Source organism: Mesorhizobium metallidurans STM 2683, from assembly GCF_000350085.1.
Classification (GTDB): Bacteria; Pseudomonadota; Alphaproteobacteria; order Rhizobiales; family Rhizobiaceae; genus Mesorhizobium; species Mesorhizobium metallidurans.
Genome location: NZ_CAUM01000007.1, coordinates 1 through 42,412, shown reverse-complemented (window position 1 = coordinate 42,412; position 42,412 = coordinate 1). Strand labels below are relative to the sequence as shown.

Sequence of the window (42,412 nt, the reverse complement as noted above, 5' to 3'; positions counted from 1 at the left end):
CAGGCGGATGAGGGGCAGCACCTTCGCCTGAATTTGATGAGCCTGAAAGATCAGGACAGCCCATGACCTCCGCCGTCTCTTTCCAGAAAGTCTCGCGCCATTTCGGCGCGGTGCGCGCCGTTGATTCGGTCGATCTCGACATCGCGCCGGGCGAATTCTTCGCCATGCTCGGGCCGTCGGGTTCCGGCAAGACCACCTGCCTGCGCCTGATCGCCGGCTTCGAGCAGCCGACAGCGGGCTCGATCTCGATCTTCGGCGAACGCGCCAAAGGCGTTCCGCCCTATCGCCGCAACGTCAACACCGTATTCCAGGACTATGCGCTGTTCCCGCATCTCAATGTGCTCGACAACGTCGCCTACGGGCTGATGGTCAAGGGGGTCGGCAAGCCGGAGCGGCAAAAGGCGGCGGAAGAGGCGCTGTCGCTGGTCAGGCTTCCAGGCTATGGCGCCCGCCGTCCCGGCCAGCTTTCCGGCGGCCAGCGCCAGCGCGTCGCGCTCGCCCGTGCCTTGGTCAATCAGCCCAAGGTGCTGCTGCTCGATGAGCCGCTCGGGGCGCTCGATCTCAAGCTGCGCGAAAACATGCAGGAAGAGCTGAAATCGCTGCAGAAGGCGCTCGGCATCACTTTCGTCTTCGTAACTCACGATCAGGGCGAGGCCCTTTCCATGGCCGACCGCGTCGCCGTCTTCAACGACGGCGGGATCATGCAGATCGGCACGCCGGAGGACATCTACCAGCGGCCAAAGACCCGCTTCGTCGCCGATTTCGTCGGCTCCTCCAATGTCCTGCCGCCGGATTTCGTCCAGCGTTATTCCGGCCAGCACCGCTGGGGCAGCCTGCGCCCCGAATCCATCCGCGTCGGCCGGGTTGCGAAGGGTGACGGCGTCGCCGCCCGCCTGGTCTCGACCAACTATCTCGGCGCCACGACAAGACTGGCGCTCGATGCCGACGGGTTGAGGCTGCACGCCATCGTGCCGGCCGGTACGAAATTGCCCAGGGAAGGCGAGGCGGTCACCCTCACCTTCAACCGCGAGCATTTGCATCTGATGGACGAGCCGGCATGACGGAGGTTTGCGCGAAGGATCGCGGCCTTTCAACCATTCTCCGCCAAGACAGGGCGGCGTCATGACGACCGCCGCGCTCAACTCCAGTCCCGCCCCCGCAATCCTGCCGGGCAGCGGCGGCCTGCGCGGCGCACTCTCCGACCTCTTCTGGCGCCGGCCGCTATTCCTGCTTTTGCTCATGCTGCTGCCGCCGGTTCTGTGGCTCGGCATCGTCTATATCGGCTCGCTCTTCGCCCTGCTTTTGCAAAGCTTCTTTTCGATCGACGAGTTCTCCGGTCTCATCAACCGCGAGTTCACGCTGAAGACCTATGGCGACCTGTTGCAGGCCGCCAATCTCGACATCATCCTGCGCACGGTGACGATGGCGGCACTGGTGACGCTGGCCTCGGCGATCATCGCCTTCCCCATCGCCTATTACGCGGCGCGCTATGCGCGCGGCCGCTGGAAGGCGCTGTTCTATCTCGGCGTCATGTTGCCGCTATGGTCGAGCTACCTGGTCAAGATCTACGCCTGGAAGCTGATCCTCGCCAAGGAAGGCATCCTCACCTGGCTGCTCGCCAAATTGAACCTGCTGTGGCTGCTCGATGCCTGGCTGTCGCTGCCCGTTGTCGGCGGCAACTCACTGTCGGTCTCGGCCTCCGGCACCTTCATCGTCTTCGTCTATGTCTGGCTCCCCTTCATGATCCTCCCCGTTCAGGCGGCACTCGAGCGCGTGCCCGGCAATCTGGTCGAAGCCTCGTCCGATCTAGGCGCCTCGCCTGGCCAGACGTTCCGCAATGTGCTGTTCCCGCTGGCGCTGCCCGGCATCGTCGCCGGCTCGATCTTCACCTTCTCGCTGACGCTTGGCGATTACATCATCCCGCAGATCATCGGCACCTCGCGCCTGTTCATCGGCCAAGCGGTCTATTCGCAGCAAGGCACCGCCGGCAACATCCCGCTCGCCGCCGCTTTCACCGTGGTGCCTATCGTCATCATGGGCTTCTACCTCTGGGGCGCCAAGCGCATGGGAGCTTTCGATGCGCTCTGACCGCGGCCAATCCGCTCCGCTGGGCCTGAAGATCGCTGCCACCGTCGGCCTGCTCTTCCTGCATCTGCCGATCCTGCTGATCTTCGTCTATGCCTTTACCACGGAGGAGAAGAGCTTCGTCTGGCCGCCACCGGGGCTGACCACGCAGTGGTTCGCCGTCACCTGGAACCGGCCGGACGTATGGCAAGCGCTGTCGCTGTCAGTCAGGGTCGCCGCCATTTCGACGGTCATTGCCCTGGTGCTCGGCACACTCTGCGCCGCCGCCGTGTCGCGGACAAAATTCTTCGGCCGTGAGACCATCTCGCTGCTGGTCATTCTGCCGATCGCGCTGCCCGGCATCATCACCGGCATCGCGCTACGCTCGGCCTTTTCGCTGGCCGAAATCCCGTTCTCGTTCTGGACGATCGTGCTCGGCCACGCCACCTTCTGCGTGGTTGTCGTCTACAACAACGCCGTCGCCCGTTTCCGCCGCACATCAGGCTCGATGATCGAGGCCTCGATGGACCTTGGCGCCGACGGCTTCCAGACCTTCCGGCATGTCGTGCTGCCCAACATCGCCACGGCACTCCTTGCCGGCGGCATGCTGGCTTTTGCTCTTTCCTTTGATGAAGTCATCGTCACCACCTTCACCGCCGGCCAGCAGCAGACCGTGCCGATCTGGATGCTGGAAGAGCTGATCCGGCCGCGCCAGCGTCCGGTCACCAATGTTGTCGCCATGGTCGTGGTGCTGGTGACGCTGCTGCCCATCCTTCTTGCCTATTACCTGACCCGCGACGGCGACCAGATCGCCGGTTCGGGCAAATAACCCAAGCAATGAACAAGAGAGTTCATAAGGGAGAGATGTCCATGGACACGAAGATGCTGATCGGCGCGAAATTCGAGAAGGGCACCGAAACCGAGGAGCCGATCCTCAATCCGAAGACCGGGGCAACCATCCTCAACCTCCCTGAAGCCGGCTCAGCACAGATCGAGGCGGCGCTGGCGGCTGCTGAAAAGGCGTTCACCACCTGGTCGGGTACTACGCCGGCGCAGCGCTCGGGCTATCTCCTCAAGATCGCCGACCGCATCGAGGCCGAGGCCCAGGAGTTCGCCGCGCTCGAGGCGCTGAACTGCGGCAAGCCGATCAATGCCGTGCTCAATGACGAGATCCCGGCGATCGTCGACTGCTATCGCTTCTTTGCCGGCGCTGTCCGCTCGATGCCGGGTGTGGTTGCCGGCGAATATCTGCCCGGCCACACCTCGATGGTGCGGCGCGACCCGATCGGCATCGTCGCCTCGATCGCGCCCTGGAACTATCCGCTGATGATGATGGCCTGGAAGCTGGCGCCTGCAATCGGCGGCGGCAACACCGTCGTCTTCAAGCCGTCTGAGCAGACGCCGCTGACGGCGCTGAAGCTGGCGAAGATCCTGGCTGATATCCTGCCCGAGGGCGTCGTCAATGTCGTGCTCGGCCGTGGCGACAGCGTCGGTAACACGCTGATCAACCACGCCAAGGTCAACATGATCTCGATCACCGGCGATGTCGCCACCGGCAAGAAGGTGCTGCAGGCGGCCGCCAAGTCGGTCAAGCGCACGCATCTCGAACTCGGCGGCAAGGCGCCGGTCATTGTCTTCGATGACGCCGATCTTGGCGCCGTCGTCAACGGCCTGCGCGCCTTCGGTTACTACAATGCCGGCCAGGATTGCACCGCCGCCTGCCGCATCTATGCCGGCAGGAAGATCTACGACAGACTGGTCGCCGACCTCTCCTCGGCCGTCTCGACCATCAAATACAACCGCCCCGACGACACCGAAAACGAGATCGGGCCGCTGATCTCGCGCCGCCAGCGCGACCGCGTCTCCAGCTTCGTAGAGCGCGCCGCCGAACTGAAGCACATCGAGATCACCACCGGCGGAAAACCGGGCGAGGGTTCCGGCTTCTTCTACCAGCCGACGGTCGTCGCCGGCGCGTTGCAGGAAGACGAGATTGTCCGCCGCGAAGTGTTCGGGCCGGTTGTCTCGGTCACCCGCTTCTCGGAAGTCGACGAAGCCGTGAACTGGGCCAATGACAGCGACTACGGCCTGGCCTCATCGGTGTGGACGAAGGACGTTTCGCGCGCCATGGCGACAGCCGCGCGGCTTCAATACGGCTGCACCTGGATCAACACCCATTTCATGCTGACCAACGAGATGCCGCATGGCGGGCTGAAACAATCCGGCTACGGCAAGGACATGTCGCTCTATGCGCTCGAGGACTACACCGCCGTGCGGCATGTCATGGTGGCGCACGGGTAGCGCCTCTTCCCTTCTCCCGTTCACGGGGAGAAGGTGTCGCCGAAGGCGACCGATGAGGGGCAGCACAAGCTTCTGCCAACTTGGCGCTGCCCCTCATCTGCCTGCCGGCATCTTCTCCCCGTGAACGGGGAGAAGAGCGCTATTCCACAATGCGATAGATGTTCCACAGGCTGGTGCCCGACACGACATAGGGCTCCATTTCCTTGCCCCATTTGGCGTGCGCGTCGATCTTGCCGATCTTGGCGAAGAACTCTTCCAGCTTCGCAAGGCTTTCAACCTGATGATGGGACTCGACCGTCGCCTCCCGCGCGCCGATCGATCCGGTCATGATCTGGAACTCCAGCTCGGCGAGGCCGACTTGCGAGCCGATCTCGCGTTCCCATTTTTTCAACAGGTCGAGCACGGTCTGCTTGTGCCCGAACTTGGCGTCGATCTGCCATCTGGCGCTGAACATGTTGGTTCTCCTCCCTTGTTGCGGCCAGAGCCTGATCCGTCCGGTTTTCGAAGCAGATCATGCTCCAGCACTGAAATAGAGCTCCATTCCGATTCGATGTGGATGGAAGGCTCCCCGGTTGATCTACTCGTCCCAGGCCTGCACGATGGTCTGCCGCGCGATCCGTCCGCCCTTGAACTCGAGCATCGCGGCGGCGAACACCTTCGTGCCGTCCGGATAGGCGCAGGCCTGGGTGAAGGCCAGGCTGTCGCCGCTGGCGATGGTGGTGTCGACCTTGTGGGTCATCGCCCGGCTGCAGATGTCATCCCAGAATGTGCTGATCGCCGCGCGGCCGCGGATTTCGCGCGGCTTGCTCGGCGGGTTGTTGCGGTCGATCACCCGCACCAGCGCGTCGTCGGCGTAGAAGCTCGCCAGCATCTTTCCATCACGGCCTTCGATCGCCTTCTTGATCGCCGCGCCGTCGACGGCTTGAGTCTTGGTCAGCATTTTCTCCTCCATGTGCCCGCCTTCAGTATCGGGCGATTGATGATCGAAAGCGCCGCCGACGTTCATCGCCGGGCGGGATTGCATCACCCATTTGTGGAAATGCGCATAGTCGCCATAAAGCGCCAGCGCCCGCGTCCGCTCCGGATAGGTGCAGGCAAACAGCATCGCCATCGGCGCGCCCTCCGAGGCGCCAAGCAGGGCCGCGCGGCCGCTGCCGGCGGCGTCCATCACCGCGCGCACATCGTCCATGCGGGTTTCGAGACTGGGCAGATGATTTGCATCGACGCGGTCGGAAAGACCGGTGCCACGCTTGTCGAACAGGATCAGCCGCGAGAAGGCCGAAAGCCGCTTCAGCAGCCGACTGTAGCCTTCGTCCTCCCAGTGCAGATCGAGATTGGAGATGAAGCCCGGCAGGAAAACGAGATCGAACGAGCCCAGCCCGACCACCTGATAGGCGATCCGCACATCACCGTTACGGGTATATCTGGTCTCGATCGGCCTCACGCAACCACCCCGCCCGGCCAGACGATTTCTTGTCGTCAACCATAGCAGAGCCAAGCCGTTTGCGGCAGCCAAAATTTAGAGGGCTGAAATATGAGACCTTTGGCGGCCGGGCTCCCAGGCTATTTCAGTGGGGCCGCGCTCTCGGCCTGCGTAGGCTCGGTGTAACCAAGGCTCATATCGGCCTGTTCGGGCGTCCTTGGCCGCTTGATCCTGGCCGAAGCGGCCACCACGAGCTCGTCGAAATTCTCGGTGCCACTGTCCAGCATCTCGAACAACTGCCGCCGCATCCTCGGCTCCCAGAACTTGTTGATATGCTCGGCCACGCCGGCCATGCCTTCCTCGCGTGGTTTGGAATGGAAGAAGGCCGCGATCTGGTTGGCCATGCGCACCAGCTTTTCCCTGGTGCTGGTGATGTGGTCTTCGTCATGCGACATGCTTGGCAACTCCGCAAACCACCCGTTCCTGGTGGGTGAAAATATCGAAATCATCGCCGCGCACCAGCGCCACCAGCGTCATCCCAGCATCTTCCGCGGTACGGATGGCAAGGGAGGTCGGCGCCGAAACGGCGATGATGATGGCAGCACCTATGGCGGCCGTCTTCTGCACCATCTCCACCGACACGCGCGACGTCACCACGACCGCGCCCGACTCGCCGGCGATGCCGGCTTTCGCCAGCGCACCGGCGAGCTTGTCCAGCGCGTTATGGCGGCCGACATCCTCGCGCGCCATGACGATGCCCTTGCCGGGCACGTAGAAGCCGGCGGCATGCACGGCGCCCGTCTCGGTGTGCAGCGGCTGCACTTTCGACAAGAGCTTGACAGAGCAGGCGATGTCCTCGGCACCAAGCGTAAGCTTCGACGCACCGACCGCGTCGACCGAACGCATCGCTTCCTCGATCGACTCGATACCGCACAGCCCACAGCCGACCGGGCCGGCCAGCCTGCGCCGCCGCGCCTGGAAGCGCGTGTTGGCCTTGTCCCTCAAGCGGATCTGGATATCGATGCCGGCACCGAGATCCTCGACCTCGATCGCCTCGATCTCCTCCGGCGCAGCGATAATGCCTTCGGTGAGCGAGAAGCCGAGCGCGAAATCCTCGAAATCGGCCGGGCTCGCCATCATCACCGCATGCGTGGTGCCGGCAAAGGAAAACGCCACCGGCGTCTCCTCCGGCACCATGCGGTTGGCGGCCGTGGTGCCGCTGGCGCGGTGTGCCAGCCGCGAGATTTGGCTGATTGGCTGGCGTTGGCGTGTCACGTAACACTCCCCTCTGGCCTGCCGGCCATTTCACTCAGGAAGCGTCGAAGGTTTCTTGCTTCAATTGGTAGTTGCTCTCCCAGGCCATCCCCCACTCCGTCGCTGCTTCGCAGCGCCACCTCTCCCTCCGGAGGGAGAGGAAGGGAGCCTAGCGTTCGCGCGCTTTCCTCTCCCCCGTCGATCGGGGGAGAGGTGTCGAGCGAAGCTCGACGGAGTGGGGGTCGATCAACCGTCAAGATTGAAACTCTTATGGTCTAATGCCTTGCCCAAAACTACTCCGCCGCTTCCAGCGGGGCGATGCGCCGGCTCTGGCGGGCCTGCTCGTTATAGTCCCGCTGCCAGTCGGTCGGACCGTTGGACGGCGTCACCTGCACGGCGGTGACCTTGTATTCCGGGCAGTTGGTGGCCCAGTCCGAGAAGTCGGTGGTGATCACGTTCGCCTGCGTGTCGGGGTGATGGAACGTCGTATAGACGACGCCCGGTGACACCCGGTCGGTGATCAGCGCGCGCAGCGTCGTCTCACCGGAACGGCTCGCCAGCCGCACCCAGTCGCCTTCACGGATGCCGCGGTTCTCGGCGTCGTGCGGATGGATCTCCAGCCGGTCCTCGGCGTGCCACATCACATTCTCGGTGCGCCTCGTCTGCGCGCCGACATTGTACTGCGACAGAATCCGGCCGGTGGTGAGCAGCAGTGGATAGCGCGGTCCGGTCCTTTCATCCGTCGCCACATATTCGGTGCGGATGAACTTGCCCTTGCCGCGCACGAAACCGTCGACATGCATGATCGGGGTGCCGAGCGGCGCCTTTTCATTGCAGGGCCATTGCACCGATCCGACACGGTCGAGCAGCTCGAAGGAGACGTTGGCGAAGCTCGGCGTCGTCTTGGCGATCTCGTCCATGATCTCGGAAGGATGCTGGTAGTTCCAGTCCAGCCCGATCGCGCGGGCAAGCTCCTGCGTTGCCTCCCAGTCGGCGTAGCGCGCCTTCGGCTCCAGAACCTTGCGCACCATGTTGATGCGGCGCTCGGCATTGGTGAAGGTGCCGTCCTTCTCGAGGAAGGTCGAGCCCGGCAGGAACACATGCGCGTAGTTCGCGGTCTCGTTGAGGAAGAGATCGTGCACGACGACGCATTCCATCGCCGCAAGACCGCCCGCGACATGCTTGGTATCGGGGTCGGACTGCAGAATGTCCTCGCCCTGGATGTAGATGCCCTTGAAGGTACCGTCGACGGCGGCGTCCAGCATGTTGGGGATGCGCAGGCCGGGCTCGTCGTCCAGCTTCACGCCCCACAGGCTCTCATAGATGTCGCGCACGGCTTCGCCGGAGATGTGGCGATAGCCCGGCAGTTCATGCGGGAAGGAGCCCATGTCGCATGAGCCCTGCACGTTGTTCTGGCCGCGTAGCGGGTTCACGCCGACGCCTGGCCGGCCGATATTGCCGGTGGCCATGGCGAGGTTGGCGATCGCCATCACCGTGGTCGAACCCTGGCTGTGTTCGGTGACGCCGAGGCCGTAATAGATCGCGCCATTGCCGCCGGTGGCGTAAAGACGCGCCGCGCCGCGGATCAGCTCGGGATCGACGCCGGACAGCTTGCCGACGGTCTCAGGACTGTTTTCCGGCAAGGCGACGAAAGAGGCCCAGTCCTGGAACTCCGCCCAGTCGCAGCGTTCGCGGATGAAGGCTTCGTTGAAGAGACCTTCGGTGACGATAACATGCGCCAGCGCCGTCAGCACCGACACATTGGTGCCGGGCTTCAGCGGCAGGTGATAGTCCGCTTCGACATGCGCCGACTTGACCATCTCGGTGCGGCGCGGGTCGAGCACGATCAGCCTGGCGCCCTGGCGCAGCCGCTTCTTCAGCCGCGAGGCGAACACCGGATGGGCCGAAACCGGATTGGCGCCGATGACGACGGCGACGTCGGTGAACTCGACGGAGTCGAAATCCTGCGTGCCGGCCGAGGTGCCGTAGGTCTGGCCGAGCCCATAGCCGGTCGGCGAATGGCAGACGCGCGCGCAGGTGTCGACATTGTTGTTGCGGAAGCCCTGCCGCACCAGCTTCTGGACGAGATAGGTCTCCTCGTTCGTGCAGCGCGAGGAGGTGATGCCGCCGATCGCCGTGCGTCCGTACTGATACTGGATGCGGCGGAATTCCTTGGCCGTATGGGCGATAGCCTCTTCCCAGCTTACCTCCCGCCAGGGATCGCTGATCTTTTCGCGGATCATCGGCGACAGGATGCGGTCCTTGTGGGTGGCGTAGCCGTAAGCGAAACGGCCCTTCACGCAGGAATGGCCATGGTTGGCCTTGCCCTCCTTGTAGGGCAGCATGCGGATCACCTCGTCGTCCTTCACTTCGGCCTTGAACGAGCAGCCGACGCCGCAATAGGCGCAGGTGGTGACGGCCGAACGCTCCGGCAGGCCCTTGGCAAGCACCGTTTTCTCGCGCAGCGCATCGGTCGGGCAGGCCTGCACGCAGGCGCCGCAGGACACGCATTCGGAGGCGATGAAATCCTCGTGCATGCCGGCGACCATGCGCGATTCGAAGCCGCGGCCCTCGATGGTCAGCGCGAAGGTGCCCTGAACCTCCTCGCAGGCCCGCACGCAACGCGAGCAGACGATGCATTGCGCCGGATCATAGGTGAAATAGGGATTGGATTCATCGCGGGCGATATAATCGACCGCAAGCGAGCCATGGCCGGGCGCCACGCCATTTTCCTGCTTGACGTGGTTGCGGCCTTCGACACCGTAGCGGTTCTCGCTGAGGCCGACAGACTTCGCCACCGTGTCGAACTCGCTGGCGCCGGTTCCGGCCTTCTCGTTCCATCCGGTCGGATGGTCGGAGACGTAGAGTTCCATAACGCCGCGGCGAATGGCGTCGAGCCGCTCGGACTGCGTGTTGACCACCATGCCTTCGCCAACCGGCGTCGTGCAGGACGCCGGCGTGCCACCGCGCCCTTCGATCTCGACCAGGCAGACACGGCACGAACCGAACGAGTCCAGCATGTCGGTGGCGCAGAGCTTCGGGATTTCGACCCCGCCCTCCATCGCTGCCCGCATGATCGACGTGCCTTCCGGCACGGTGACGCTGCGGCCGTCGACGGTCAGCGTGACCTGCTTCTCCGCATTGGATTGCGGGGTTCCGTAGTCGATCTCCTCGATCAGCGATGGGAAGTCGGCCTTGATGTTCATCTGCCAGCTCCTATTCAGCAGCCACGCGCGCCGGCGCCGGCTTGAAATCCTCGGGGAAATGCGTGATCGAGCTCATCACCGGGTAGGGCGTGAAACCGCCCAGCGCGCACAGCGATCCGAACTTCATCGTGTTGCAGAGGTCGGCGATCAGAGCGAGGTTCTTCTCCGGTTCGATCCCTGCAGCAAGCCTGTCGATGGTCTCGACGCCGCGGGTCGAGCCGATGCGGCAGGGCGTGCACTTGCCGCAGCTCTCGATGGCGCAGAACTCCATGGCGAAACGCGCCTGCTTCAGCATGTCGGCGGTGTCGTCGAACACGGTGATGCCGGCATGGCCGATCAGGCCGTCCTTGGCGGCGAAGGCCTCGTAGTCGAACGGCGTGTCGAACAGCGCGCGCGGAAAATAGGCGCCGAGCGGCCCGCCGACCTGCACAGCCTTGACCGGTCGCCCGGTCGCGGTGCCGCCGCCGATATCGTCAACGATCTCGCCCAGCGTCATGCCGAACGCCGCCTCGAACAGGCCACCATGCTTGACGTTGCCGGCAATCTGGATCGGGATGGTGCCGCGCGAGCGGCCCATGCCGTAATCCTTGTAGAAGGCCGCACCCTTGTCCATGATGATGGGCACCGAGGCCAGCGAGATGACGTTGTTGATCACCGTCGGCTTGCCGAACAACCCCTGGATCGCCGGCAGCGGCGGCTTGGCGCGCACCACGCCGCGCTTGCCTTCCAGGCTGTTCAAGAGCGAGGTTTCCTCACCGCAGACATAGGCGCCGGCGCCGACGCGGATTTCCATGTCGAAGGCGTTGGGCGAGCCCAGCACATTGACGCCGAGCACGCCGGCCTTGCGGGCGACCTCGACAGCCCTGTTCATCGTCGCCACCGCGTGCGGATATTCCGAGCGGATATAGACAAAGCCCTTGGTGGCGCCGGTGGCGATGCCGGCGATCGCCATGCCTTCGATCAACACGAAGGGATCGCCCTCCATGATCATGCGGTCCGCGAAGGTGGCGCTGTCGCCCTCATCGGCATTGCAGACGATGTATTTGCGGTCGCCCGCCGTATCGAGCACCGTCTTCCACTTGATGCCGGTCGGGAAGCCGGCGCCACCGCGGCCGCGCAGGCCTGAGTCCGTCACCTGCTTGACGATCTCGGCCGGCGTCATGGCCACGGCATTCTGCAGGCCCTTCAGCCCGCCGAGCGATTTGTAGGCATCGAGCGACAGCGGATCGTTGATGCCGCAGCGCGCGAAGGTCAGCCGGGTCTGCTTGGCCAGGAACGGGATCTTGTCGGGCGCGCCCAGCCAGCGCTTGTGGTGGCCGCCGGTGAGGAAGCCGCAATCGAACAGGCTTTTCACATCGGTGGGTTTCACCGGGCCATAAGCGACGCGGCCATTGGCGGTCGCCACTTCCACCATCGGCTCAAGGGAGTAGGCGCCGCGCGAGCCGTTGCGTACGATCTTGGCCTCGATGCCGCGTTCGGCGAGTTCCTTCGCGATCGCCTTGGCGACCTTTTCCGCGCCGAGCGCCAGCGCGCCGGAATCGCCGGGAATGTAGATGCGCGGGATCATGAGCGCACCTCCGCGACGATCTCTTCGATCTTCCCGTCATCGAGCCGCCCGATCACCTCGCCGTCCAGCATCGCCGACGGCGAACAGGCGCAAAGTCCGAGGCAATAAACCGGCTCGAGTGTCACCGAGCCGTCGCGGGTGGTCTCGTGAAAACCGATGCCGAGCAGCTGCTTGAGCTTGGCGGCGACGGCGTCCGAACCCATCGACTGGCAGGCTTCCGCCTGGCAGAGCTTGAGCACATGCCGGCCGGCCGGACGGGCGCGGAAATCATGGTAGAAGCTGACGACGCCGTGCACCTCGGCCCTGGAGATGTTGAGCGCCTCGGCGATGACAGGCAGTGCTGCCTGCGGCACATGGCCGAATTCTTCCTGGATGCCGTGGAGGATCGGCAACAACGGGCCTTCGAGGCCCTTCAGCTCTTGGATGATCGCCGCCGTGCGCGACGCGATCTCGGTACTTGCTAGCTGCATCGTCATGCAGCGCCCTCCCTGGTCGATAGCGATTTATCGCTAAGTCTTTACAAAATCAGAAGAAACCCGCGGAATCAATAAAGCTGTTTCGTCGCTTGATAGAAATCTTCTATCAAGCCACCCCGGCACGCAGTGTCTAGCCTAGTGCTGGGCGCGGAAATCGTCCGCCAGCGTCATCGCCTCGTCCAGCAGCGCCGAGACCAGCGGTGTGTGCGGCTCGCGCGGCGTCGCCACCAGCCCGACGGTGTGGCTGGCATCCGGCTCGACGATTGGAATGGCCCGGATCGGCTCGGAAAAACCGAATGTTTCCGCAAGGTTGAGCGGCATGATCGACGACCATTTGCCGGTGCGGATATGCGAAAACAGCACGATCATCGAATTGGATTCCAGTGTCGGCCGCACCTGAACGCCGGCTTCGGCCAGATGCTGGTCGATGATGCGGCGGTTCTGCATGTCCGGCGTCAAAAGGCAGAGCGGCAGCTGGCTGATCTCTGCCCATGTCACTTTGTCGCGGTCGGAATAGGGGTTCCCGACGGCGGTGATCAGTTGATAGCGCTCGTCATAGAGCGGCACGCTGGTCACCCGGCCCAGCGGCTCGTTGTCGAGATAGGTGATGCCGGCGTCGATGTCGAAATTGCCGAGCAGCGACAGCACCTCGATCGAGGTCCGCGACAGCACCGAGAAGGTGACGCCGGGATGCTTTTCGCGAAACGGCGTCGTCAGCCGCGCCACCATGACAAGTGCGGTCGGGATGGCGGCGATGCGGATGCGGCCGGAAAGACCGTGGCGCGCCGCCCGCATCTCCTCGCGCATGGTCCGGCTGTCACCGACGATGCGGCGCGCCCAGACCAGCACCTGCTTGCCCTCCGGCGTCAACCCCTGGAAGCGCGAGCCGCGCAGCACCAGCATAACGCCGAGTTGGCCCTCAAGCTGCTTGATCCCGGCCGAAAGCGTCGGCTGGGTGACGCCGCACAGCTCGGCCGCCCGGCCGAAATGCTCCTCCCTGGCCAACGCGATGAAGAATTCCAGCTTGTCGATCATGACCGCAAGCTAGAGCATTTTGCAGCCAAATGGGAAACATTTGGCGTCCGCATAAATGCGCCAAAACAAATGGTTAGAGCGAGTTGCCCGTTCCAGGAGAACCCGTTGGTGCGCCGAACTACCTGTCCACGAGGTTCAGTATATTGCCGTCCGGATCCTTGAACCATGCGACCTTCATGCCGTAGCCGACGTGGATATCGCCTTCCATCGTCAGGCCTGGCATCTCGTAGTGCTCGAAAACAATACCCTTCGATTTCAGCGCCTTGACGACATTGCCGATCTCGTCGCCGACCATCCAGGTCACCGCCGTCGCCTTGTTCGTGCCGGCGAATTCCGAGTGGTACACATTGATGCTGGTATCGCCGCTTTTGTAGACGATCAGTTCGCCACCCTCATTGTGAACCTCCGTCAAACCCAGCGTGCCTTCATAGAAGGCCTTGGCCTTGGCCAGGTCCTTCACCGCGAGGTTGGCTGTTGCATTGCTGTTTGCGAGCATGACAGTCTCCTTTCCTTGCTGGCGCGCGTCCGCAAGCCATACAAGAGATAGGGCCGCTTCGTCTTCGGGCGACCACCGCTTGCACGATCGGCGTCTCTCCCAAGGACGTTCGGCTTCCACAAAACCCTACAAGCCAGCGCAGGTTTTTGGGCGCATGCCACCATGCGTGCCGTTCCGCCGCTTGGTTCTGCCCGGGAACTGCATTATCTCATGCACAAAAGCAGAGGAAAAAGCTGATGCCCGCCCTCCAGGAAAACGTCACCAAGGAAATCGTCACCGAGCGCCTGAAGACGGTCAACGGGCCGGACTTCACCGGCAACATCGTCGATCTTGGCATGGTTTCCGAGATTTTTATCGCCGACGCCAAGGTCTTTTTCTCCATTACCGTCCCTGCTGCCCGCGCCCAGGAAATGGAGCCGCTGCGCGCCGCCGCTGAACGTGTGGTGAAAGCGATTCCCGGTGTCACCGGCGCCGTGGTCGCGCTGACGGCGGAAAGGAAGGGTGGCGGCATGGAGGCCCCTGTTCCGCAACGGCCCGCACCCAGGCCCGCGCCACCAGCCGCACCCGCCCGGCCGGCGCCTCAGGCGCCCGCCTCGCAAAGCCACGGCAAGCGCGGCGTGCCCGGCATCGAGGCGATCATCGCGGTGGCCTCCGGCAAAGGCGGCGTCGGCAAGTCGACCACCGCCGTCAATCTCGCGCTTGGCCTTGCCGCCAACGGCTTGAAGGTCGGCGTGCTTGACGCCGACATCTATGGCCCGTCGATGCCGCGGCTGCTGAATATCCACGGCCGGCCGCAGACTGTCGACGGCAAAATCCTGAAACCCATGCAGAATTACGGCCTGAAGGTGATGTCGATGGGTTTCCTCGTCGATGAGGAGACGCCGATGATCTGGCGCGGGCCGATGGTGATGTCGGCGCTGACGCAGATGCTGCGCGAGGTCGAGTGGGGCCTGCTCGACGTGCTCGTCGTCGACATGCCGCCCGGCACCGGCGACGCCCAGCTCACCATGGCCCAGCAGGTGCCGCTGGCCGGCGCCGTCATCGTCTCGACGCCGCAGGATCTGGCGCTGATCGACGCCCGCAAAGGCCTCAACATGTTCAAAAAGGTCGACGTGCCGCTGTTGGGCATCGTCGAGAACATGAGCTACTTCCTCGCCCCCGATACCGGCAAGCGCTACGACATCTTCGGCCATGGCGGCGCCCGCCGCGAGGCCGAGCGTCTCGGCGTCACCTTCCTCGGCGAAGTGCCGCTCGAAATGGGTATCCGCGAGAGCTCGGATGAAGGTAGGCCGGTGGTTGTCTCGAAGCCGGAGGGCGCTGAGGCCAAGATCTACCGCGATATTGCATCCAAGGTCTGGAACAGGGTCAATGAGGAACGGGGCGCGGCCGAGGCGGCGGTGCCGAGCATCGTGTTCGAATAACCCTCAAGGAGGAGGGCTCAGCCGCCCACCTTCTCGCCGAAGCTCGAGAAAAACTGTCCCGCCAGTTTCTTCGAGGTCGATTCGATCAGCCGGCTGCCGAGTTGCGCGATCTTGCCGCCGACATCGGCCTTGGCCGCGTATTTGAGCACCGTCGTCTCCGGTCCATCTGATGTCAGCGTCACGTCGGCGCCGCCCTTGGCGAAGCCGGCAATGCCGCCCTTGCCCTCGCCCTGGATCGTGTAGGAATGCGGCGGCTTGAGGTTTTTTAGTGTCACCTCGCCGTTGAATGTCGCCTTGATCGGGCCGATCTTCAGCACCACCGTCGCCGCCATCTCGGTGTCCGACTTCTTCTCGAGGCTCTGGCAGCCGGGAATGGTTTGCCTCAGAATGTCCGGATCGTTCAGCGCTTCCCACACTTTTTGCAAGGGTGCGGCGATGCGTTCCTCGCCTTCTATCGCCAAAGCCATCAAGAACCTCCCGGAAAGATTGGCCCGAAGCCCTAGCGCGGGGGCGCTGTTGTGTCTATCGCACCAAAGTGCGGGTCAGGATTGCGCGAGCCCCTTGCCTGCGCTCGCGCGTTGCCATATCGATTTGTCCTACAAATATGGAGACCATGATGGCAGGCGCCCCCACCAGAAAGAAGAAATTTCGCTCGCAGGAGTGGTTCGACAACCCCGATAACCCCGGCATGACGGCGCTTTATCTCGAGCGCTATTTGAACTACGGGCTGACGCGCGCCGAACTGATGTCGGGCAAGCCCCTGATCGGCATCGCCCAGACCGGCTCTGATCTGTCGCCCTGCAATCGCCATCATATCGAACTGGCCAAGCGCGTGCGCGAGGGCATCGTGTCGATGGGCGGCATCCCCTTCGAATTCCCGTGCCATCCGATCCAGGAGACCGGCAAGCGCCCGACCGCCGCACTCGACCGCAACCTTGCCTATCTCAGCCTGGTCGAGGTGCTCTACGGCTATCCGCTCGACGGCGTCGTGCTCACCATCGGCTGCGACAAGACCACGCCGGCGCTGCTGATGGCCGCCGCTACTGTCAACATTCCGGCCATCGCACTTTCGGTCGGCCCGATGCTGAACGGCTGGCACAAGGGCAAGCGTACGGGTTCCGGCACCATCGTCTGGGAATCGCGCCAGCGCCTGTCGGCCGGCGAGATCGACTATGACGAGTTCATGGACATCGTCGCCTCCTCGGCGCCGTCCACCGGCTATTGCAACACCATGGGCACCGCCACCACGATGAATTCGCTGGCCGAAGCGCTCGGCATGCAGTTGCCTGGCTCGGCCGCCATTCCGGCACCCTACCGGGAGCGTGGACAGATCGCCTATGAGACGGGCAAGCGCATCGTCGACATGGTCCACGAGGATCTGAAACCGTCCGACATCATGACCCGCAAGGCCTTCGAGAACGCCATCGTCGTCAATTCGGCCATCGGCGGCTCGACCAACGCACCGATCCACCTCAATGCGATTGCCCGTCATCTCGGCGTGCCGCTCGACAATGACGACTGGCAGAAGGTCGGCCTCAGTATCCCGCTTATCGTCAACCTGCAGCCATCGGGCGAATATCTCGGCGAGGACTATCATCATGCCGGCGGCGTGCCGGCGGTGGTCGCCGAACTCATGAAGGCCGGGCTGCTTCCGCATCCCGATGCTGTCACTGTCAACGGCAAGACCATGGGCGACAACTGCAGAGACGTCGTCAACGAGAATCCCGATGTCATCCGCACCGTCGCGGAGCCGTTGAAAGCCAATGCCGGCTTTATCAATCTCAGGGGTAATCTGTTCGACTCGGCGATCATGAAGACCAGCGGCATCTCGCCCGAATTCCGCGAGCGCTATCTGTCCAATCCGAAGGACCCAGAGGCCTTCGAGGGCAACGCCATGGTCTTCGACGGGCCGGAGGACTACCACGCCCGCATCGACGATCCGGCGCAAGGCATCGACGAGCACACCATCCTGTTCATGCGCGGCGCCGGCCCGATCGGCTATCCCGGCGGCGCCGAGGTCGTCAACATGCAGCCGCCGGCCTATCTCATCAAGAAGGGCATCCACGCGCTGGCCTGCATCGGCGACGGCCGCCAGTCGGGCACATCGGGCTCGCCGTCGATCCTCAACGCTTCGCCCGAAGCGGCAATAGGCGGCGGGCTGGCGCTGCTCAAGACCGGCGACCGCGTCCGCATCGACCTGCGCAAGGGCACCGCCGACATCCTCGTCACCGATGACGAGATCACGCGGCGCCGTGCCGAGCTGCAGAACAATGGCGGCTATCATTACCCCAAGCACCAAACACCCTGGCAGGAGATTCAGCGCGGCATGGTCGATCAGTTCTCGGCGGGCATGGTGCTGAAGCCGGCGGTGAAATACCAGGATGTGGCGCACACCAGCGGCGTGCCGAGGGACAATCACTGAGGGCCGCTTTTTCCTTCTCCCCTTGTGGGAGAAGCGCAACCATTAGCTCATGGGTGCAGCTTTTGGGGTGGCTTTTTGGTCCATGGGGTGCCGCGTCCAAGCAGTGCCTACAAATAGCTGGTGATCGCAGGCGCTTCCATCTGCCGGTCGCGCTTGCCATCCTCATAGATGATCGGTGCCGCGGCGAGATCCTCTTCGGTGGCGTCGTCGAGACAGGCGACGTTCACTGCCCAGAAATTGCCGCCCATGAAATCGAGATAGCCGCGCGAGAGGAAATTCGCACCGCAATTCGGGCACATATAATGGTTGATGTCGCCTTCCGGCCAGTTGGACGGGCTGGCCTTGTATTCCCGCATCCTGTCCCGGCCATCCGTCACGCGTACGGCTTCATAGGCCGCGAACGACTTCCGGTAGCCAAGCTTCCAGCAGAAGCTGCAATTGCATTTGCGGATGCCGTCAGTGAGGTCGATATCAGCCTCGAAACGCACCGCGCCGCAGTGGCAGCTGCCGTGATAGGTCTTTTTCATCGTCTTGCCTCGCAGGATAGTGCTATGCCTCAGCCCGCCGGAGCATCCTTGCTCCAGGCATGACGCTTGACAAGCGCGCGCGACAAATCCACGATCATGGCAAGGGGTGCATCGCGACGACCCCGTGAGGCGTCAGCCCAACGTTCGCGTCCAAACTTCTCTCTTTCAGGAGGTGGACGCCATGCCGTCAACAACCGCTATCACCGTATCGCAATTGTCCCGTTTGATTGGTCTGCCGGGTGCGCCCGCAATCGTCGATGTTCGCGTCGATGATGATTACAATGCCGATCCGCGCCTGTTGCCGGCCTCAAGCCGGCGTGATTTCAAAACTGTCCCGGCCTGGGCGGCCGACTTCGCCGGCAGCCGAGTGGCGGTCGTCTGCCAGAAAGGCCAAAAGCTCTCGCAAGGCGTGGCCGCTTGGCTGCGGCATGAGGGCATTGCCGCCGAATCCCTCGAAGGCGGATTCGAGGCCTGGCGCGATGCCAAGGGGCTCCTGGTCCGCACCGACAAGATGCCGCCGCGCGACGATAAAGGCCGCACCGTGTGGGTGACGCGGGCTCGCCCGAAGGTCGATCGCATCGCCTGTCCCTGGCTGATCCGGCGTTTCATCGATCCGAGCGCGGTTTTTCTCTTTGTCGAGGCGGCCGAAGTGACGGCCGCCGCGGATCGCTTTCAGGCCGTGCCTTTCGACATCGACAATGTGTTCTGGTCGCACCGGGGCGAACGCTGCACCTTCGACACGATGATCGAGGAGTTCGGGCTCGAATCCGAGCCGCTCGACCGCCTCGCCATGATTGTACGCGCGGCCGATACGGCAAGCCTCGATCTGGTTCCCCAGGCGGCCGGATTCCTGGCCGCTTCGCTTGGCCTGTCGCGGATGTTTCGCGACGATCTGGAACAGTTGCAGGCAGGCATGCTGCTTTATGATGCGTTTTTCCGCTGGTGCCGTGACGCCGCCGAGGAAACGCACAACTGGCCAAGCGCGGGCAAACCATCATGAGCGCCCTAGTTACGGACAAAACGGGCGAGACCGCCTCGGCGCCGGCGGTGCCGACGTTCAGCGAGGCCGTGAAGGTCTGGGCGAAAATCGGCCTGCTCTCCTTCGGCGGGCCGGCCGGGCAGATCGCGCTCATGCACAGGGAATTGGTCGAAGAGCGGCGCTGGATCGGCGAACAGCGTTTCCTGCATGCATTGAATTACTGCATGCTGCTGCCCGGTCCGGAAGCCCAGCAGCTTGCCGTCTATATCGGCTGGCTGCTGCACCGGACGCTCGGCGGCCTGGTCGCCGGCATCCTGTTCGTCGTGCCGGGCGCGGTTGTGATGCTCGCCCTGAGCACCCTCTATGCGCTGTATGGCGACGCGCCGCTTGTGGAGGCGCTGTTTTTCGGGGTGAAGGCGGCCGTGCTCGCCATCGTGATCGAGGCGGTCATCCGGATCGGACGGCGTGCCCTGAAGAACCGGGCAATGGTGTCTATCGCCCTCGCCGCCTTCATCGCCATCTATGCGTTGAATGTGCCGTTTCCGCTCATCGTCCTTTTTGTGGGCCTGACAGGCTGGATCGGCAATCACGTTGCGCCGGGCCTTTTCTCCGGTTCGGCGCACGGCAAGGGCGATGCTCCCGACATCAAGGGCGCGGTCGACCTGATGTTCGAGCGCGGTGAACTGACCCATACCAGGCCGACGAGATGGCATGCGCCGCGCACTTTGGCGATCTGGCTGCCGATCTGGCTCGGGCCTGTGCTTCTGATCTGGGCGCTCACCGGATCCGCCAGCGTTTGGAGTGAGATCGGCAGGTTCTTCAGCATCATGGCGGTCGTTACCTTCGGCGGCGCCTACGCGGTCCTTGCCTATGTTGCGCAGGCAGCGGTCGGCTCCTTCGGCTGGCTCGCGCCCGGTGAGATGGTCGATGGCCTTGGGCTGGCCGAAACCACGCCCGGTCCGCTCATTCTGGTCCTGCAGTTTGTCGGTTTTCTTGCCGCGTTCCGCCAACCCGGTTTGTTGAGCCCGCTGCTTGCCGGGTCGCTCGGGGCTTTGCTCACGCTGTGGGTCACGTTCGCCCCGTGCTTCCTCTGGATATTCCTCGGCGCGCCCTACATCGAAGCGCTGCGCGGCAACAAGGCGTTGTCGGCGGCGCTCGGTGCGATCACCGCCGCCGTCGTCGGCGTCATCATGAATCTCGCTCTGTGGTTCGCCTTGCACGTCATCTTCGGTGAGGTGCGCAGCATGGGTGGAATGAACGTTCCTGTACTCTCATCAATCGACTGGCGCGCGGCGCTGCTGTCATGCGCCGCCATGATCGCCATCCTGAAGCTGAAGATCGGCATGCTGCCGACGCTGGCGGGATCGGTCCTCGCCGGTGTCTTGTTGCTGGCCGCAAGCGGATAGAGGCGCTTCGCCGCGCCCAGCCTGCGCGTGTACAAGAGCGATCGCGGTGCCATATGACTGGAAACGGATAGGAACATGATGGCCCGACGGCGCTCTTCTCCAGGTTTCCTCGGAATGTTCGGCCGCTCGGGCGACCTCAGGCAACTCGATGCCGCATTACGCGGCGTCGACCTCCATCCCGCCCTTGTGCCGGAGGGCGTAAAACTCACCATCGTCAATCTGATGAAGGACCACTGGTCCGACGAGCCACCACCGCAGGCCTATCCATCGGTGGCGCGGCTCTTCGGCTATTGTATTGCCGGACCGGAAGCGTTCGAACGGTCCAATGGCCGTGAAAACATGCTGGACGCGGAGCGCCGGATCGAGGCCGCACTTGAGACCGGCGACAGCTTCGATGCGCAAATCGTGCTGATGACGCTGCATGCCAAGCTGATCAGCGCCGAGGTCGTCGAGCGCTACGGGCTGAGCGTGGACTGACTGTCTCGGGAGGTAGCTCACCCGCCCATATTGCCGCGCGGCAGCTTGATCATCTCGCCGAAGCGGGCGCGCAGTTTGTCGTCGATCGTCTTCGGCACATGGCGGGGAAAGCGCTCGGCGAGGATGCGCTTCTTCTCGATGATCGCCCGCTGCAGGATGTCGGGCCTGCCTTTCTCGTTCCATTCCTTCGGCGAAAAGCGATCGCCGACGGCTGGATAGAAATATTCGGTCTGCATCAGCCTCAGCGTCTGCTCATTGCCGAGATAGTGACCCGGTCCATTCAGGCAAACCTCGGCGATCGTGTCGATCGACAGCGCTTCGTCGGTCACCTCGATGCCGCGCACGCAGCGCAGGCAATGGCCGAGCATGTCATTGTCGATGATCAGGCTTTCCAGGCAGAAGCCGAGCAGCGAGGCATGCATGCCAGCCGATTCATAGACGAGGTTGAGGCCGGCAAGACCGGCCATCACGTCGGTGATGCCCTTTTCGTAGCCGGACTGGATATCGGGCAGTTTCGAATCCGTCATGCCGGCGGCCGAACCGCCGGGCAGGTCGTAGAATTGCGCCATCTGCGCGCAGGCCGCGGTCAGCACCGCCTGCTCGGCCGAACCGCCGGACATGGCGCCGGTCCTGAGATCCGAGACGAACGGCCAGGTGCCGAAGATCGCCGGATGTCCCGGCTTGATGGCGTTGACATAGACGAGGCCGACCAGCACTTCGGCCACCGCCTGCACCACCGCACCGGCAATAGCCGCCGGCGCTGTCGCACCGGCCTGGCCGGCGGAGAGCAAAAGAATCGGAATGCCGCCTTCGACACAGGCTTCGAGCACGCCGCAGGCGTCCTCGGCGAATTTCATCGGCGGCACGACGAAGCAATTCGAATTCGAGACGAACGGCCGCGCTCGGAAATTCTCCTCGCCGCCGGCGATCGCATAAAGCATGTCGAGCGCCGGCTTGACGTTCTCGCGCACCGTGAACGAGGTGCCGACATGTTTCGAAGTTCCCATCACGCAGGCGTAGAGCGTGTTGAAATCCATATCGAGCGGATCGGGGATGTCGCGCGGCACCATCGGCCGCTGGAAGAAATGGATGTTGTCGAGCCCTTCGACGATACGCGCGGCGTCATAAATGTCCTGCAGCAGTGACTCGCGGTATTCGCGCTTCTCGACATCGACAAGGTGCACGGCCGCCCCTGCCGTGCCGTAATGCACGCGCTTGCCCTTGATCAACATATCGTGCTTCGGATCCTGGCCGTGCAGGGTGAAATGCCGTGCCGCTCGTCTGATGGTGTCGAGGACGAGCGCGCGGGGGAAGCGGATGCGGCCGTCGTCGCCATGGGTGGCGCCGGCCTTGGTCAGCGCCTCGATGCAGGAGGGGATGGCGTTGGCGAAGCCGACCGTCTCGAGCAGCGTCAGTACAGCCTCGTGGATGCGCTCGCGGTCGTTTTCACTGAGCGGTCCGTAGCTGCCGCCTTCGAGGCCGGCCCTTACCGGTTTGATGTCGTCGGCAAGGGGTGCCGCTCGCATGGCGCGGCGCGCTTCGCGCCCGCCTGATCGCCGCGAACGCTGGTCTGCGGGCGAATCCGGCTTCTCAAGAGCCACTGACATCGAGGCACTCCACCTTTAGCTTGCGAAGCGGGAGGCGGCGGTTGGTCCACCATCGGCCTGCTTCGTCCCCTTTATCCCTCGACTATGCCGCCGGCATTGGCACAGCCTATGGGCCAGCCGACCTGGTCGCATATGCCAGAGTGCTAAAGGACCTCTCCAAAGGACCGGAGCCGGTTCTCCGCTCAGGAGAAGGGATCAGGCCGCCGCTGGCCTGCGGCCCGCCGCCGTCGCCAGTTCGCGGATGCCGGGCTCGATGTGCTGCAGCGCGATCGAGGAAATGCCCAAGCGCATGAAACGTGAAGGCTTTTCGGTGCGGTCGAAGAAACGGTCGCCGGGCTCGATGATGACGCTGCGCGAGGCGGCGGCCTCGGCCAGGTCACGCGAATCGGTGCCGCGTGGCCCCTCGAGCCAGAGCGATGTGCCGCCGGCCGAGTCGGTCGAACGCCACTCCGGCAGGAAAGCGGAAATCGCATGGACCAGACGCTTGCGCCGCTCGTCGAAGGCGGAGGACAGCCGTCGCACCAGCGCCTCGTGATGGCCAAGCGACAGGAACAGCGCGACCGCACGCTGGTTGTTGGCCGGCGGATGCCGCAGCATGAAACGGCGCAGCGCGCGAAGCTCTGTGATCAGCCCGGCCGAGGCGACGATGTAGCCGAGCCTCAGGCCCGGAGCCAGCGTCTTCGACATCGAGCCGACATAGACGACGCGGCCGGACCGGTCGAGGCTCTTCAGCGCCTGCTGCGGCGCCTCGTCCAGGAGCTGGCTGTCATAGCCGTCCTCGATGATGATCTGGTTGTAGCGGTTGGCGCGCGCAAGCAGGTCCTGCCGGCGCTCCGCCGACAGCGGCACCATGGTCGGGCAATGATGGCTGGGCGTCACGAAGACGAAGCCGGAATCATTGGAGATAGAAGTGGTTACGATGCCGGACTGGTCGACCGGAACCGGTTGGATATCGGCGCCGGCCAGCCGGAAGATCGAGCGCGCGTCGGGGTAGCCCGGGTCTTCCATCGCCACCTTGGAGCCCTTGGTCATCAGCAGGGTCGCCAGCATATAGAGCGCGTTCTGGGCGCCGAGCGTCACGATGATCTCGTCCGGATTGGCGAAGATGCCGCGCCGTGGCAGCAGCCGCGCCTGGATCTGCTCGATCAGCAGCGGATCGTCGCGGTCGACCATGTCGGAGGCCCAGTTGCGGATTTCGAGCACGGCGAGCGCCATGCGGTTGCATTCGCGCCATTCGGCGGTCGGGAACAGCGCCGGGTCGAACTGGCCGTAGACGAAGGGGTAGGACGACTTGATCCAGTTGTCGTGCTTGGCCGGCGGCGGCATGTCGCTGGCAGCGATCTGCCGGCGCGCCTTCCAGTCGATCTCATTGGCCTGGTCGGGCGCCTTCTGGTGCGGCTTGGCAGGGGTAGCCAGCACGTCGGGATTGACGAAATGGCCGCGCCGTTCGCGCGCCACCAGAAACCCCTGGTCGACCAGCTGCTGGAAAGCCAGCACCACGGTGCCGCGGGCGACGCCGAGCTTCTCGGCCAGGATCCGGCAGGACGGCAGCGGCATCGAGGCGGCAATCTGCCGGTCCAGGATGGCGGCGACGATCGCCTGACGGATCTGTGCCTGCAAGGTCTGGCCGGATTCCGCCGAAATCCGGAACAGGCCAGACCATATGGCCGTATCGTTTCGCTGTGGCATTGAAGATGTTTCCTCGATGGCCAGCTTTTTTGCTTGGCTGGACCAGTCGAATGTAACGGTGGCACAAGGTGTTGCGCCAATCAATTTTTCTGATCGCTGGGATTTATGCCAGTGATCCTTCCAGGGTAACGCAACGCGTCATCCCCGCGTGACGCCTCGCGTCATCGCGCTTTATGCTGCACTGCGTCATCCCGGAGTGGCGCAAGCGTCATCGCTGCGTGATGCAGTGCGTCATCCCCGCGCATTGAAATCAATGGAATTCGGCTCGATACAGTGGCGCGACGACATGCGCCGGAAACATCCGGTCATTAGTGATGACATGTTAAGGCTCGGAGTTTGGCAGTGGATCAATCGTCCTTTCAAGAACAGCTCGCCGCGTTGCGCGATCACCGCGCGAGCGCGTCCGGCAGCATGCGCGAGGCTTTCGCCGCCGATCCCAAGCGCTTCCAGACATTCTCCGCCACCGACGGCGACCTGCTGCTCGACTGGTCGAAATGCGCGGTCGATGCGCGCACCATGAACCTGCTGGAGAAACTGGCGGGAGCGGCGGACCTCGAGGGCCGGCGCGCCGCGATGTTCGAGGGCAAGAAGATCAACATCACCGAAGGCCGTGCCGTGCTGCACACGGCGCTGCGCAACCTCAGCGGCAAGGGCGTGGTGCTCGACGGGCAGGACGTGAAGACCGAGGTCCTCGCCGTGCTCGACGCCATGGGCGCCTTCGCCAACGCCGTGCGTTCAGGCAAGGCGGCCGGCGCCACCGGCAAGAAGATCACCGACATCGTCAATATCGGCATCGGCGGCTCCGACCTTGGCCCGGCCATGGCGACGCTGGCGCTGGCGCCCTATCACGACGGGCCGCGCGCCCACTACGTGTCCAACATCGACGGCGCCCACATCCACGACACGCTGAAGGGCCTGTCCGCCGAAACCACCTTGTTCATCATAGCTTCGAAGACCTTCACCACGGTCGAAACGATGACCAATGCCGAGACGGCGCGCAAATGGATAGAGAAGGCGCTCGGCAAGAAAGCCGTCGGCAAGCACTTCGCCGCCGTCTCGACCGCTCTCGATCTGGTGGCCAAGTTCGGTATCGAGGTCGACCGCGTCTTCGGTTTCTGGGACTGGGTCGGCGGCCGCTATTCGGTCTGGGGGGCCATCGGCCTGCCGGTCATGATCGCCGTCGGTCCGAGGAATTTTCGCGCTTTCCTCGATGGCGCGCATGAGATGGACGAACATTTTCGCACCGCGCCGCTGGGCAAGAACCTGCCGGCGCTGCTGGGGCTGATCGGCTGGTGGCACCGGGTGATCTGCAAATATCCCGCCCGCGCGGTCATCCCCTACGACCAGCGGCTGTCCAGGCTGCCGGCCTATCTGCAGCAACTCGACATGGAATCGAACGGCAAGAGCGTCACCCTCGACGGTGGCGCGGTGACGACGCCGACCGGCCCGCTGGTATGGGGCGAGCCCGGCACCAACGGCCAGCATGCCTTCTTCCAGTTGCTGCACCAGGGCACCGATTTCATTCCCGTCGAATTCCTCGCCGCGGCGATCGGCCATGAGCCCGATCTCAAGCATCAGCACGATCTGTTGCTCGCCAACTGCCTGGCGCAGTCTGAAGCCTTCATGAAGGGCCGCACGCTTGAGGAAGCGCGCACGCAGATGCTGGCCAAGGGCATGAAGCCTGCCGATGTCGACAGGATCGCTCCGCATCGCGTCTTCTCCGGCAACCGTCCGTCGGTGACGATCCTCTACAAGAAGCTTGATCCGCACACATTCGGGCGGCTGATCGCGCTTTATGAGCACCGCGTCTTCGTCGAAGGCACGCTGTTCAACATCAATTCCTTCGACCAGTGGGGCGTCGAGCTCGGCAAGGAACTGGCGACCGGACTGCTGCCTGTCGTGGAGGGCAAGGAGAGTGCCGCAAAGCGGGACGCTTCGACGGCTGGCCTTGTGGGGCATATCCACCATTTGCGTGTATCGGAGTAAAAGCTTGGGCGACATCAAGGGAATTTTGTTCGACAAGGATGGTACGCTTGTCGACTTCAACGCAACGTGGCTGGGCATCGCCGACTACATGGCGATGGAAGCGGCCGAGGGCGATCGCTGGAAGGCCGACAGGCTGCTCGCCGCGGCGGGTTTCGATTTCGCCGCCAAGCGCTTCAAGCCCGACTCTATCTTCGCGTCCGGCTCAAACCTCGACGTCGTCGAATTGTGGTTTCCACGGCTGTCCGACGAAGACCAGATGAGCGCCGTCGCGCATTTCAACGAGATTACCTCGATGAAGGGTTCGGCATTGGCCGTAGCGCTGCCCGGCATTGTCGAGACGCTTCGCGCCCTTCACAAGAAAGCCTACAGGCTCGGCGTCGCCACCAACGATTCGACCAGCGGTGCGGAAAAGACGCTGGTTACGCTGGGCGTCGCACAGCTTTTCGACGCCGCCTATGGCTATGACGCGGTGGCCAATCCGAAACCGGCGCCGGATGCGATCCTTGCCTTTTGCGACCTCACCGGCCTGAGGCCGGCGGAGATCGCCATGATCGGCGACAACCGTCACGATCTGGAGATGGCGCGGGCCGGCGGCTGCGGGCTGGCGATCGGCGTGCTCTCCGGCACCGGCACGCGCGAATCGCTGTCGCTGATCGCCGACGTCATTCTGGATTCGGTGGCCGATCTGCCCGATTTTCTTTCGGCGCGGGTCAAGGAAACGATTTGATCTCGCCAGCAGATGCCTGCGCCTTATCAGCCTTCGAAACGAAAGACGCCGCTTGGTGTCAGAGCGCTGCCTTTCGTCTGGCCGAAATCCGGCACCTTGTATTCGGCAAGCAGGCGCAGCCGTGATCGCGGCAGGTAGGCGCGGCCCGGGTCACCGACAAGCACCTCGATCCCGGTGTCAAGGCAGCGCTCGAGGAAAGGGATGACGCGGTCGGCGACGTCTTGTCCATAAAAGACATCGCCGACGGTCACGACATCGACTGCCGGCGGCGACCCGCCGGTTATGTCCCGCGTCATCACCGTCATCGCGACACCGTTCGCCGCTGCATTGAGACCGAGCGCAGCAACGCCGTTGCGATCGATCTCGGCTGCGATCACCTCGCTGGCACCGGCCTTTGCCGCAGCGATGCCGACGAGGCCCGAACCGGCGCCGAGGTCGAGCACGCGGCGACCCGCCATCGTCTGCGGCCGATCGATAATGTAGCGGGCGAGCACCGCGCCGCCGGCCCAGGCATAGGCCCAGTAAGGTGGCTGCGGCTCGTTCTCGTCAGCTTCGGTTTCTTCGTCCGGCTCGCGCCCCGGCTCGAACCCCTGTCCTTCCGAACCGGTGATTCCTTCCGGATTAGTAAGCCCTTCCGGATCGGTGAGTCGTCTGAGACCGCTTCCCGGATGGGCCGTGTAAAGCCGGATTTCGGGAAGCGACGGCACCTGCATCAGGCGCATGTTCGCCCTGATGAACGCGACCGGGTCAGGGCCGGCACGCGGGTCGACCGCTTCACCACCGGCAAGGCAATCGTTCAAAATCGCGCCTATCCCCGCAACGCCCGCCGCAAAATCTTGCCCACCGGCGTCTTCGGCAGTTCGGTGCGGAACTCGATATATTTGGGCCGCTTGTAGCCGGTCAGGTTCTCGCGGCAATAGGCGGTCAGTGCTTCGGCGGTAAGCGCTGGATCCTTCTTGACCACGAACAGCTTCGGCGCTTCGCCTGAATGCTCGTCCGGCACGCCGATCGCGGCCACTTCGAGCACGCCGGGGTGCATAGCCACGACCTCCTCAAGCTCGTTCGGATAGACGTTGAAGCCGGACACCAGGATCATGTCCTTCTTGCGGTCGACGATCTTGGTGTAGCCGCCCTCGTTCATGAAGCCCATGTCGCCCGATTTGAAGAAACCGTCCTTGGTCATCACCTTGGCGGTCTCGTCCGACCGGTTCCAGTAACCGGCCATCACTTGCGGTCCGCGAATGCAGATCTCGCCGACTTCGCCGAGCGGCATATTGTTGCCGTCGTCGTCGCGGATGGCAATCTCGGTCGAGGGCAGCGGCAGGCCGATTGTGCCGGTGAAATTGCCGTCGCTGAATTTGTTGGCGGTGGCCACCGGCGAGGTCTCCGAAAGTCCGTAGCCCTCAGTGACCGGGCAGCCGGTCAGCGCCTTCCAGCGCTCCGCAACCCCTTTCTGCACTGCCATGCCGCCGCCCAGCGTCAGGATCAGCGGCTTGAAGTCAAGCTTGCGGAAATCCTCATTGTTGAGCAGCGCATTGAACAGCGTGTTGAGGCCCGGAAAGATATGGACCGGGTATTTCTGCAGCTCCTTGACGAAGCCGGGAATGTCGCGCGGGTTGGGGATGAGAATGTTCTGGCCACCCATTTGCATGCCCATCAGCGCGTTCACCGTCAGCGCGAAGATGTGATACAGCGGCAGTGCGCAGACAAGGTTGAGATGCGCCGGTTTCGGCTTGATCGCGTAGGCGTCCTCGATCCAGAGCGCATTCTGCGCGACATTGGCCAGCACATTGCTGTGCAGCAGTGTCGCGCCCTTCGAGATGCCGGTGGTGCCGCCTGTATATTGCAGGAAGGCGACGTCGTCGGCCGAGGCCTTGGCGGGCTTGAAGCTTGTACCGGCGCCAGCCTTTAATGCGGCATTGAACTTGACATGGCCGGGCAGCGACCATGCCGGCACCATCTTCTTCACCCGGCGTACGACAAAATTGACGATCGTCCCTTTCAGGCCGCCAAGCATGTCGCCCATCGAAGCGACCACCACATGCTTGACCGCCGTCCTGGCGATCACCGCTTGCAAGGTGTTGGCGAAATTCTCGAGAATGACGATAGCCTGCGCGCCGGAATCCTTGAGCTGATGCTCCAGTTCGCGTGGCGTGTAGAGGGGGTTGACGTTGACCACGACATAGCCCGCCCGCAGCACCGCCATCATCGCCACCGGATATTGCAGTACGTTCGGCATCATCAGCGCCACGCGTGCGCCCTTCTGCAATCCCGTCGACTGCAGATAGGCGCCGAAGGCTGCCGATTGCCGTTCGAGCTCGGCATAGGTGATGGCCTTGCCCATGCAGATGAAGGCCGGCTGGCCGGCAAACTGCTTGCAGGCGGCGACAAGAAAGTCGCCGATCGATTTATGGGGCAGCGGGCCGATCTCGGCTGGAACGGTTTTCGGATAGTTTTTGAGCCATGGCTTTTCCGGCAGTCCGGCGGCGAGCGCGGTCAACGCCTTCGGCAATCTCTTGACCGGCGCCGGTTTTGTTGCTGCCGCTTGTTTGGTGGTAACGGGCTTCGCCGCCGCCGGCGCGGTTTTTCCAGCCGCAGCCTTGGCCACACCTTTCGCGGCGGGCTTTGCGGCTGTTTTGGCAGTCTTCTTCGTGGCGGCAACGGCTTTGGCAGGTGGCGCCTTTGGCTTGTCCGCGCCTGCGACCTGTTTTGCTCCGGCTTTGGCCTTCGCCGGAGTTGGCGTCTTTGCGGATTTTGCCATCTGCCTCCCTCGTCGTTCTTCTTGTTGTCTCTACTTGCTTCATGCCGCGTCGCCTCCCGGATGACAGAGCGGCATTGCGGATTCCCAAGAAATCCGATGTGCCATCTATGTATGGCGACTATCGGCGGCCGTGCAAGTCTTGCCCCTGCGGCAAGGCAGGAAAGATTTGCCGTCAAATATTTCGGCGACAACGCCTTGGGAAGCCGCTCCCCGTCATGCTGACGGCGAACGCGAAGTCTGTGGGTTATTGTATCCGCGAGATCGGCGATCAATAAAAAAATGCGGTCGTTAATAATAGCGTGATTAGCAGGTTTTGCTATTTTTTTCTGAAATTGGGCAAAATCCAAGAATTATTTTCTGCTTACGGTGGGTTAGGCAAACAGGGAGTTCCAAAGCTGGAGAAACGGTGCTTATATGCGCGCTTCGCGAGCCTGATAGAGGGGCTTGGCAGAACATCAGGGAGTGCTCAATGAAAAAGAAACTGACTTTTGCGGCCGCGTTGCTGGCCGCAAGCGTCATCGGCGGCATGGCTAACGCCAAGCAGCTGGTCTATTGCTCGGAGGCGTCGCCGGCCGGTTTCGACCCGTCGCCATGGAGCGGTGGCAACGATTTCGACGCATCGTCACGCACCATCTATTCGCGTCTGGTCGAGTTCGATCACGGCAAGACCACCATCTCGCCCGGCCTCGCCGAGAGCTGGACGGTTTCCGACGATGGTCTCGAATACACGTTCAAGCTTCGGCCCGGCGTGAAGTTCCAGACCACCGACTATTTCACGCCGACGCGCGACCTCAATGCCGACGACGTGATCTTCTCCTTCGAACGGCAGTGGAAGAAGGAAAACCCGTGGTACAGCTATCTGGAAGGCACCGGCTGGGAGTATTTCACCGGCATGGGCTTCCCGGATCTCCTGAAGGAAATCGTCAAGGTCGACGACCTGACGGTGAAATTCGTGCTGAACAAGCCTGAAGTCGCCTTCCTGCCCGACCTCGGCATGGATTTCGCCTCGATCGTCTCCAAGGAGTATGCCGACCAGCTCGACAAGGCCGGCACCAGGCAGCAGTTCACGCAGAAGCCGATCGGTACCGGTCCGTTCCAGTTCGTCGACTATCAGGTCGACGCCGTCATCCGCTATGCGGCATGGGACGGCTACTATGGCGGCCGCCAGAAGATCGACGATCTGATCTTCGCCATCACGACCGATCCGGCCGTGCGCGCGCAAAAGCTGAAGGCAGGCGAGTGCGATATCATGTCGTACCCGGCGCCGGCCGACATTGCCGGCCTGCAGGCTGACACGAACCTCAAGGTCGACGAGCAGGAAGGCCTCAACATCGGCTACCTCGCCTACAACACCACGGTGCCGCCCTTCGACAAGGTCGAGGTCCGCAAGGCCCTCAACATGGCGGTCAACAAGAAGGCGATCATCGACGCGGTCTATCAGGGCGCCGGCCAGCCGGCCGTCAACCCGATCCCGCCGACCATGTGGTCCTACAACAAGGACATCAAGGACGATCCCTATGATCCCGAAGCGGCCAAGAAGATGCTGGCCGACGCGGGCGTCAAGGATCTGTCGATGAAGATCTGGGCAATGCCCGTCAGCCGTCCGTACAACCCGAACGCCCAGCGCGTGGCTGAAATGATCCAGGCCGACTACGCCGCCGTCGGTGTCAAGGCCGAGATCGTCAGCTACGAATGGACCGAGTATCGCGAGCGCGGCAAGCAGAAGGACCGTGACGGCGCCTTCCAGCTCGGCTGGACCGGCGACAATGGCGATCCGGACAACTTCCTGTTCCTGCTCGGCTGCGACGCCATCGGCCAGTCCAACTACGCGATCTGGTGCAACAAGGAGTTCGAGGACCTGCTCAAGAAGGGCAAGGCCACCACGGACGTTGCCGAACGCACCAAGATCTACGAGGAAGCTCAGGTCGTGTTCAAGCGTGAGGCCCCGTGGCTGACCATCGCCCATTCCAAGGTCTTCATGCCGATGAACAAGAAGGTTTCGGGCTACGTCATGGACCCGCTCGGCATTCATCGGTTTGACGGCGTCGACGTCACCGAATAAGTCCACGAGAAATTGGGCGGCGGCGCTGGACTTCCAGCGCCGCCGTTCTATGAAGTAAGATGCTCCGCTATCTCCTCCATAAGCTCGCCCTGATCGTTCCGACCGTGTTCGGCATATCGCTGGCGGCGTTTGCTTTCGTTCGGCTGCTGCCGGGCGACCCGATCCTCGCTCTGGCCGGCGAGCGCGGCGTCAGCCCCGAGCGTTACGCGCAGCTTATCGAGCAATTTGGTTACAACCGGCCCTATGTCATCCAATATCTCGAATATATCGGCAGGGTCCTGACCGGCGACTTCGGCATATCGATCGCCACCAAGCGGCCGGTGCTCGGCGAGTTCCAGGCGCTGTTTCCGGCAACGCTGGAACTGGCGACGATCGCATTGATCATCGCTGTCCTCCTCGGCATTCCCGCCGGCATCTTTGCCGCGATCAAGCGCGGATCCTGGTTCGACCAGGCGACGATGGGCGTGGCGCTGACCGGCTACTCCATGCCGATCTTCTGGTGGGGCCTGCTGCTCATCATCTTCTTTTCCGGCTATCTCGGCTGGACGCCGGTCTCCGGCCGCATCGGCCTGCAGTATTTCTTCAAGCCGACCACGGGTTTCATGCTGATTGACAGCCTGATCTCCGGCAAGAGCGGCGCTTTCAGGTCCGCTGCCAGTCATCTGATCCTGCCCGCCATCGTGCTGGCGACGATTCCGCTCGCCGTCATAGCGCGCCAGACGCGCTCGGCGATGCTGGAGGTGCTGGGCGAGGATTATGTCCGCACCGCGCGCGCCAAGGGCCTGGCGCCGCGCCGTGTCATCGGGCTGCACGCCTTTCGCAACGCGCTGATCCCGGTCGTCACCACCATCGGCCTGCAGGTCGGCACGCTGATGGCGGGCGCCATCCTCACCGAGACGATCTTTTCCTGGCCCGGCATCGGCAAATGGATGATCGACGCGATCGGCAAGCGCGACTACGTCGTCGTCCAGAGCGGGCTGCTGATCATCGCGCTGATCGTCATGGCGGTGAACCTGATCGTCGACGTGCTCTACGCCGTCATCAACCCACGCATCCGGGTGCAGTGAGATGACCGACCAGTCCGCGGCCGAAGCCACTGCTGCCTCCGTTCAGCCCGGCGGCCGGCAACGCGCCTTTACTGAATTCTGGCACTATTATTCGATGAACACCGGCGCCGTCATCGGCCTTGTCGTGTTCGCTTTGCTTGTGCTGGTAGCGATCTTCGCGCCGCTGGTCGCGCCGCATTCGCCCGACGAGCAGTTTCGCGACGCGCTGCTGGCGCCGCCGGCCTGGCAGGAGGGCGGCAAATCGATGTTCCTGCTCGGCACCGATGCCGTCGGCCGCGACATGCTTTCGCGGCTGATTTTCGGTGCGCGCTTCTCGCTGTTCATCGGCCTGGTGGTCGTCGTCTTCTCGCTGACCAGCGGCATCATCCTCGGCGTGCTCGCCGGCTATTTCCGCGGCTGGGTCGATACGCTGATCATGCGTGTCATGGACATCATCCTTGCCTTCCCGTCGCTGCTGCTCGCGCTGGTGCTTGTGGCGATCCTCGGGCCTGGCCTGTTCAACGCCATGCTGGCGATCGCGCTGGTGCTGCAGCCGCATTTCGCCCGACTCACCCGTGCGGCGGTGATGGCCGAAAAGAACCGCGAATATGTGGTCTCCGCCAAGGTCGCCGGCGCCGGCCACATCAGGTTGATGCTGGTGACGATCCTGCCGAATTGCGTGGCGCCGCTGATCGTCCAGGCGACGCTGTCCTTCTCCAACGCCATCCTCGAGGCCGCGGCGCTCGGCTTCCTTGGCGTTGGCGCGCAGCCGCCGACGCCCGAATGGGGCACAATGCTGGCCTCGGCCCGCGAGTTCATCCTGCGCGCGCCCTGGGTGGTGACCTTCCCCGGCCTTGCCATCCTGATCACGGTGCTGGCCATCAACCTGATCGGCGACGGCCTGCGCGACGCCTTCGACCCCAAGCTGAAGAGGTCGTGAGCACCATGCCTCTTCTCGAGATCAGGAACCTGACCGTCTCCTTCGACACCGCCGCCGGTCCGTTCATGGCCGTGCAGGGCATCGACCTGTCGATCGAGCCGCGCGAAGTGCTGGCGATCGTCGGCGAATCCGGCTCCGGCAAGTCGGTGGCGATGCTGGCGGTGATGGGGCTGTTGCCGGACACGGCGACGGTGAAGGCCGACCGCATGGCCTTCGACGGCGTCGATCTGCTTGGGCTCAGCCCGTCGGAGCGGCGCAAGATCGTCGGCAAGGACATCTCGATGATCTTCCAGGAGCCGATCGCCAGCCTCAATCCATGCTTCACTGCCGGCTTCCAGATCGAGGAGGTGCTGCGCTTTCACATGGGCATGGACCGCGCCCAGCGCCGGGCCCGCGCCATCGAGTTGATGACGCTGGTCGGCATCGCCGATCCGGAGGATCGGCTGAGTTCGTTCCCGCACCAGATGTCGGGCGGCCAGTGCCAGCGCGTCATGATCGCCATTGCCATCGCCTGCAATCCGAAGCTGTTGATCGCCGACGAGCCGACGACAGCCCTTGATGTCACCATCCAGAAGCAGATCCTCGATCTGCTGGTCTCCCTGCAGGCCAAATACGGCATGGGGCTGATCATGATCACCCACAATATGGGCGTGGTGGCCGAGACCGCGGACCGCGTCATCGTCCAATACAAGGGCCGCAAGATGGAAGAGGCCGACGTGCTTTCGCTGTTCGAAGCGCCGCAGAGCAACTACACGCGCGCGCTGCTGTCGGCGCTGCCGGAAAACGCCGTCGGCGACCGGCTGCCGACCGTTTCCGACATGCTGTTCGAGCCGGCGCCTTCAGCAACGGGAGCCGCCTCATGAGTGTAACGGTTCTCGAAGGCAAGAACATTGTGCGCGACTACCATGTCGGCGGCGGCCTGTTCCGTCCGGCCCGCACCGTTCATGCGGTCAAGGGCGTTTCCTTCACCGTGCAGAAGGGCAAGACACTGGCGATCGTCGGCGAAAGCGGCTGCGGCAAGTCGACGCTCGCCCGCATCATCACGCTGATCGATCCGGCGACATCCGGCGAGCTCTTCATCGACGGCAACAAGGTCGACATCGCCAAGGACGGCCTCACCAAAGAGATGCGCCGCAAGGTGCAGATCGTCTTCCAGAATCCGTATGGCTCGCTCAACCCGCGCCAGAAGATCGGCGATGTGCTCGGTGAGCCGCTGCTCATCAACACCGACAAGCCGGCCGAGGAACGCCGCGACCTCGCGATGAAGATGCTGAAGAAGGTCGGCCTTGGACCGGAGCACTACAACCGCTACCCGCACATGTTCTCGGGCGGCCAGCGCCAGCGCATCGCCATTGCCCGCGCGCTGATGCTGAATCCCAGCCTTTTGGTGCTGGACGAACCGGTCTCGGCGCTCGACCTTTCGGTGCAGGCGCAGGTGCTCAATTTGCTCGCCGACCTGCAGGACGAGTTCCAGCTGACCTATGTCTTCATCAGCCACGATCTGTCGGTGGTGCGCTACATCGCCGACGACGTGATGGTGATGTATTTCGGCGAGGCGGTCGAATACGGCTCGCGCGACGAGGTCTTCGCCGATCCCAGGCACAACTATACCAGGACGCTGTTCGCGGCAACGCCGCGCGCCGATGTCGCCTCGATCAAGGCCAGGCTGGCGAAAAAGAAGGCTGCCTGAGCGGCCCAATCACGACAGTCGGGCGATAATGGCGCGCAGCGCTTCGCCGAAGCGGTGGACCTCATCGACCGTGTTGTAATGCACCAGCGAGGCGCGGATGGCGCCGCTGTCCATCGAGAGGTTGAGGCGCTTCATCAGCCGCGGCGCGTACATGTGGCCATCCCGAATGCCGATCTGCATCTCGGCCATCTCTTCGACGATCCTTTGCGGCGACAGCTTGCCGATGTTGAAGCAGAAGGTCGGCACGCGTTCGTTGAGGCGGGCCTCGTCCGCGACGCCATAGATTGTCGCCCAGCAATCCTTGAGCACGGCGAGCATCTCGCGCGCCAGCACCAATTCATAGTCGCGGATGGCGCCCATGCCGGCGACGATGTTCTCGCGGCGCGAGCGGTTGTTCGAAGGCGCGAGATTGCGGCCGATCAATTCCAGATATTGCACCGCGGCATCCATGCCCGAAACATTCTCGTAGATGAAGGTGCCGGCCTCGACCTTGTAGGGAGGCTCGTCGGGGATGAAGTCCTCGCGGAAGGTCGGCAGCCGCTTCAGCGTTTCGAAACGGCCCCACAGGAAGCCCATATGCGGCGAGAAATTCTTGTAGCCGGAACAGACCAGGTAGTCGCAGTCCCAGGCCTGCACGTCGATCAGCCCATGCGGCCCGTAATGCACGCAGTCGAGGAACACTTCGGCGCCGGCCGCGTGCGCGATCCTGGCGACGGAAGCGACGTCGACGATCGAGCCGATCGAATGCGCCGTCACCGTGCAGGCGACGAGCCTTGTGCGATCCGAGACCAGCGGCCTGAGGTCGTCGACATGGAGATTGCCGTCCTCGCGCATGCGCCACCATTTGAATTTCGCGCCGGCCTGCTCCAGCGCCAGCCAGGTGGCGATGTTGGCGTCGTGGTCCATGTCGGTAATGACGATCTCGTCGCGCTCCTGAAGCATCTGGCCGATACCGAGGCTGACCAGGCGGATGAACGAGGTGGCGTTCATGCCGAAGCAGATTTCCGAGGGGCTGTAGGCGTTGATCAGCAAAGCCACGCTTTCGCGCGCATCGGCGACGGATTGATCGACCGTGACGCTGCGGCCATAGCGGCCGCCGCGCTGCACATTGTGGCCAACGAGATGATTGGTCACCGCGTCGAGCACGCTTTGCGGAATCTGCGCGCCGGCGGCATTGTCCATGAAGATGAAGTCGCCGGCCTGCTGCAGAGCGGGGAACATGGCGCGGATCGTATCGACCGGGAACGATGCGGCGCTGTCCGCCTTCGGGGTCTGGTGCTGGTTCACGGACGTCTCCTTCAGTTCAATTGGGGCAGAAATGGCGATGCCGGGCTCAGTGCGCGCCGGACTGTTTCTTGCTGCGTTCTTCGAGATAGCCGACCAGGCGCACGAGCGGCCACAGGAAGGCGAGATAGATGATCGCCGCGCCGATCAGCGGCGTCGGATTGGCCATCAGCGCCTGCGCGTCGGTCGCCTGCTTCAACAGGTCCGGCATGGCCACGACCGAGGCCAGTGCGGTGTCCTTGAACACCGAGACGCAATTGCTGGTCAGCGGCGGCACGACGACGCGGAACGCCTGCGGCAGGATCACCTTGCGCATCGCGGTCCAGAACGGCAGGCCAAGCGTCGCCGCCGCCTCGAACTGGCCTTTCGGGATGTTCTGGATGCCGGCGCGGCAGACCTCGGCCGTGAAGGCGGCAAGCACCAGCGACAGCGCCAGCGCCGCCGAAACGAAGGATGAAAGGCGGATGCCGACAAACGGCAAGGCGTAATAGATCAGGATCAGCACGACCAGGATCGGCAGCGCTCGGAAGATGTCGATATAGCCGATGGCCAGCCGCCTCAGCAGCTTCGGCGCGTAGAGGCGCACCAGGCAGATCGCCAGTCCGGCGACGGTGCCTAACACGATGGCCGCACAGCCAAGCAGGATGGTGTTGCCGAGCCCGCGAATGAGGATCGGAAACGACCTGACCAGAATGCCCCAGTTGAAGAACGTATCGATCAGTTCCATGGCGTCGGCCCAATGGCGTGAGCAAGCCCGCCGCCAGCAGCGGGCTTGTCCCACGGATGAAAGATGAGGCGTGCCTTAGTCTGTGGCCGGCACACCCTGTCGACGGACAGTTAGCCGGCTTACTGAGCCTGCGGGATCGGCCCCGGCGTCACCGTGCTGGTGCCGGCTTCCGGATCGACGCCGAACCACTTTTTGTGGATCGAAGCCATCGTGCCGTCCTTCTTCATTGCGGTGATGGCGTCATTGACCTTTTCCAGCAGCGGATGGCCTTTTTTCGTCATCATGGCGAAACGCTCGCCGGTGGGGATGCGCACCAGGATCTTGAGCGCGGGCATCTGCTTGATGGCGAACAGGAAACCGGCCAATTCGCCGGCGCCGCCATCGATGCGGCCGTTCTGCACGTCGAGCAGCAGGTCCTGCTGGGCATTGTAGCTCTTGGTCTCGGCGACGCCGAGCTTTCCGGCGTTTTCCTTCATGTAGGCTTCGCCGGTCGAGCCGGCGATGACGCCGATGGTCTTTCCCTTGAGGTCGTCGAGCGACTTGATGGTCGAGTCGGACTTGCCGACGATGGTGCCGTCGCTGTCATAATAGGCCTGCGTGAAGCCCTGGTTCTGCAGCCGCTCATTGGTGATCGAGATCGACGAGACAGCGAAATCGATGCGGCCCGATGCGGTCGCCGCGAACAGCGCCTGGAAACCGAGATCCTGGAATTCGGCCTCGGCGCCGATGCGCTTGGCAACATCGTTGGCGACGTCGATCTCGAAGCCTTCGAAGGAGCCGGATTCGGTCTTGTATTCCCATGGCGGGTTCGCCGGATAGGCGCCCACCACGATCTTGTCGGCAAAGGCGGGTGCTGCGAAGGCGACGCCCGCGGCGATGATCACGCCAATCAATCCTAGACGATGCAACATGGTGCTTCCCTCTGGTTCGGCCACCCCCTGTGGCGCTTTTTCCACTTCCGCCCCTTTCAGCGCACCGGGCGCTGCAGGCGAGGCGGTGCCTGAAGTCAGGATGCGCGGCGTTGTCGCGCGCCGATGAGATCTTGCAGACGCGCAAGCAGCGCATCGACTGCGTCGTCCGTGGTGACCATGCCGGGCGACAGCCTGAGCGTCGCGCCGCGCGCATCGCAATAGAGCCGCTCGTCTCGCAGGCTCGACACAGTCTTCGCCGGATCGATGCCCTGCGGCAAGGTCAGCATCACGCTGCCGCCACGTTCGCTGGCGGCCAGCGGGGAACGGACCGACCAGCCATTGTCCAGCGCATGGGCAATGATGCGCTCGCCAAGCGACGTATTCTGGGCGCGGATAGCGTCGACGCCGGTTCTTTCCGCCCATTCGAGGCCGGGCAGCGATGCGACGCTGGCCAGGATGGCCGGCGTGCCATGATCGAAGCGGCGGGCATTGTCTGCATAGGAAAAACTGTCGAGATCCCATGAGAACGGGTTCGGCTGGCTGAACCAGCCGCGCAGTTCAGGCCGGCATATTGTCAGGAGATCGGGCGTCACTTGCAGGATGCCGGCGCCGGAAGTGCCGCACAGCCACTTCAGCGATGTCGAGACGACGAAATCGACCGGCGTCTGCGCTACCGAGAAGGGGGCGACGCCGATGCCTTGCGTGATGTCGACGCCGACAATGCTGCCCATCGCCCGGCCATGCGCCGCAAGCCGTGCGATATCGCAGCGGTGCGAGGCCGTCGAGGTGACGAAGGTCAGCAAGGCAAGGCCGACATCCTCCTGCCAGCGGGCGATGAAATCCTCATCGCGCACCCAGTTTTCGCCGGGCCGCAACGGCACGGTGTCGAGCGTGAAGCCGAAGCGTTCGGCAAGGCCGGCAAGCAGGAAATGCAGGCTCGGGAAACAGTCGGCGGCGATCAGCAGGCGTTTTCCCGCCAGCCGCCTCGACGGCAAGGCCCCGATCAGGCTGTAAAGCGCCGACGTGACATTCTCGGCGGTGGTCAGCGTGCCCTGTGGCGCCTCGATCAGCCGGCTCCAGGCATCGATGAAACGCTGTCGCGCGGCAAGTGCTGCCGGCCATTGGCCATCATCTTCCGCCGACCAGATGCCGGAGAATTCCGCCAGCGCGGCAGCCATGCGTTCGGCCTTGCCGGGAAAGGTGCCGATCGAATGGTAGAGAAAATAGCCTGACATTCCGTGTCTCGTTCCCTTGTGATCATGTGATCACAAAACAGGATGGGGATCAATTGCCGCAGCTTAAGAAACGCGGACCGCAGGTCCAAATCAGGCGATTGTTCTTGGTCCAGCGCTGCCGGGACTGGCTGGGTTTCAGCCAGTATAGCGCCGGTGTCAGGAAGCCTTGCCAAAGCCGGCGAAGTCGACAGGCCTGGGCTCGGGCACATCCGGGCAGATGGCACGCAGGGTCTCTTGGGTGGCCATGATGTCCGCCACCACCTCGTTGCGGGCGCGGACGATGTCTTTGTCCCTGAGGGCCGCGATAACAGCGACATGCTGTCCCGACGGTTCCATCGTGCCGGCGCGCATCAAAGGCTCGACATGATTGGACAACAGCCGCATATAGGGTCCGAAGCGCAGCCACAGCGTCTCGATCAACTGGAACAGCACGTCGGAGCCGGAGGCGCGATAGATGGTGAAGTGGAATTGCTGGTTCTTGGCGATCAGCTCATAAATGCTGTCATTGCGTCCGATCGCCTGCTGGTCGGCGGTGATCCGCTGCAAGGTTTCTATGTCGGAAGCGGTCAGGCGTGGCGCCCCGAGTTCGGCCGCCAGCCCTTCGACGGCGACGCGCGCCCGACAGAGGTCGTCGAGCCGCGCCCGGGTGACGACCGGCACGCAGGCCGAGCCGTTCTGCGAGATCTCCAGCGCGTTCTCCGCCGCCAGTCGCCGCAAGGCTTCACGCACCGGCATGTTCGAGGTGCCGAAGGCTTCAGCCAGCGAGGCAATGGTCAGCACTTGTCCCGGATCGAAGCTGCCGACCATCAAGGCATGCCGAAGCTGCTGGTAGACGCCGTCCTGGACGGTTACACGTCCCGATACAGGTTCAAATCCCAGAGCCACGGTTTCGCTTTTCCCTTGGTTGCCGACAGAAGCTATGTGCAAAGGGACTCATCTGCCGAAAGCAGTGTGATCATCTGATCACAGAAAGCGGATAGAGCCAAGCCGTTGGGCCGGCGACACGCATCGCCCTCGATCTGGGCGCACCTCAGTCCGGAATCACCGCCGTCGCCTGTATCTCCACCTTGGCGCGATCCTCGACCAGCGCCACCACCTGCATGGCGGCCATGGCCGGAAAATGCCGGCCGATCACCGCGCGATAGGCTTCACCGATTCCTCTAAGGTTCGCCAGATATTCGGCCTTGTCGGTAAAGTACCAGGTCATCGAGGTGATATGCTCCGGTTTGCCGCCAGCCTCGGCCAGCACGGCGACGATGTTGGCCAGCGTCTGGCGCACCTGGCCGACGAAATCGTCCGTCTCGAACCGGCATTGTCCATTCCAGCCGACCTGGCCGCCGACGAAGACGAGCTGGCCGCGCGCGGCAATGCCGTTGGCATAGCCGACAGGTTTGGCCCAGCCTTCCGGCTGCAGTATGGTGTGCATGTCTGGCCTCCCTCAATCCGCTTCTCGAATGTCCGATTCGAAAACAGTCCAGTCTCTAATCCCCTGGGAAGCCCTCAGGCTGCGCCCATCACTTGTCTGGCGATCACCACCTTCTGCACGTCCGACGCGCCCTCGTAGATGCGCAGTGCCCGGATTTCGCGATAGAGGCCCTCGACGATATGGCCCTTGCGCACGCCGTCGCCACCATGCAGTTGCACCGCCTTGTCGATGACGCTCTGGGCGCGGTCGGTTGCGTATAGCTTCGCCATCGCCGCCTCCCGCGTCACCCGCGCAGCGCCCATGTCCTTGGCCCAGGCGGCGCGGTAGACGAGCAGCGCTGCGGCGTCGACATCCAGCGCCATGTCGGCGATATGGCCCTGCACCATCTGCAACTCGGCCATCGGCGCGCCGAACAGCTTGCGCTCCGCCACTCTTTTGATGCTTTCGTCCAGCGCGCGCCGCGCGAAGCCGAGCGCCGCGGCACCCACAGTCGAGCGGAATACGTCGAGCACCGACATGGCGATACGGAAACCGTCGCCGGGTTTGCCGATCAGCGCCGGACCCGGAACGCGAACGCGGTCGAACGACAGCCGCGCCAGCGGATGCGGAGCGATCACCTCCAGCCGCTCGGCAATGGTCAGCCCCTTCGCGTCTGATGGCACGATGAAGGCTGAAAGCCCCTTGGCGCCTGGCGCCTCGCCGGTGCGGGCAAAGACGATGTAGAGGTCGGCAATGCCGCCATTGGAGATCCAGGTCTTTTCGCCGGACAGCACATAGTCGTCTCCCTCGCGCGTGGCCGTCATCTCCATATTGGCGACATCAGACCCCGAGCGTGGCTCCGACAGCGCGAAAGCCGAAATCGCCTTGCCGGCGCGTGTCTTGGCCAGCCATTGCTGCTGTTCCGGCGTGCCGAACAGGCTGAGCGCGCCTGTGCCGAGCCCTTGCATGGCAAAGGCGAAGTCGGCCAACCCGTCATGCCGGGCCAGCGTCTCGCGCGTGAGGCAGAGCGTGCGCACGTCGAGCGGTCCGGGGTTGCCGGTGTCGATCGCTGTCGGCTTCAGCCAGCCATCCCGCCCGAGCTTCGTCACCAGTTCCCGGCACGCGGCGTCGACATCGTGATGATCGACCGGCAGGTTTTTCGCGCACCAGGTGTCGAGCCGCTCCGCCAGGTCGCGGTGGCGATCCTCGAAGAAGGGCCAAGAAAGGAAGGAACGGTCAGGCATTTCTGCCCCCGCTGTTCTTCAGCCCTTGAGCTCCACGGTGCCCCCCT

General features: G+C 63.4%; 38 protein-coding genes. 16 read left to right on the top strand and 22 right to left on the bottom strand.

From position 1 onward, the window contains the following. Positions 1–62: 62 nt before the first annotated feature. The 4 genes from MESS2_RS02060 to MESS2_RS02045 all read left to right on the top strand — a co-directional run bounded on the left by MESS2_RS02060 (position 63) and on the right by MESS2_RS02045 (position 4,362). A complete protein-coding gene (locus MESS2_RS02060) occupies positions 63–1,061 on the top strand; it encodes an ABC transporter ATP-binding protein (protein ID WP_008872388.1) in 999 nt (332 codons plus the stop codon). Positions 1,062–1,122: 61 nt separating this feature from the next. Beyond that, positions 1,123–2,088, top strand: coding sequence for an ABC transporter permease (locus tag MESS2_RS02055; protein WP_008872387.1), 966 nt, complete (start codon positions 1,123–1,125; stop codon positions 2,086–2,088). After that, complete coding sequence (locus tag MESS2_RS02050; protein ID WP_008872386.1) at positions 2,078–2,893, top strand: ABC transporter permease; 816 nt, start codon at positions 2,078–2,080, stop codon at positions 2,891–2,893. The genes MESS2_RS02055 and MESS2_RS02050 overlap by 11 nt, the downstream gene beginning before the upstream one ends. Before the next feature lie 41 nt (positions 2,894–2,934). Beyond that, positions 2,935–4,362, top strand: a complete 1,428-nt coding sequence (locus MESS2_RS02045) for a gamma-aminobutyraldehyde dehydrogenase (RefSeq protein ID WP_008872385.1) — start codon at positions 2,935–2,937, stop codon at positions 4,360–4,362. 139 nt (positions 4,363–4,501) lie between these two features. On the opposite strand, the gene MESS2_RS02040 is transcribed toward MESS2_RS02045, so the two are convergent. The 9 genes from MESS2_RS02040 to MESS2_RS01995 all read right to left on the bottom strand — a co-directional run bounded on the left by MESS2_RS02040 (position 4,502) and on the right by MESS2_RS01995 (position 13,819). Continuing rightward, a complete protein-coding gene (locus MESS2_RS02040) occupies positions 4,502–4,816 on the bottom strand; it encodes a hypothetical protein (RefSeq protein ID WP_008872384.1) in 315 nt (104 codons plus the stop codon). Between the two features lie 123 nt (positions 4,817–4,939). Beyond that, positions 4,940–5,806 carry an alpha/beta fold hydrolase gene (locus tag MESS2_RS33190; protein WP_008872383.1) on the bottom strand — a complete coding sequence of 289 codons (867 nt, stop codon included), beginning with the start codon at positions 5,804–5,806 and terminating at the stop codon, positions 4,940–4,942. Positions 5,807–5,925: 119 nt separating this feature from the next. Continuing rightward, on the bottom strand, positions 5,926–6,240 hold the full coding sequence (locus MESS2_RS02025) for a formate dehydrogenase subunit delta (RefSeq protein WP_008872382.1): 315 nt from the start codon (positions 6,238–6,240) through the stop codon (positions 5,926–5,928). Continuing rightward, positions 6,230–7,060 (bottom strand): formate dehydrogenase accessory sulfurtransferase FdhD, encoded by an 831-nt coding sequence (fdhD, locus tag MESS2_RS02020; RefSeq protein ID WP_008872381.1) that lies wholly within the window; start codon positions 7,058–7,060, stop codon positions 6,230–6,232. Before fdhD ends, MESS2_RS02025 begins: the two co-directional genes overlap by 11 nt. Positions 7,061–7,332: 272 nt before the next feature. Continuing rightward, on the bottom strand, positions 7,333–10,245 hold the full coding sequence (gene fdhF, locus MESS2_RS02015; RefSeq protein ID WP_008872379.1) for a formate dehydrogenase subunit alpha: 2,913 nt from the start codon (positions 10,243–10,245) through the stop codon (positions 7,333–7,335). A 10-nt stretch (positions 10,246–10,255) separates the two neighbouring features. Beyond that, positions 10,256–11,812 (bottom strand): formate dehydrogenase beta subunit, encoded by a 1,557-nt coding sequence (locus MESS2_RS02010; protein WP_008872378.1) that lies wholly within the window; start codon positions 11,810–11,812, stop codon positions 10,256–10,258. Continuing rightward, positions 11,809–12,288 carry a formate dehydrogenase subunit gamma gene (locus MESS2_RS02005; RefSeq protein WP_008872377.1) on the bottom strand — a complete coding sequence of 160 codons (480 nt, stop codon included), beginning with the start codon at positions 12,286–12,288 and terminating at the stop codon, positions 11,809–11,811. The genes MESS2_RS02010 and MESS2_RS02005 overlap by 4 nt, the downstream gene beginning before the upstream one ends. A 135-nt stretch (positions 12,289–12,423) precedes the next feature. Next, complete coding sequence (locus tag MESS2_RS02000) at positions 12,424–13,323, bottom strand: LysR family transcriptional regulator (protein ID WP_008872376.1); 900 nt, start codon at positions 13,321–13,323, stop codon at positions 12,424–12,426. 118 nt (positions 13,324–13,441) lie between these two features. Beyond that, complete coding sequence (locus tag MESS2_RS01995) at positions 13,442–13,819, bottom strand: VOC family protein (protein ID WP_008872375.1); 378 nt, start codon at positions 13,817–13,819, stop codon at positions 13,442–13,444. Positions 13,820–14,055: 236 nt separating this feature from the next. On the opposite strand from MESS2_RS01995, the gene MESS2_RS01990 reads away from it, so the two are divergent. Continuing rightward, positions 14,056–15,240, top strand: a complete 1,185-nt coding sequence (locus MESS2_RS01990) for an Mrp/NBP35 family ATP-binding protein (RefSeq protein WP_008872374.1) — start codon at positions 14,056–14,058, stop codon at positions 15,238–15,240. A gap of 17 nt (positions 15,241–15,257) precedes the next feature. On the opposite strand, the gene MESS2_RS01985 is transcribed toward MESS2_RS01990, so the two are convergent. Continuing rightward, positions 15,258–15,707, bottom strand: a complete 450-nt coding sequence (locus tag MESS2_RS01985; RefSeq protein WP_008872373.1) for an SRPBCC family protein — start codon at positions 15,705–15,707, stop codon at positions 15,258–15,260. Positions 15,708–15,856: 149 nt separating this feature from the next. On the opposite strand from MESS2_RS01985, the gene MESS2_RS01980 reads away from it, so the two are divergent. After that, the gene (locus tag MESS2_RS01980) at positions 15,857–17,662 is read left to right on the top strand and encodes an IlvD/Edd family dehydratase (protein WP_008872372.1); all 1,806 of its coding nucleotides are present in this window, start codon (positions 15,857–15,859) and stop codon (positions 17,660–17,662) included. A gap of 107 nt (positions 17,663–17,769) precedes the next feature. Here the strand turns inward: MESS2_RS01980 and MESS2_RS01975 are convergent, their stop codons facing one another. Further along, entirely contained in the window at positions 17,770–18,189 is a 420-nt protein-coding gene (locus tag MESS2_RS01975) for a GFA family protein (RefSeq protein ID WP_008872371.1), read from the bottom strand. 181 nt (positions 18,190–18,370) lie between these two features. On the opposite strand from MESS2_RS01975, the gene MESS2_RS01970 reads away from it, so the two are divergent. The 3 genes from MESS2_RS01970 (at position 18,371) to MESS2_RS01960 (ending at position 21,051) form a co-directional block, all read left to right on the top strand. Continuing rightward, entirely contained in the window at positions 18,371–19,189 is an 819-nt protein-coding gene (locus MESS2_RS01970) for a chromate resistance protein ChrB domain-containing protein (RefSeq protein WP_008872370.1), read from the top strand. Next, entirely contained in the window at positions 19,186–20,574 is a 1,389-nt protein-coding gene (gene chrA / locus MESS2_RS01965; RefSeq protein ID WP_008872369.1) for a chromate efflux transporter, read from the top strand. Before MESS2_RS01970 ends, chrA begins: the two co-directional genes overlap by 4 nt. A 78-nt stretch (positions 20,575–20,652) precedes the next feature. After that, positions 20,653–21,051 (top strand): hypothetical protein, encoded by a 399-nt coding sequence (locus MESS2_RS01960; RefSeq protein WP_040591831.1) that lies wholly within the window; start codon positions 20,653–20,655, stop codon positions 21,049–21,051. 17 nt (positions 21,052–21,068) lie between these two features. Here the strand turns inward: MESS2_RS01960 and MESS2_RS01955 are convergent, their stop codons facing one another. Together MESS2_RS01955 and pdxR are read right to left on the bottom strand one after the other, a co-directional pair. Beyond that, positions 21,069–22,658 (bottom strand): trimethylamine methyltransferase family protein, encoded by a 1,590-nt coding sequence (locus MESS2_RS01955; RefSeq protein WP_008872367.1) that lies wholly within the window; start codon positions 22,656–22,658, stop codon positions 21,069–21,071. A 195-nt stretch (positions 22,659–22,853) separates the two neighbouring features. Then, positions 22,854–24,347, bottom strand: a complete 1,494-nt coding sequence (pdxR, locus tag MESS2_RS01950) for a MocR-like pyridoxine biosynthesis transcription factor PdxR (RefSeq protein ID WP_008872366.1) — start codon at positions 24,345–24,347, stop codon at positions 22,854–22,856. Between the two features lie 342 nt (positions 24,348–24,689). Here pdxR and pgi point away from each other — a divergent pair, with 342 nt between their 5' ends. After that, positions 24,690–26,333, top strand: a complete 1,644-nt coding sequence (gene pgi, locus MESS2_RS01945) for a glucose-6-phosphate isomerase (protein ID WP_008872364.1) — start codon at positions 24,690–24,692, stop codon at positions 26,331–26,333. 4 nt (positions 26,334–26,337) lie between these two features. Continuing rightward, positions 26,338–27,060 (top strand): HAD family hydrolase, encoded by a 723-nt coding sequence (locus tag MESS2_RS01940; RefSeq protein ID WP_008872363.1) that lies wholly within the window; start codon positions 26,338–26,340, stop codon positions 27,058–27,060. Between the two features lie 26 nt (positions 27,061–27,086). Here the strand turns inward: MESS2_RS01940 and MESS2_RS01935 are convergent, their stop codons facing one another. Both MESS2_RS01935 and MESS2_RS01930 read right to left on the bottom strand, forming a co-directional pair. Continuing rightward, positions 27,087–27,860, bottom strand: a complete 774-nt coding sequence (locus MESS2_RS01935; protein ID WP_008872362.1) for a class I SAM-dependent methyltransferase — start codon at positions 27,858–27,860, stop codon at positions 27,087–27,089. A gap of 8 nt (positions 27,861–27,868) precedes the next feature. Further along, complete coding sequence (locus MESS2_RS01930) at positions 27,869–29,821, bottom strand: long-chain fatty acid--CoA ligase (RefSeq protein ID WP_008872361.1); 1,953 nt, start codon at positions 29,819–29,821, stop codon at positions 27,869–27,871. Between the two features lie 469 nt (positions 29,822–30,290). Between MESS2_RS01930 and MESS2_RS01925 the strand changes: the two genes are divergently transcribed. From MESS2_RS01925 to MESS2_RS01905, 5 genes are read left to right on the top strand one after another with little or no spacing between them, the layout of a single operon-like run. After that, positions 30,291–31,883 carry an ABC transporter substrate-binding protein gene (locus MESS2_RS01925; protein ID WP_008872359.1) on the top strand — a complete coding sequence of 531 codons (1,593 nt, stop codon included), beginning with the start codon at positions 30,291–30,293 and terminating at the stop codon, positions 31,881–31,883. Positions 31,884–31,942: 59 nt separating this feature from the next. Beyond that, positions 31,943–32,950 (top strand): ABC transporter permease subunit, encoded by a 1,008-nt coding sequence (locus tag MESS2_RS01920; protein WP_008872358.1) that lies wholly within the window; start codon positions 31,943–31,945, stop codon positions 32,948–32,950. A 1-nt stretch (position 32,951) separates the two neighbouring features. Continuing rightward, complete coding sequence (locus MESS2_RS01915; protein ID WP_008872357.1) at positions 32,952–33,869, top strand: ABC transporter permease subunit; 918 nt, start codon at positions 32,952–32,954, stop codon at positions 33,867–33,869. 5 nt (positions 33,870–33,874) lie between these two features. Beyond that, positions 33,875–34,732: an ABC transporter ATP-binding protein gene (locus MESS2_RS01910; protein ID WP_083918326.1), complete on the top strand. Its 858-nt coding sequence runs from the start codon at positions 33,875–33,877 to the stop codon at positions 34,730–34,732. Next, positions 34,729–35,559, top strand: coding sequence for a dipeptide ABC transporter ATP-binding protein (locus tag MESS2_RS01905; RefSeq protein ID WP_008872355.1), 831 nt, complete (start codon positions 34,729–34,731; stop codon positions 35,557–35,559). Before MESS2_RS01910 ends, MESS2_RS01905 begins: the two co-directional genes overlap by 4 nt. A 9-nt stretch (positions 35,560–35,568) precedes the next feature. On the opposite strand, the gene MESS2_RS01900 is transcribed toward MESS2_RS01905, so the two are convergent. The 7 genes from MESS2_RS01900 to MESS2_RS01870 all read right to left on the bottom strand — a co-directional run bounded on the left by MESS2_RS01900 (position 35,569) and on the right by MESS2_RS01870 (position 42,365). Then, entirely contained in the window at positions 35,569–36,846 is a 1,278-nt protein-coding gene (locus MESS2_RS01900) for a cysteine desulfurase-like protein (RefSeq protein ID WP_008872354.1), read from the bottom strand. Positions 36,847–36,892: 46 nt separating this feature from the next. Next, the gene (locus tag MESS2_RS01895; RefSeq protein ID WP_008872353.1) at positions 36,893–37,570 is read right to left on the bottom strand and encodes an amino acid ABC transporter permease; all 678 of its coding nucleotides are present in this window, start codon (positions 37,568–37,570) and stop codon (positions 36,893–36,895) included. Positions 37,571–37,689: 119 nt separating this feature from the next. Beyond that, the gene (locus MESS2_RS01890; protein WP_008872352.1) at positions 37,690–38,481 is read right to left on the bottom strand and encodes an ABC transporter substrate-binding protein; all 792 of its coding nucleotides are present in this window, start codon (positions 38,479–38,481) and stop codon (positions 37,690–37,692) included. Positions 38,482–38,576: 95 nt separating this feature from the next. Then, positions 38,577–39,716, bottom strand: a complete 1,140-nt coding sequence (locus MESS2_RS01885) for an aminotransferase class V-fold PLP-dependent enzyme (protein ID WP_008872351.1) — start codon at positions 39,714–39,716, stop codon at positions 38,577–38,579. Between the two features lie 156 nt (positions 39,717–39,872). Continuing rightward, a complete protein-coding gene (locus tag MESS2_RS01880; RefSeq protein ID WP_008872350.1) occupies positions 39,873–40,601 on the bottom strand; it encodes a GntR family transcriptional regulator in 729 nt (242 codons plus the stop codon). Positions 40,602–40,746: 145 nt separating this feature from the next. After that, positions 40,747–41,142, bottom strand: a complete 396-nt coding sequence (locus tag MESS2_RS01875) for a RidA family protein (protein WP_008872349.1) — start codon at positions 41,140–41,142, stop codon at positions 40,747–40,749. 74 nt (positions 41,143–41,216) lie between these two features. Next, complete coding sequence (locus MESS2_RS01870) at positions 41,217–42,365, bottom strand: acyl-CoA dehydrogenase family protein (protein ID WP_008872348.1); 1,149 nt, start codon at positions 42,363–42,365, stop codon at positions 41,217–41,219. Positions 42,366–42,412 lie beyond the last annotated feature (47 nt).

Bases quoted from the DNA above. Each gene is read 5' to 3' on its own strand.
- MESS2_RS01905 (WP_008872355.1), top strand. From the start codon at position 34,729: ATGAGTGTAACGGTTCTCGAAGGCAAGAACATTGTGCGCGACTACCAT.
- MESS2_RS01970 (WP_008872370.1), top strand. From the start codon at position 18,371: ATGCCGTCAACAACCGCTATCACCGTATCGCAATTGTCCCGTTTGATT.
- MESS2_RS02050 (WP_008872386.1), top strand. From the start codon at position 2,078: ATGCGCTCTGACCGCGGCCAATCCGCTCCGCTGGGCCTGAAGATCGCT.
- MESS2_RS01890 (WP_008872352.1), bottom strand. From the start codon at position 38,481: ATGTTGCATCGTCTAGGATTGATTGGCGTGATCATCGCCGCGGGCGTC.
- pdxR (WP_008872366.1), bottom strand. From the start codon at position 24,347: ATGCCACAGCGAAACGATACGGCCATATGGTCTGGCCTGTTCCGGATT.
- MESS2_RS01925 (WP_008872359.1), top strand. From the start codon at position 30,291: ATGAAAAAGAAACTGACTTTTGCGGCCGCGTTGCTGGCCGCAAGCGTC.
- MESS2_RS02055 (WP_008872387.1), top strand. From the start codon at position 1,123: ATGACGACCGCCGCGCTCAACTCCAGTCCCGCCCCCGCAATCCTGCCG.
- MESS2_RS02005 (WP_008872377.1), bottom strand. From the start codon at position 12,288: ATGACGATGCAGCTAGCAAGTACCGAGATCGCGTCGCGCACGGCGGCG.
- MESS2_RS02040 (WP_008872384.1), bottom strand. From the start codon at position 4,816: ATGTTCAGCGCCAGATGGCAGATCGACGCCAAGTTCGGGCACAAGCAG.
- chrA (WP_008872369.1), top strand. From the start codon at position 19,186: ATGAGCGCCCTAGTTACGGACAAAACGGGCGAGACCGCCTCGGCGCCG.
- MESS2_RS02010 (WP_008872378.1), bottom strand. From the start codon at position 11,812: ATGATCCCGCGCATCTACATTCCCGGCGATTCCGGCGCGCTGGCGCTC.
- MESS2_RS01975 (WP_008872371.1), bottom strand. From the start codon at position 18,189: ATGAAAAAGACCTATCACGGCAGCTGCCACTGCGGCGCGGTGCGTTTC.
- MESS2_RS01960 (WP_040591831.1), top strand. From the start codon at position 20,653: ATGGCCCGACGGCGCTCTTCTCCAGGTTTCCTCGGAATGTTCGGCCGC.
- MESS2_RS02025 (WP_008872382.1), bottom strand. From the start codon at position 6,240: ATGTCGCATGACGAAGACCACATCACCAGCACCAGGGAAAAGCTGGTG.
- fdhF (WP_008872379.1), bottom strand. From the start codon at position 10,245: ATGAACATCAAGGCCGACTTCCCATCGCTGATCGAGGAGATCGACTAC.
- MESS2_RS01910 (WP_083918326.1), top strand. From the start codon at position 33,875: ATGCCTCTTCTCGAGATCAGGAACCTGACCGTCTCCTTCGACACCGCC.
- MESS2_RS01980 (WP_008872372.1), top strand. From the start codon at position 15,857: ATGGCAGGCGCCCCCACCAGAAAGAAGAAATTTCGCTCGCAGGAGTGG.
- MESS2_RS01870 (WP_008872348.1), bottom strand. From the start codon at position 42,365: ATGCCTGACCGTTCCTTCCTTTCTTGGCCCTTCTTCGAGGATCGCCAC.
- MESS2_RS01995 (WP_008872375.1), bottom strand. From the start codon at position 13,819: ATGCTCGCAAACAGCAATGCAACAGCCAACCTCGCGGTGAAGGACCTG.
- MESS2_RS01875 (WP_008872349.1), bottom strand. From the start codon at position 41,142: ATGCACACCATACTGCAGCCGGAAGGCTGGGCCAAACCTGTCGGCTAT.
- MESS2_RS02000 (WP_008872376.1), bottom strand. From the start codon at position 13,323: ATGATCGACAAGCTGGAATTCTTCATCGCGTTGGCCAGGGAGGAGCAT.
- MESS2_RS02060 (WP_008872388.1), top strand. From the start codon at position 63: ATGACCTCCGCCGTCTCTTTCCAGAAAGTCTCGCGCCATTTCGGCGCG.
- MESS2_RS01920 (WP_008872358.1), top strand. From the start codon at position 31,943: ATGCTCCGCTATCTCCTCCATAAGCTCGCCCTGATCGTTCCGACCGTG.
- MESS2_RS01955 (WP_008872367.1), bottom strand. From the start codon at position 22,658: ATGTCAGTGGCTCTTGAGAAGCCGGATTCGCCCGCAGACCAGCGTTCG.
- MESS2_RS01885 (WP_008872351.1), bottom strand. From the start codon at position 39,716: ATGTCAGGCTATTTTCTCTACCATTCGATCGGCACCTTTCCCGGCAAG.
- MESS2_RS01985 (WP_008872373.1), bottom strand. From the start codon at position 15,707: ATGGCTTTGGCGATAGAAGGCGAGGAACGCATCGCCGCACCCTTGCAA.
- MESS2_RS01895 (WP_008872353.1), bottom strand. From the start codon at position 37,570: ATGGAACTGATCGATACGTTCTTCAACTGGGGCATTCTGGTCAGGTCG.
- MESS2_RS02045 (WP_008872385.1), top strand. From the start codon at position 2,935: ATGGACACGAAGATGCTGATCGGCGCGAAATTCGAGAAGGGCACCGAA.
- MESS2_RS01990 (WP_008872374.1), top strand. From the start codon at position 14,056: ATGCCCGCCCTCCAGGAAAACGTCACCAAGGAAATCGTCACCGAGCGC.
- MESS2_RS01930 (WP_008872361.1), bottom strand. From the start codon at position 29,821: ATGGCAAAATCCGCAAAGACGCCAACTCCGGCGAAGGCCAAAGCCGGA.
- MESS2_RS01915 (WP_008872357.1), top strand. From the start codon at position 32,952: ATGACCGACCAGTCCGCGGCCGAAGCCACTGCTGCCTCCGTTCAGCCC.